The organism is Azospirillum sp. CT11-132, from assembly GCF_047302835.1.
In the GTDB taxonomy this organism is placed as follows: Bacteria; Pseudomonadota; Alphaproteobacteria; order Azospirillales; family Azospirillaceae; genus Azospirillum.
Genome location: NZ_JBGLZA010000005.1, coordinates 132,501 through 190,171, shown reverse-complemented (window position 1 = coordinate 190,171; position 57,671 = coordinate 132,501). Strand labels below are relative to the sequence as shown.

35 protein-coding genes, 1 tRNA gene, 2 rRNA genes and 1 pseudogene (2 of these 39 cut by a window edge) are annotated in these 57,671 nt (G+C 66.7%); 25 read left to right on the top strand and 14 right to left on the bottom strand.

What is annotated here, in order from left to right; translation table 11 throughout:
* From ACCD06_RS20575 to ACCD06_RS20560, 4 genes are all read right to left on the bottom strand, one after another.
* Positions 1-131 carry the 5' portion of a branched-chain amino acid ABC transporter permease gene (locus ACCD06_RS20575; protein WP_413343105.1) on the bottom strand. Its footprint begins 826 nt before the window's first position, so only the first 131 of its 957 coding nucleotides appear in the window; it begins with the start codon at positions 129-131; the stop codon falls past the left edge of the window.
* Positions 124-999 (bottom strand): branched-chain amino acid ABC transporter permease, encoded by an 876-nt coding sequence (locus ACCD06_RS20570; protein ID WP_413343103.1) that lies wholly within the window; start codon positions 997-999, stop codon positions 124-126. The genes ACCD06_RS20575 and ACCD06_RS20570 overlap by 8 nt, the downstream gene beginning before the upstream one ends.
* A 74-nt stretch (positions 1,000-1,073) precedes the next feature.
* On the bottom strand, positions 1,074-2,258 hold the full coding sequence (locus ACCD06_RS20565; RefSeq protein ID WP_413343101.1) for a CaiB/BaiF CoA transferase family protein: 1,185 nt from the start codon (positions 2,256-2,258) through the stop codon (positions 1,074-1,076).
* 291 nt (positions 2,259-2,549) lie between these two features.
* Positions 2,550-3,491, bottom strand: coding sequence for a LysR family transcriptional regulator (locus ACCD06_RS20560; protein WP_413343099.1), 942 nt, complete (start codon positions 3,489-3,491; stop codon positions 2,550-2,552).
* 13 nt (positions 3,492-3,504) lie between these two features.
* On the opposite strand from ACCD06_RS20560, the gene ACCD06_RS20555 reads away from it, so the two are divergent.
* The gene (locus tag ACCD06_RS20555; protein ID WP_413343097.1) at positions 3,505-4,551 is read left to right on the top strand and encodes an IclR family transcriptional regulator; all 1,047 of its coding nucleotides are present in this window, start codon (positions 3,505-3,507) and stop codon (positions 4,549-4,551) included.
* Between the two features lie 42 nt (positions 4,552-4,593).
* Here the strand turns inward: ACCD06_RS20555 and ACCD06_RS20550 are convergent, their stop codons facing one another.
* The 3 genes from ACCD06_RS20550 to ACCD06_RS20540 all read right to left on the bottom strand — a co-directional run bounded on the left by ACCD06_RS20550 (position 4,594) and on the right by ACCD06_RS20540 (position 9,153).
* Positions 4,594-5,772 (bottom strand): ABC transporter substrate-binding protein, encoded by a 1,179-nt coding sequence (locus tag ACCD06_RS20550; protein WP_413343095.1) that lies wholly within the window; start codon positions 5,770-5,772, stop codon positions 4,594-4,596.
* Positions 5,773-5,860: 88 nt separating this feature from the next.
* On the bottom strand, positions 5,861-7,927 hold the full coding sequence (locus ACCD06_RS20545) for an FAD-dependent oxidoreductase (RefSeq protein ID WP_413343093.1): 2,067 nt from the start codon (positions 7,925-7,927) through the stop codon (positions 5,861-5,863).
* 329 nt (positions 7,928-8,256) lie between these two features.
* A complete protein-coding gene (locus ACCD06_RS20540; protein ID WP_413344058.1) occupies positions 8,257-9,153 on the bottom strand; it encodes a LysR family transcriptional regulator in 897 nt (298 codons plus the stop codon).
* 267 nt (positions 9,154-9,420) lie between these two features.
* Between ACCD06_RS20540 and ACCD06_RS20535 the strand changes: the two genes are divergently transcribed.
* The 23 genes and pseudogenes from ACCD06_RS20535 to ACCD06_RS20425 all read left to right on the top strand — a co-directional run bounded on the left by ACCD06_RS20535 (position 9,421) and on the right by ACCD06_RS20425 (position 42,669).
* Positions 9,421-9,903 carry a (2Fe-2S)-binding protein gene (locus ACCD06_RS20535; RefSeq protein ID WP_413343091.1) on the top strand — a complete coding sequence of 161 codons (483 nt, stop codon included), beginning with the start codon at positions 9,421-9,423 and terminating at the stop codon, positions 9,901-9,903.
* Positions 9,900-12,065: a molybdopterin cofactor-binding domain-containing protein gene (locus ACCD06_RS20530; RefSeq protein WP_413343089.1), complete on the top strand. Its 2,166-nt coding sequence runs from the start codon at positions 9,900-9,902 to the stop codon at positions 12,063-12,065. The genes ACCD06_RS20535 and ACCD06_RS20530 overlap by 4 nt, the downstream gene beginning before the upstream one ends.
* 826 nt (positions 12,066-12,891) lie before the next feature.
* The gene (locus tag ACCD06_RS20525) at positions 12,892-18,852 is read left to right on the top strand and encodes a hypothetical protein (RefSeq protein WP_413343087.1); all 5,961 of its coding nucleotides are present in this window, start codon (positions 12,892-12,894) and stop codon (positions 18,850-18,852) included.
* A 197-nt stretch (positions 18,853-19,049) separates the two neighbouring features.
* Positions 19,050-20,411, top strand: coding sequence for a TolC family protein (locus ACCD06_RS20520; protein WP_413343085.1), 1,362 nt, complete (start codon positions 19,050-19,052; stop codon positions 20,409-20,411).
* The gene (locus tag ACCD06_RS20515; protein ID WP_413343083.1) at positions 20,408-22,090 is read left to right on the top strand and encodes an ATP-binding cassette domain-containing protein; all 1,683 of its coding nucleotides are present in this window, start codon (positions 20,408-20,410) and stop codon (positions 22,088-22,090) included. The genes ACCD06_RS20520 and ACCD06_RS20515 overlap by 4 nt, the downstream gene beginning before the upstream one ends.
* Positions 22,087-23,457, top strand: a complete 1,371-nt coding sequence (locus tag ACCD06_RS20510; RefSeq protein ID WP_413343081.1) for an HlyD family type I secretion periplasmic adaptor subunit — start codon at positions 22,087-22,089, stop codon at positions 23,455-23,457. The genes ACCD06_RS20515 and ACCD06_RS20510 overlap by 4 nt, the downstream gene beginning before the upstream one ends.
* Positions 23,458-23,503: 46 nt before the next feature.
* The gene (locus tag ACCD06_RS20505; protein ID WP_413343079.1) at positions 23,504-26,587 is read left to right on the top strand and encodes an ABC transporter substrate-binding protein; all 3,084 of its coding nucleotides are present in this window, start codon (positions 23,504-23,506) and stop codon (positions 26,585-26,587) included.
* Positions 26,588-26,601: 14 nt separating this feature from the next.
* A complete protein-coding gene (locus ACCD06_RS20500; RefSeq protein ID WP_136702934.1) occupies positions 26,602-27,024 on the top strand; it encodes a hypothetical protein in 423 nt (140 codons plus the stop codon).
* A gap of 2 nt (positions 27,025-27,026) precedes the next feature.
* Positions 27,027-27,509, top strand: a complete 483-nt coding sequence (locus ACCD06_RS20495) for a hypothetical protein (RefSeq protein WP_413343077.1) — start codon at positions 27,027-27,029, stop codon at positions 27,507-27,509.
* Entirely contained in the window at positions 27,506-28,273 is a 768-nt protein-coding gene (locus ACCD06_RS20490; RefSeq protein ID WP_413343075.1) for a hypothetical protein, read from the top strand. The genes ACCD06_RS20495 and ACCD06_RS20490 overlap by 4 nt, the downstream gene beginning before the upstream one ends.
* Positions 28,261-31,518, top strand: coding sequence for a type VI secretion protein IcmF/TssM N-terminal domain-containing protein (locus tag ACCD06_RS20485; protein WP_413343073.1), 3,258 nt, complete (start codon positions 28,261-28,263; stop codon positions 31,516-31,518). The genes ACCD06_RS20490 and ACCD06_RS20485 overlap by 13 nt, the downstream gene beginning before the upstream one ends.
* Before the next feature lie 390 nt (positions 31,519-31,908).
* Complete coding sequence (locus ACCD06_RS20480; RefSeq protein ID WP_109157533.1) at positions 31,909-32,409, top strand: YcjF family protein; 501 nt, start codon at positions 31,909-31,911, stop codon at positions 32,407-32,409.
* Between the two features lie 42 nt (positions 32,410-32,451).
* On the top strand, positions 32,452-32,622 hold the full coding sequence (locus ACCD06_RS20475; protein ID WP_169054901.1) for a hypothetical protein: 171 nt from the start codon (positions 32,452-32,454) through the stop codon (positions 32,620-32,622).
* Positions 32,619-33,398: a substrate-binding periplasmic protein gene (locus tag ACCD06_RS20470; RefSeq protein ID WP_247874555.1), complete on the top strand. Its 780-nt coding sequence runs from the start codon at positions 32,619-32,621 to the stop codon at positions 33,396-33,398. Before ACCD06_RS20475 ends, ACCD06_RS20470 begins: the two co-directional genes overlap by 4 nt.
* Before the next feature lie 7 nt (positions 33,399-33,405).
* Entirely contained in the window at positions 33,406-35,157 is a 1,752-nt protein-coding gene (locus tag ACCD06_RS20465; RefSeq protein WP_413343070.1) for an ATP-binding cassette domain-containing protein, read from the top strand.
* Position 35,158: 1 nt separating this feature from the next.
* Positions 35,159-36,472 (top strand): prohibitin family protein, encoded by a 1,314-nt coding sequence (locus ACCD06_RS20460; RefSeq protein ID WP_413343068.1) that lies wholly within the window; start codon positions 35,159-35,161, stop codon positions 36,470-36,472.
* 7 nt (positions 36,473-36,479) lie between these two features.
* On the top strand, positions 36,480-38,153 hold the full coding sequence (locus ACCD06_RS20455; RefSeq protein ID WP_413343066.1) for an ATP-binding cassette domain-containing protein: 1,674 nt from the start codon (positions 36,480-36,482) through the stop codon (positions 38,151-38,153).
* Between the two features lie 69 nt (positions 38,154-38,222).
* Entirely contained in the window at positions 38,223-39,380 is a 1,158-nt protein-coding gene (locus ACCD06_RS20450) for an SDR family oxidoreductase (protein WP_136702937.1), read from the top strand.
* A 35-nt stretch (positions 39,381-39,415) separates the two neighbouring features.
* Positions 39,416-39,829, top strand: a complete 414-nt coding sequence (locus ACCD06_RS20445; protein WP_413343063.1) for an SET domain-containing protein — start codon at positions 39,416-39,418, stop codon at positions 39,827-39,829.
* Entirely contained in the window at positions 39,826-40,575 is a 750-nt protein-coding gene (locus ACCD06_RS20440; protein WP_413343061.1) for a hypothetical protein, read from the top strand. The genes ACCD06_RS20445 and ACCD06_RS20440 overlap by 4 nt, the downstream gene beginning before the upstream one ends.
* A gap of 62 nt (positions 40,576-40,637) precedes the next feature.
* Positions 40,638-41,822: a porin gene (locus ACCD06_RS20435; RefSeq protein WP_247871672.1), complete on the top strand. Its 1,185-nt coding sequence runs from the start codon at positions 40,638-40,640 to the stop codon at positions 41,820-41,822.
* 90 nt (positions 41,823-41,912) lie between these two features.
* Positions 41,913-42,209, top strand: a pseudogene (locus ACCD06_RS20430) (helix-turn-helix domain-containing protein); the annotation flags it as partial.
* Positions 42,210-42,375: 166 nt separating this feature from the next.
* Positions 42,376-42,669 (top strand): hypothetical protein, encoded by a 294-nt coding sequence (locus ACCD06_RS20425; protein ID WP_413343059.1) that lies wholly within the window; start codon positions 42,376-42,378, stop codon positions 42,667-42,669.
* A gap of 205 nt (positions 42,670-42,874) precedes the next feature.
* On the opposite strand, the gene ACCD06_RS20420 is transcribed toward ACCD06_RS20425, so the two are convergent.
* The 4 genes from ACCD06_RS20420 to ACCD06_RS20405 form a co-directional block, all read right to left on the bottom strand.
* On the bottom strand, positions 42,875-43,924 hold the full coding sequence (locus ACCD06_RS20420) for a helix-turn-helix domain-containing protein (protein WP_413343057.1): 1,050 nt from the start codon (positions 43,922-43,924) through the stop codon (positions 42,875-42,877).
* Positions 43,925-44,037: 113 nt separating this feature from the next.
* A complete protein-coding gene (locus ACCD06_RS20415; protein ID WP_413344056.1) occupies positions 44,038-44,598 on the bottom strand; it encodes an invasion associated locus B family protein in 561 nt (186 codons plus the stop codon).
* A 48-nt stretch (positions 44,599-44,646) separates the two neighbouring features.
* Positions 44,647-46,443, bottom strand: coding sequence for a ShlB/FhaC/HecB family hemolysin secretion/activation protein (locus tag ACCD06_RS20410; protein ID WP_413343055.1), 1,797 nt, complete (start codon positions 46,441-46,443; stop codon positions 44,647-44,649).
* On the bottom strand, positions 46,443-54,017 hold the full coding sequence (locus ACCD06_RS20405) for an MBG domain-containing protein (protein WP_413343053.1): 7,575 nt from the start codon (positions 54,015-54,017) through the stop codon (positions 46,443-46,445). Before ACCD06_RS20405 ends, ACCD06_RS20410 begins: the two co-directional genes overlap by 1 nt.
* 138 nt (positions 54,018-54,155) lie before the next feature.
* Between ACCD06_RS20405 and ACCD06_RS20400 the strand changes: the two genes are divergently transcribed.
* Positions 54,156-55,421: a helix-turn-helix domain-containing protein gene (locus tag ACCD06_RS20400; protein WP_413343051.1), complete on the top strand. Its 1,266-nt coding sequence runs from the start codon at positions 54,156-54,158 to the stop codon at positions 55,419-55,421.
* A gap of 363 nt (positions 55,422-55,784) precedes the next feature.
* Here ACCD06_RS20400 and ACCD06_RS20395 read toward each other — a convergent pair.
* The 3 genes from ACCD06_RS20395 to ACCD06_RS20385 all read right to left on the bottom strand — a co-directional run.
* Positions 55,785-55,861, bottom strand: a tRNA-Met gene (locus ACCD06_RS20395).
* A gap of 77 nt (positions 55,862-55,938) precedes the next feature.
* Positions 55,939-56,054: ribosomal RNA gene (gene rrf / locus ACCD06_RS20390) — 5S ribosomal RNA — on the bottom strand.
* 144 nt (positions 56,055-56,198) lie between these two features.
* Positions 56,199-57,671, bottom strand: a 23S ribosomal RNA gene (locus ACCD06_RS20385); it runs 1,272 nt beyond the window's last position.

Below are 57,671 nucleotides of genomic sequence, written 5' to 3'. Positions count from 1 at the left end.
CTGGCGGCGATCAGCGCGGCGATGGCGATCCAGTTCAGCAGGTTCGACGCATAGGACGCCGGAAGGACCGCCGCGAGTGCGATGGCGAGGACGGCTGGAGCGCCGGCTTTCAGAATTGCGTGATTATCCATGTCCCATCAACCCCTGGGGCCTGACCAGCAGGACCACCATGACCAGCGCGAAGATGGCGATGCTTGCCCGCGACGGATCGAAGAAGTAGCCGCCGACGCTCTCGACAAGCGCGATGAACAGGCTGCCGATGATGGCGCCCGGAATGCTACCCAGCCCGCCGACGATCACGGCGATGAACCCCTTGATCAGGTAGTCGGAACCCAGCGTCGTGGTGACCACCGAGACCGGCGCGATCAGGGCGCCGGCGACCGCCGCCAGCAGCGTCGCGATCATGAAGCCGTGCCGCGCGATGCGCTGGTAGGGGATGCCCTGAAGCATCGCCGCTTCGTGGTCGATCGACGCCGCGCGCAGGGCCTTGCCCACCGGCGTCATCGCCAGCGCCGCGTAGAGCAGGCCGGTCAGGACCACGGCGACGAAGCAGAGCAGAAGGCGCTGGGAGGTCAGCGACGCGCCTAAGACCGACACCGTACCGTCGATGATCGGCGGGACCGACCGCACTGCACCGCCGAAGACGTCGAGGTACAGCCCTTCGAGCAGCAGGATCAGGCCGAGCGACAGGATGAAGGACCCGACGAAGTCGCGCTGGAGGCGCTTGAACCCCCACTCATAGGTGACGAGGCCCAGCAGCAGCGAGGCGGCGACCCCGGCCGCGGCGGAGCCGGCGAAGGCCGCTGGCAGCGGCAGGCCGGCGGTCGCCAGGTACGGCATCACCACCGCCACGACCAGGGCCGAGAGGGTGAAGAACTGGCCATGCGCGAAATTGACGATGCGCATGATTCCGAAGGTCAGGGTGAGGCCAAGGGAGAACAGCACATAGATGGCGCCGATCTGAAGCCCCGTGGCAATGATTTGCAATGCAGTCTGCATGCCGCATACTCCTTGGCTGCGGACGGGAATACACCGGCCGGCAACAGTTGCAGGGGGATCTGCAGGCAGTCGCGTCAGACGACGCCGGTAGTCCGAAAATCGGCGATCTCACGATCGCCGTACCCCAAGCTCTTCAGGATGTCGTCGGTATCGGCCCCCAGCGCCGGCGCCGGCTGCCGCCCCCGCCGCGCCCCCGCCGTCAGCCTGGCCGTCGGCGCCACGAGCGGAATCGCGGCGGGAAGCCCTGGCGGCTGCACCCAGTCGAAATGTCCGCCTTCGGCATGCTGGGGTTCGACCAGCGCCTCGGCAGGCGACAGGAGCCGGCAGCCCGGGACACGGGCTTCCGCCAATTCGGCCAGACACTCCGCGCTGGTCCGCGGCGCGCACCACTCCGCGACGATCGTGCTCAGGACCTCACCATGTTCGCCGCGTCCGATGTCGTCGGCGAAACGCGGATCGTCGATCAACCCCGGCGCCCCGACGAGCCGTGCCAGGCGCTCGAACATATCCTGACCGATCACCTGGACGAACACCCACCCGTCGCGCGTCACGAAGAGATCGGAAGGTCCCGAAATCGGACTGCGGTTGCCGGTCGCGCTCCGGGAACGGGCGCCGGAAGCCTCCTCGATCAGCACCGGATTCATGATGGCGAGCGCCGTCCCGAGCAGGGAGGCCTCGACCAGTTGCCCCCTCCCCGTCCTGTACCGGGCGAGGATGGCCGCCAAGGCCCCATAGGCCGCGGAAATCCCGGTGCTGTAATCGACATAGGAGGTGGCCGACCGGAAAGGCTGGCCGGGCAGGCCGGTCAAGGCCATCGCACCGCTCATCGCCTGACCGGTCACGTCGAAGCCGATGCTGTCCTTGCGCGACCCGCGCGAGCCGAAGGCGGTGATCGAGACCAGGATGATGTCCGGCTTCACCGCACGGAGCGCCTCATAGTCCAATCCCAGGCGATGCGCGGCCTTGGGCGGAAGGTTGACCACCGCCACGTCGCAGCCCGCGACGAGGCGGGTCAGGATATCCCGCGCCTTCGGCTGCGTCAGGTCGAGGGTCAGCGACCGCTTTCCGCTGTTCATCTGGTGATAGACGGCGCCCTCGCCGTCCGGGGTGAGCGGCATCACGTAGCGGTCGTCGTTGCCGCCGGGCCGCTCGATCCGGATGACCTCGGCGCCCAGGCCGGCCAGCATCGCCGCGCAGTAGGGGGCGGCGATGTAGCGACCGAAATCAAGGACCCGGATGCCCTCCAGAACCCCGTTCATTCCCATATCCATGCCCATTCGCTCCGGCTTGGGATTGGTCTTCCGAATAGAAGAACCTGCAAGACGCTCCCGAAATCGCCAATTTTCTTTGACTGGGCTTTTCTATATCAAAGTCACACAGAGGAAAGATCATCCATTTTTCCTTGATAATGGATAGATAAAATCTATACGCCGCTCCAATGTTTATTTATATCTGATCTTCTGTCTCTTAGTTCTGTATCTTGCTCAGGAATGGGATCGACAACCAATACAGTCAAGCACCGGTTCCTAACAGGGGAGCGGGCATGCAGGTCAGCGTGTGGCGGCAAGTTGGGCCCGCAGTTTGAAGCGGTTTATCGCCTCCTCCAGGATCGTCCCGATCACCGATTCCACCTGGAGGCTGGCACTGCTCGCGGGCCGGTCGCCGCGGCGCGCCAGATAGGCGGTCCGCTTCAGCGCCGGCTTCTCGATGGGAACCAGGATGACGCGGCCATCGTGGACCGCATCGAAGCAGGCCGCATGCGAAAGGATCGTATAGGCGCTTGCCCGGTCCACCAGCTTCAGGATCTGCGCAAGCGAGTCGACCTCCATCACCACATTGGTCGCGGTGCCGGCCGAGCGGGCGTGGCGTTCGATGATCTCCCGCAGCCCATGGGGCCGGCTAGGCAGCACGAGCGGCAGTTTGCAGACGTCGGAGAAGCTGCATCCTTCGACAGCGACGCCGTCGACGACCTCTGCCGACGGCCAGTGATCGGGTGCGGTGACGAGGTACAGTTCTTCGTTGAGCAGCGGCTTGACGACGAGCTGGTCGGAATCGGGCGGGTCATAGAGACAGGCGATGTCGACATGCCCCGAGGTCAGCCAGTCGAGGACATAGCCCGACATGGATTCGATGATGCGCAGGCGGACGGCGGGAAAATCGTTGCGGACCGTCTCGGCGAGCGGCACGCTCAACAGCAAGGCCATCGAGGGCGGCAGGCCGATGGAAACGGCGCCCCCGGCATTGGTTCCTCCCAGGTTCCTGACCTCCTGCACGGCGATATCGACGTTATGCAGGATGTCCCGGCTGTGACGGGCCAGCGCCGCACCGGCCTCCGTCAGGCGCGTGCCGCGGGGGGTCCGCACCATCAACTGCACGTCCAGTTCCCTTTCCAGCTTTCCAAGGACATCCGACAGGGATGGCTGGGCGATGCCAAGACGCGCCGCTGCAGCGGACACCGACCTATGATCGACGATGGACAGAAAATAGCTCATCTGCCGAAATTCCATGCCCTTCCTCCCTTTTCTGAAACTTTTGCTATCGCCGAATATTTCAAGAAGATGCCAAAACATCTTCATATATCCGGTCATTATTAGGTGCATCGGTCAAGTTGAGCTTGACTTCTTCTTTCGTGCCGATGATCCTGCCGACGAGTTCCGAGGGCATATCACGGCCCGTTCGGTTTGCATTGATCAACCGACGATCAGGGAGGCTATCATTCAGAATACGGAAGATCAATCGGTATATGGAAATGATGCGGCACCTGCCTCGAAGGATGTCGGGGCGGTCGTGAACGCCGTCCATATTCTTCGCTTCCTCTCCAGCGCGACGGCGCCGGTGGGGGTGGCTGCCGTGGCCCGCGGGACGGGGATCAGCCCGAGCACCTGTTTCAACATCCTGCGCACGCTGGCGCGAGCCCGCTTCGTCGCCTTCCATAGCGCCGACAAGAGCTACACGCTGGGCTTGGCCGTTGCGGAAATGGCGGCGGGAATGATCGGGATCGGTCATGCGGAGCTGATCCGTCCGGAACTGGAACGGCTGGCCCTCAACTACGACATGTTGATCGTGCTGTGGCGGGTCACCGAGAACGGGCATCTCGTGCTGATCGACCGGGCTCACAGCCACACGGCAGTCAGGGTCGAGATGCGGATCGGGCTTCGCGTGCCGCAGTTGATCGGTGCGATCGGCCGCTGCGTCGCGGCGTCGCTTGACCTGCCGTCTTCCGAGCTACGGCGACGTTTCTCGACTTTGCGCTGGCAATCGCCCCCTGGTTTCGAGAGCTATGCGGCGGACGTTGCCGTCGCGCGCGAACGCGGGTGGGCAATCGACAATGGCCAGCTCTATCGGGGAATCATCACGGTCGCCGCGCTGGTGACCGACGCAAACCGCCAGCCGCGGTTCGGGCTCAGCGGCATCACGATTGCCGGCCAACACTCCCTGGAACGCTTGGCGGAGTTGGGAAACGACCTCCGCGAAGTGGCGGAGGTCGTCGGTCAATCACTCTTCCCCAGAACGGCTGGCATTATACAAAATGGCATTCAGAATGGAGAATGACCTGAATTTCCGAGGCCTGCTTCTGCAGGCCCCGAACCATACTCACTTCAACGGGCATTTCGCCGCATAGACGTCACCGTGCTCCTTCATCACCGCGCCACCCAGCTCGATGACCGGATCTCCGTCAGCACCCTTCACGACCGTTCCGGCGAACAGATCCTGGATCGGGAAATGATTGGTGTTGAACTTGAAGTTTCCGCGGACCGAATGGAAATCGGCGGCCTTGATCGCCGCGAGAAAGGCCTTCTTGTCTTCGATCTTCCCGTTGACCTTCCCGATCGCGCTGTCCAGCAGCCGGCCGGCGTCATAAGCCTGCGCTGCGGTTGCTGAAGGCGCGTATTTATACTTGCGCATGAAATCCGCGACGAATTTCCTGTTCTCTTCGTTGCCTCCGATATGACTCCAGATATCGGTCACGGTGATACCAAGCGCGGCGTCGCCGATGGCCGGGAGGTTCATGTTGTCGACCGAGTAGGACATGTAGAGCGGGAACTGCTCCTTCATGCCGCTCTGCACGAACTGCTTCACGAACTGGATCGCCAGCCCGGACGGATAGAACGCGAAAACGGCGTCCGGCTTCGCCGCCCGCAGCTGAGCCAGTTCAGCCGCAAAATCCAGTTGGTTCAGAGGCGTGTAGACTTCCCCCGCGATGGTGCCCTTGTAGAACCGCTTGATGCCATTGATCACGTCCCGGCCGGACAGGAAGTTCGGCGCCATGACATAGAGCTTCTTGACTCCCTTGTTCTGCAGCACCGATCCCATCGCCTCGGCCAGATTGTCGCCCTGCCATGAGGTCGAGAAATAATACTCGGAGCACTTGTCCCCGGCCAGGGGAGACGGTCCGGCGTTCGGACCGATCATGACCGTTTTGTTGCTTGTCACCCGTTCCGATGCTGCCAGCAGGGCGCTGGAAATCACCGGCCCGACGACGACGTCGACCTTGTCGAATTCGACGAACTTGTCCGCGATCTGACGCGCGACATCGGGCTTCTGCTGGTCGTCCTCGACGAGGACTTCCACCGGCAACCCGCCGAGCTTGCCACCGGAATGCTCGATCGCGAGGTTGAATGCGTCCCGCGCATGGATCCCGATGACAGAGTTCGTCCCCGACAGGGTCGCAACGAAGCCGATCTTGACCTTGTCGGCCGCTTCGGCACCGGCGAACCAGCAGGATGCAAGGGCAGCAATGCAGGGAACAATGACGGATTTCGTCCGGATCATGGCCGTGTCCTCCTGTTGGCCGGTCTTGGCGACCAGCCTGTTGTCATTTCAGCGGATGCGTCGTGGAGCGGCTGGCCGTATCGCGCCGTCAGGCGCACGCGGCGCCGATCAGCAGGCTTGCAAGGGCCCCCCGCGTGAGCATCGGGGCTGGCGCCGGCGCGCTTTCCGGCGATCCGGGCCGACTGTCGGATGAATGGCCGGATGGATGGCCGAGCGACTGGAGCAGCAGGTCCAGAAACGCTTCGCCTTGCGCGGACGACACGGGGGCATCGACCTGCAACTCCAGCCAGCGCGTGCGCAGTTCCGGCCTGAGATGGTCGGCGGGCACATCGATGACCGGATGGCGCATGTTGGGGAACAGCAACACACCGGCCCGGCTGGCCAGATCATAGAGTGACTCGACGTAGCGGAAGGAGCGGTGGCCCGGATTGATGCCCTCGAAATGGAAGCCGGTCACGCTGATCGGGATATCGAAGCAAAGCACCGCGGCTTCGACGAGGTCCCCCCAGGTCGCCGCCATGTCGGGCAGGAACCTGTAGCGCTCGTCGTCCGGCACGAACCCCTTGAGCGCCAGCTTCTGGATCGCCACGAAGTCGGGATGTCCGGTTTCGACGTCGGAGAAATAGGTCAGCTTGCATTTGCGCTGGAGCATCTCCTCCTGGATGTCGGAAACCGGCACCTCCGACACCTTGCATCCGGAGCCGATGGACAATCCCGCCGCGATGCCCGCCGCCGTTCCGGTTTCTGTCCAGAGGGCTTCGACGCGCAGGGCGCAGAAGGCGACATGGCTGGCGGAGATGGTCGTGGTGACCAGCAGATTGTCGACGCCCTGCGGTGTCAGGCATCCGTACGGCACCTGATAGGGAGCACGGAGCGCCCGCATGAACATCGACCCTTCATAGGTCTTCGTCGCTGAACTGGGTTCGTCGTTGCAGCGCCTGCTCTCGATCGCCCAGTCGCCGATCGCAATCGAATCCGGCTGTCTCGGTGGGCGCGGCCCCGGTCCGGCCAGATAGGGATTGACGTTCGCTTCCGTCATCTTCACCTGCCCGCGGAAACGCCGCCCTTCCCGGACATACAGAATGTATGGAAGATGGTTGTTCTCGACATACTCGTCTTCGGCGAGGACGAGTTGCGGCATTCCTCCTTCGGTCTGGATGAAATGGAGGAAACCCAGGACGTGATCGAAGAAATTCTGGCGGATCGCCGTCCGCTCGCGGGGATGGGAAAGAATGAACTCCCGCGTCCCCTGGAGCAGATCGTTCCCCTCGTACCGCCGATTGAGGATCATCTTGCCGTTCACCGTCGGAATGACGTCGGGTCCGAAGGTGGGAACGCCGTCGGCGGACAGCGCAGCGGAGTTCCATGCGTATTTGCCGGGGTCATAGGACGACGGCCTGGCCTGCATGCGGCCCGGAGAGCCATCCTTCAGATAGCGCAGGCTCAACCGGTAGGTGAAGGCCATGATGTTGTCGTCCATCGCGCCCGTGCTGCCCGGCAGGATCGTCGACGGCAGGAACCCCTGGTCGTCGACCCGGCGTTCGTGCGTCGCGGTGTAGATCACGCCGGCATGCGGCTCCTCCGCGGAGCGGGCTTCGCGGCCGATGTCGAACGGCGCTCCCGCCCAGGCCGCCACGTCGCCTTCGTAACTCGCATCGATGAAAACCTTGCCGCGCACCCGGTTCGGCTGCGTCGGCTCGCCGGGCGGGTTGCCGAAGGAATCGCTGGCCGGTTCCCAGTGAACCTCCCTGAGGCGTTTCCGGTCGACCACGACATCGACGGGGACGGCACCGGTGATGACCGTGATGTTCGGATGGTTCGCCAGAAGCTCGCGCCAGATGCGTTCGGCGACATGGAACTCCCAGAAGACATCCGACCGGCTTGCGAGCATCGGATCGACCAGGCCGACCTGCTTGTAATGCCTCAGTACGAGGTCCACGAACTCTTCCGCGATTCCGCTCAGGGCTTGCAACGAGCCGGTATCGAAGCAATGCACACCGTTCGTCGTCACCCCACCCAGGGTCGGCGTCGGCTCCAGGACGATGACCGTCATGCCGCCGCGGGCTGCCGCTATGGCCGCGGAACAGCCGGCCGCCGTTCCGCCGACGACGACGACGTCCGCTTCAAAATCCGAGTAATTCTGCTTGTCCGACATGACGTTCCTTCCCATCCCGAATGCACCGGAAATAGCGGGGATTGCTCGCAGCGCTCAGCCGGCTTTATGTATAATCCGCCTTTTACAGGCAGTATTCGCACGACCCTGCCAATTCGCCCGCTTCGCGACGGGCCGGCGTAGCTGTGTGGCAATAAAGCCCTAGCTCCACATGCAAATGAAGTCAAACGCCACCGCGCGGCCTCCTTTGGCCGTCATAGGTTTTACCTCTGTCCGCAAACGCATCTGGAAAGAAACGGTGGTGAAGAAGAACTGTCGGCCGACCGATGCCGAGCGCACCTCTTCGGGAATCAGAAATGTGGCCTGCCAATTCATACGACCGAGGGAGGGGCTAGTCTGGCGCCTGCTATGCTCTGCACCCAATCGACGAAGACCCGCAAGGCAGGCGAAAGATGCCGTGACGACGGATAGAGGACGGACACGGGGACCGGTTTGGGGCTGTACGAACCGAGCACCTCGCGCAGGTCACCGCGTTTCACAGCGTCGGCGACGATGAAATCGGACAGGCGGGCAAGCCCGAATCCGGCCGTGGCGAGGTCGCGGAGCGCGAAGGTCTCGTCGACCACCAAGCCGGTCCGCATGGTCATGGTGGTCGATGCACCGCCCTCGCTGAAGGTCCACCCATCGGGCCGGCCGTTGCGGGAGGACGAGTAGCCGATGGCGAGATGATCCTGGAGGTCAGCCAGTTCCTGTGGTTCACCGCGCGCGGCAAGATAGGACGGCGCGGCGCAGACAACCCAGCGGAAGCAGCCGATGCGCCGCGCAATGAGGCTGGAATCCGGCAGGGTTCCAGTGCGGATGACGCAATCGATCCCTTCCTGGATGAGATCGACCAGCCGGTCGCTCATGCCGATCACGAGGTCCACCTCGGGATACCGTTCACGGAATCCTGGAAGCGCGGGAAGAATGATCGATCGCCCGATGGAGGCCGGCATGTTCACCCTCAGCCGGCCGCTGGCTCGCCCGCGCCCGTCCCGCAGTCCATTCTCGACGGTGTCGACCATCGACAGGATCTGGCGGCTCTGTTCGTAATAGGCTTCCCCGTCCGGGGTCAGCTTGATCTGGCGCGTCGTGCGGTTGATCAGCTGGACCCCGAGATGCTGCTCCAGCCTCTGGATCGTCATAGTGACAGACGAGCGAGGCAGGGATAGGGCATGGGCGGCCCTCTGGAAGCCGTTCCTATCCACGACATGGACGAAAACTTCCATGGCCCGCAATCTGTCCACATGCTCCTCCCGCGAAACTCGGCGATTTCGGAACCCGATCCGAGGCAACCGGCACGCCGGCCGGCGCCTACGTTCACATAATGTGAACTTTCAAGTCAAACGCCTCGGGATTGTACGGGTAAACCTGCCGCAATACCTCCTGATCCAGAAAATGCAGGGCCTGCCGACCGCCCTTCGCCAAACACCGGAACGCACTGATTGCGGAGTTGGCGATGACCGTGGCCCCCTTTGGATCAGGAGATCGACGACATGCCCTACAGACTGACCATCAACGGCGAGACGCGCGAGATCGACGCCGATGGCGACACGCCCCTGCTGTGGGCGCTCCGCGACATCCTCGGGATGACTGGAACGAAATTCGGTTGTGGTGCCGGCCTTTGCGGCTGCTGCACGGTGCACATCGACGGCGTGGCGATCCGCGCCTGCCAGACTCCGATCGACAGCGTCGGCACCGCCGGGATCGTGACCATCGAGGGCGTGGACCGCACCGACGCCGGCCGGTTTGTCCAGCAGGCCTGGATCGACTTGGAGGTGGTGCAGTGCGGCTATTGCCAGCCCGGCCAGATCATGTCAGCCGCCGCCCTGCTCGCCGGAAACCCCGACCCGTCCGATGGCGAGATCGACGAGGCGATGTCGGGAAATCTCTGCCGCTGCGGAACCTACAGCCGCATCCGCGACGCGATCCGACACGCCGCCCATCTCGCCAAGCCGGCCATGGAGACGGCGCAATGACGACTCCCGCCACCCGCCCGGGCCACGGTCCATCGCGCCGCACCGTCCTGTCCGCAGGCATCGCCGTCGGGGGCGGGCTGCTGGTCGGCGTTCCGCTGGCGGCGCCGGTTCTCTCGAAGAGCGGCCCGGTCGATTTTGCTCCGAACGCGTTCATCAGGATCGCTCGGAACGGCACCGTCACGCTGACCATGCCCTATGTCGAGATGGGACAAGGCACCTATACTTCGGTGCCGATGCTGATCGCGGAGGAGCTGGAGGTGCCGCTTGCCGCGGTGACGCTCGAACACGCGCCGGCCGACGACATGCTTTACCGCAACCCGATCATGGGAGCGCAGGAGACCGACGGTTCGCTGTCGATGCGTGCGGCGTGGGAGCCGATGCGCCGCGCCGGGGCCACGGCGCGGACGATGCTGATCGCCGCGGCCGCGGCGGAGTGGCGGGTGGACGCCGCCGAATGCCGGGCGGCGGAGGGATTCGTCGTCCATGATCGGACGCGCCGCCGCATCGCCTATGGCGACCTCGCCGAACGGGCGGCGACCTTGCCCATACCGCCGCAGGTGACGCTGAAAGACGCGGCGGCCTTCACCCTGATTGGACGGCCGCAGAAGCGGCTGGACTCGGCGGACAAGATCAATGGCACCGCGATCTTCGGCATGGATGTGCGATTGCAGGGAATGAAGATCGCCGCGGTGATGGCCTCGCCGGTGCTCGGGGGGCGGATCGCCAGTCTGGACGACCGCGAAGCACGCCGGGTGACGGGAGTCCGCAGCGTTGTTCGCCTCGATGATGCCGTGGCGGTCGTCGCCGACCACTGGGCGGCCGCGAAGAAAGCTCTCGATACCATGGTCGTCACCTGGGACGATGGGCCGAACGCCGGCTTCTCGACCGCCCGCCTCAAGGGCGAACTGGAGGCGGCCTCGCAGCGGGACGGCGTGGTCGGCGACGAGGCGGGCGACGAGGCGGGCGACGAGGCGGGCGCCTTCGCCAGCGCGGCGCGGCGGGTGGAGGCCGTTTACCGGCTGCCGCTCCTGGCCCACGCGGCGATGGAACCGCTCAACTGCACCGTCCATCTGCACGGCGGGCGCTGTGACGTCTGGGTCGGCACCCAGGCGGCAAGCCGCGCCCAGGCTGCCGCGGCTGCCGCCGCGGGCCTGCAGCAGGATCGTGTGACGATTCACAACCAATATCTCGGCGGCTCGTTCGGCAGGCGTGCCGAGACCGACAACATCGTCCAGGCCGTGTCCATCGCGCGGCGGCTGGACCATCCGGTCAAGGTCGTCTGGAGCCGCGAGGAGGACACGCAGCACGATTTCTACCGGCCGGCCTATCACAACACGCTGCGAGCCGGACTCGATCGGGACGGCCGGGTCACGAGCTGGTTCCACCGGATCGTCGGCCCGTCGCCCCTCGCCCGCTGGCTGCCGCCGGCCGTTCAGAACGGGCTCGACCCCGATGCGGTGACCAGTGCGACCGGTCCTTACCAATTCCCGAACCGGCATGTCGATTATGTCCGGCATGAGGAGCACGCTTTTCGGTCCGGCTTCTGGAGAGGCGTCGGAACCACCCACAACGTGTTCGTCGTCGAGAGCTTCATCGACGAACTGGCCGCGGCGAGCGGGGTCGATCCGCTGGAATTTCGCCGGCGGCACCTTCGGGATGACCCGCGCCTCCGGGCCGTGCTGGATCTGGCAGCGGAAAAATCCGCCTGGAGCGAGCCATTGCCTCCGGGAAGCGGTCGCGGGATCAGCCTTCTTCAGGATTTCGGCGGAACGATCCTCGCCCAGATCGCCGAGGTCTCCGTCCATGTCGGCGGATCGCTTCGGGTGGGCAGGGTCACCTCCGTCGTCGACTGCGGCAAGCTGGTCAATCCCGACACGGTGATCGCCCAGATCCAGGGCGGCGTCATCTTCGGCCTCTCCGCCGCACTCTACGGCCAGATCACCTTCTCCGAGGGGCGTGTCGAACAGGGGAATTTCGACAGCTACGCCGCGGTGCGGATGGACGAAGCTCCACGCGTGGCCGTTCATCTCATCGAAAGTGGGGAGGCGCCGTTCGGTGTCGGTGAATCCGGTACGTCCGGCATCGCCCCTGCCGTTGCAAACGCCGTGTATGCAGCGACGGGCAACCGTGTTCGGAATCTGCCGATCACATCCGACAGGTGAGTCGGCATCGGGACGATGGCGTCGTGCGTTTCCTATGAAATGCACGACGCTATAGGAGGTTATCCGGTAGAATGTTGAAGACATCTGGATGAGGCGTTGAACTGGCACAGTTGGTTGCGCTGGGTATTGATCAGGTATAGCTCCTGCTGCGCCGGAGACCGGCTATGACCTCCGACCCAAATCATTGGAAGCCCGTCACAAAACGGGGCAACTGCTGCTCGGCTGAGGGTATAGCTGGCGCGATGTCCAATTCGCCTCCGCCCCGGACGTTGTACTTGAGGGTGCATCTGCGCGACGTATAGCGAGATCTGCGGCATCCCCATCGTCAGATCGAAACGCTCGACCGGCTGCGTTCGCTGATCGAGCAGGTAACGGTGCGCTTCAGCACCGCTGATGACCAGCGTCGTCGAGATCGAGTTGGAGAGTGATCTGGTGACGCCTCTCGGCCTTCGGCTGAGCCCAAAAACAGAAGGCCGGCGCTGAGAAAGCGGCCGGCCTTTGGTATGTTCGGTAAAGGTTGGTTGCGGGGGCGCGCAACCACCGAGAATTGAGTTCGCCAATTATCAGAATCTGAGCTTCGGGAAATATGAGGCAGAGGAATGTAGCGACATACTGGCTTGTCTTGCTTCGGCACTACTCCAAGCTTAGCCCTCAGGCAGTGAATATCGAATTTCTCTGAACTAAAGAACCTATTCAGGGTATGGATTTGTCGCGGAAGGGCTGACAATCCCACCCGCATATTTAACAGCGTTCAGATTTTCTTCAGAAAATCGCGGTCTCATTGCCAGTTGCTACTAGCAACTTCTGCCCCGGCGAAAGGGCCGTGATGACAGACCCTCAGAAGGCCGATGCACCGTCCGCTCCGCTCATGACCATCCCTGAGGCGCTCGCTTCGGAAGCGGCAGAGGTGCTTCTGATCGGAAATCGGCAAGCGCTGCTTGCGGTGCAGGAGAAGATGGCGGAAGCCTTGAGCAGCCAAGGCTTCCCTGGAAACGCCGCAGGCACGCTCGCGGAAGGCTGGATGCATGACTTCGCCGATGGACTCGGCGCCCACGCCACGCCGGATGCCGCCATCCTCCAGGCGAACCGGATCGCTGCGGGTGCCGCCGCGCGCATGACTCAGGCGATGCAGGATGCGGCATCCCTGACCGGCGAGCAGCGGATGGCAACGGCATTGGCCCAAGGACAGGGAGTGGACGCGCAATCACTGTCCGTCCCGGGCTCGGCAGCCGACCTGTCCGCCGCCCTGTTCAACGGCGTAATGGACCCGCTCGCCCGGCCGGCGGGGGCGGCGGACCCGGTTGCCGCGCTGGCACAGTCCCTGAGCGCGCCGACGGCCCATACGCCTCCTTCAGCGCCTCCGGTTTCTCCGGTGGACCAACTGACCGCCGCGCTGGCCTCGGGCGCGGGCGTGCAGGAGGCCGTCAAGGCATTGGGAAGCAATCAGAACAGCCACTTCGCCGATACGCTCGAACGGGCACTGTCCAGGGGTGCCGAGTCCGACGCAGCGGTCACCGCAGCCCAGGAACTGAGCGCCAGCAGCGAGGTTTTGGCCCACTCCGCCTCGGTTGCCCAGTCCTACGGAAGCCATTTGCTCGCCACGCTCGCGTCCGGAGGCGCGGAGGCGCGCAATGCCCTGGGCGGCCCGGCCTTTGCCAGCGTCCTGAATGATGCGCTGGCCCAGGGTGGGGCGCCCGATGCGGCGCTTGGTGCATCGGTCAGGGCACAATCGGACATGACGGCCAGCCAACATGCCGCCGTCGTACCGGCGAAGCCGACCGACGCGCTGGTAGCGTCGCTTGCGTCCGGCCGCGACGTGGCGGAAACCATAAAAACCTTCGCCATGGCCGCCGGTATCGACGCGAAGGCATCCGGCGGGTTCGGTCAGGCTTTGGAAGGCGCACTATCCGCGGGCCATGAACCGGCCGGGGCACTGGGCGCGGCACGGCAGGACGTCGTCGCCCTGTCCGCCCTGTCCGCCGAGACGATGAAGGGCGTCAAGGCCGACCCGCTCGTCGCGGCGCTCGCCAGCGGGCACAATGTCCAGCAAGCCGTCCAGGCTCTTGGCGGAAGCGGAGCCACATTCAGCGCGGCACTGGGACAGGCCCTGGCGGAAGGGCGGACCGCCGGGCAGGCGCTGGCGGCGGCCCGTCAGGCTGCCGAAACCGTCCAGCAGAACGCCCACGCCAGCGAAGTCCCGGTGTCGCCGCAGGACAAGGCGATGGCCGACCTCGCCAACCCGGACAAGGCCGCCGCTGGCGAAAAGCCCGGCGACGGCAAGAAGACGGCGGAGAACAGCGCGCAGCACAGCGATAGCGCTGACGGCAAGGCTGCCGGGCAGGTGGCGGACGCCGAGGCCAAGGACGGCAAGCAGGACGCTAAAGCGGAAAAGGACGGCACGGCCGACAAGGATGACGGCAAGGGCGATGCCAAGGAGAACGCAGGCGACAAACAAGCGGCCGATGCCTCCGCGGATGGAATGCCCGCCGCGCCGGACTCCTCCTCTGCCCCGGCGGCAAAGCAGGCGACGATGAGCGAGGCCGCGCTCAAGACAATTAGCTTCGATCAGGCCGGCGTAACGGACAAGGCAACCGCGAGCGACACGTCCACCCACGCCACCACATCCGCGGATGTACGGCCGGCGGTCTCATCTCCGTCGGTGACCAAGGCGCTGACCACCACCGACGCCTTCGCCGTCGCCGCGCAAAGCCAGCAGCGGGCGGTCCAGGCGGCGGTCCAGGCCCTCGAGAACGCGTCATCCGGCACAACCGGCACCAGTTCGCCCAGCAACACCCCGACGCTTCCCTCCACCCCCAGCCTTCCGGCCGAACATCATAATGCCGCGCCTACCCTGTCATCGTCCTTCGACGCGGCGGCTCTGGCCAAGGCGCTGGCGGTGACCGAGGGAACGACCGCTCCCGCCGGATTCACCGTCTTCCATCTGATCGAATCGATGTTCCGTCCTGGGGAGACCGGCGGCAGCGTGGTCGGCGTCGCCATCGTCGGCAACAGCGGTTCGGCGCTCGGCATCTGGCAGTACAGCGTCGACGGCAGCAACTGGCTGGTTGTGGGCTCGGTTGCCGAAACGGCGGCCCTCGTGCTGCCGGGCAATGCACTTCTCCGCTTCCTGCCCACGGCAGGTGCCTCAGGACAAGCTCCCGCCCTAGATCTTCGGGCGGTGGGAGATGAATGGACCAGCGGCTTCAGCGGCGCCGAACATCGCTTGTTTATGATTGCCGGTACGGGAGGCACGACGCCCCTGTCGTCGGAGGTCGCGCAGCTTTCCCTTGAGATCACCCCCGTCAACGGCGCCCCGGTGGCGACAGGCGTACAGGCGGTCTTGGATGCCATGGCGGAGGACGGCACCAACCCGGCCGGCGCCAGCGTTCTTTCGCTGTTCGGCAAGCTGTTTTCCGATCCGAGCGATGCTGTCTTTGGAGCGGCCGGCGACGGCTTCGCCGGTGTCGCCGTGGTCGCCAATCCCGGCAACGCCGCCCAGGGCGAGTGGCAGTATTGGGACGGTGGCAAATGGGTCGCGGTCGGCACGGCGTCGGACGGCAATGCGCTGCTGCTGTCCACCGACACGATGCTGCGCTTCCTCCCCGTCGCCGACTGGAACGGCCAGCCACCCAGCCTGATGGTGCGTCTGGTCGATGATTCCCAGGGTGCCATCGTCAGCGGTGGCCGCGTCGACCTGAAAAGCCTCGGCGTCGGCGGAACGACGCCCTACAGCGTGTCCGCCATCCTGCTCGACAGCCATGTGACCGCCGTCAATGACGCCCCGGTCGCCACCGGCACGACAGCGACGTTGGCCCATATTGCGGAAGATACAGCCAATCCCGCCGGCACGACCGTCTCCGCCCTGTTCGGCAGCCTGTTCTCCGACCGGACGGACGCGGTGGCCGGCGGATCGACTGCGAACGGCTTCGCCGGCGTGCTGGTGATCGGCAACGCCGCGACAGCGTCCGAAGGATCCTGGCAATACTGGACCGGCGACGCCTGGACCAACATCGGAGTGGCGAGCGACGGCAATGGGCTGTTGCTGGCGGCCGGCACCGCTCTGCGCTTCCTGCCCGCCGCCGACTGGAACGGTACGATGCCGGCTCTGACCGTAAGGATGGTGGACGATTCGCTGGGCAGCTTCGCCAGCGGCGGGCGTGTCACCGAGACCACCGGCGGTGGGACCAGCCGCTTCAGTGCCGGCACCATCACGCTGGCCGGCACCGTCGATGCCGTCAACGATGCTCCCGTCGCGACCGGCACCGCAGCAACCCTGCCGGACATCGCCGAGGACACCGCCGATCCGGCCGGAGCAACCGTCACCAGCCTGTTCGGCGGCCTCTTCTCCGACGCTGCCGACGCCGTGGCCGGAGGATCGTCGGCCAACCGCTTTTCTGGGATCGCCATCGTCGGCAACGCGGCAACCGCCGCGCAAGGCATCTGGCAATATTGGACCGGCACCGCCTGGACGGCCGTAGGGGCGGTATCGGAAGGATCGGCATTGGTGATTGCCGCCGGCGATCGCCTGCGTTTCGTGCCGGCTGCCGACTGGAACGGCACCACCCCGGCGCTGACGGTTCGGCTGATCGAGGAGGGCGGCGGCACGCCTGCGACCGGAAGCCATGCCGACCTGACGCAGGGCGTTGGCGGCAGCACGGTCTACAGTGCCGAAACCATCGCGCTGACCGGCAGCGTCACGCCGGTCAACGACGCGCCGGAGGTCACCGCCGGTACGACCTCGCTGTCGACGGTGAAGGGCATTGCCGTCGCGGTTACCGGGCTGTCGGTGTCGGACATCGACGCCGGTTCGACACCGATGCTGGTCACCCTGTCCGCCGGACACGGGACGCTGACCCTAGCGAACGATGGGCTAGATGCCGTCATCACCGGAAACGGGACGGACACCGTCACCGTCCGGGCGACGCTCGCCACCATCAACAGCCTGCTGGGCGCCACCAACGGGCTCCTCTATACCGCAACCTCCTACATCGGCGCCGACAGCATTCATATGCTGGTGGACGACCAGGGCGGCGGCGGAGCGGGCGGGCCGCTGACCGCCGGCGCATCCGTTGCCGTCACGGTGGTGCCGCCCAACTCCTCTCCGGTTCTGATCGACACCGACCTCTCCCTCTCCGTCGCGGCGGAGGCGCTTGCGCCGCCCACCGCAGGCACCGCGGGGTTTACCGTCTCGAAGCTGGTCGGCCTGAACGGCGCCGGCCCGGTCAACGTCACCGACAGCGATGCGGGGTCCGTGACCGGCATCGCCCTGGTCGGCACCAATGAGAGCTATGGGCACTGGTGGTTCTCGACCGACGGCGGCACGACCTGGATCCTGGTCGGCACGGTCAACGACAGCGACTCCGCCCTGCTGCTGCGCCCGACCGACCAGTTGTATTTCCAGCCCAACGCGTCGGTACCCGCCACCGTCAGCGGTGCTTTGACCATTCATGCCTGGGACCAGACCAGCGGAACCGCAGGCACCAAGGTCGTGATGGACACCAGCGCCGGCAGCGCCTTCTCCACCGCCACCGACAGCGTGACTCTGCACCCCGGCGTGCTGATCCCGAACGGCTCCTTCGACAATGGGTTGAGCGGCTGGACCTACACCGGCGGCACCAGCGTGGGCTCGACCGGGGACGGTCATGAGGGCACCATCACCTCCGCGAGCGGCCAGACGCCGACCCAGTTGGAGGACTTTCTCGGCCTGACGTACGGCTCGATCGCCGCCGCGACCGGAACCGTGCCGTCCTATGGCCACGCCATGAAACTCGGCACGGCCGTGACGGTGACGCAGGACACGAAGCTGACCTTCGACTGGTCCTTCACCTTCTCGGATCCCGGCTATCACGATTTCGCCTTCGTCAGCGTCAACGGCGTGGTGACGCTGCTGGCGAAGGAGGCGAGCGCCAGCGGCAGTTTCAGCGTGGTGGTTTCGGCCAACAGTACCCTGTCGCTTGGCTTCGGCACCTCGGATACGAGCGACAACAGCGTCAACCCGATCCTGCGCGTCGACAACATAAAGCTCACCACCGTCGCCAGCGATCCCATCGTGCTGGACATGACCGGACAGGGGCTGTCCCTGCGTCCGCTGTCCGACGGCACGCATTTCGATGTGACCGGCGACGGCGTCGCCGACAGCACCGGCTGGGTCGGGGCCGGCAACGCCCTGCTTGTACAGGACAGCGACGGCAACGGCCGCATCGACGACGCGCACGAACTGGTATCGGAGCAGTTCGGCAGCGGCTTCAACAGCAGCCTTGAGGCGCTGGCGTCCCTCGACCGCAACCATGACGGTCGCATTGACGCCACCGACGAGGCCTTCGCCACGCTGAAGGTCTGGCAGGACGGCAACGGCGACGGAATAAGTCAGGTCAGTGAACTGCGGAGCCTCTCCGAAGTGGGCATCCGCTCCATCGCCACCACCTCGACGCCAAGCGACGCGATCGTCGCCGGCAATCGGATCCTGGGCACCGCCAGCATGACGATGGCCGACGGCAGCACGCACATGGTGGCCGGTGTCGCGTTTGACGTGAAGGCCGCCTCCGCGGCACAGGTCCAGATCCAGCCGGCGGCGATCACCCCGGCCGCTGCCGCCGTCAATGTGGTGCCGGGGACCAACTTCACCGGTCTTCTGGCATCCGGCCTCGGCCTGCCCACCGACGCGGAAGTTGTGCCTCAACCCGATATTTCTCACGCGCTTGCATCGAGTCCGGAGTCGCACGCCCCTGATCAACATCATTCGCAAACCAGCGATGCGTCAAACGTGCACCACATAAACGGATCCTAATAGATCTGTCAGATTTAGAGGATTTATTAAGCAATTGAACACTGTTTTGTCTTAATTTCCAAGGAGCGCGGTCGGCTATATTCGCCAGCGCAATAAACCCAAAGCTTCAGCCGACAGCGTTTCTCAGGACCCTCATGCGCAAATTCTTCTTTTACGCCACGGCCTGGCTTACGCTTCTTGGTGGAGCATCACAGCCTTTGATTGCATCGCCGCGCGAAGATGTGATCTCGCTGATTTCCAAGGCGACGGAAACGCATGACCGACTGAGAGGGGCAGAGGCGGCGGCAGACTCCGCCCGCAATGGACTGCGGATCAGCCATGGCGGCTGGTATCCGACTCTCAGCCTGTCGGCCAACGGCGGACGCGAAACCACCGAAAAGCCGGCGGGCCTTCCCAACACCGACCTGGACGCCGGTCAGCTTTCGATACGCGCGACCCAGCTGATCTGGGACTTCGACGCGACCAATGCCGACATCCGGCGGGCGCAGGTCTCGGTCGTTCGCGCCGACATCGCGGTGGAGCGCACCCGCCAGGAACTGCTGGTGGAAGGCCTGTCCGCCTACGCCAACCTCGTCCGCGCCCACCGACTGCTCACCTTCGCCCGGCAGTCGGAAGACAACATCCGCCGCCAGACCGGCCTTGAGGAAGTCCGCCTTCAGGAGGGCTACGGCTTCTCCACCGACGTCCTGCAGGCCAAGAGCCAGCTCGCCGGCGCCCAGGCCCGCCGCGTCGCGGCCGAAGAAGCGATGCAGACCGCGCTGAGCCGCTTCCAGGCCTATTTCGGCCATGTGTCCTTCCGGCTGGACGGCGCCGAGGTTCTGGCGATGACCAAGGCCTCCCTGCCCCCGTCGATGGACGCGGCGGTGGAGGAGGCGCGCCGCCACAATCCGCGTCTGCAGGAGCTGGCCCTGACCACCGTCGCGGCCGAGGAGGCCGTGACCTCGGTGCGCGGCCGCAGCCTCTATCCCCGGGTGGAAGGCTATGTCGAGCGCAACATCAAGCGCGACGTCGCCGGCCAGCCCGGACGGCAGAACGAACTGCTGTTCAAGCTGCAGGTCACCTTTTCGCTGAACACCGGCCTGACCGCGATCAACAGCGTCCGCCTCGCCGAGGCCGACCTGCGCGCCGCCGACGCCACCTGGGCCGATCAGGAGCGCACGGTGCTGGAAACCGTCCGCAACAGCTGGAGCCGGCTGGCAAGCGCCCGGTCACAGGTGAAGCTGCTGAACGATCAGGCGAGCCTCGCCGCCGGTTTCCTCGACGTGGCGCGGGCGGAGCGTGAACTGGGGTCCCGTTCGCTCATCGACATCCTGTCGGGCGAGACGACGCTGATCAACGCCCGCAGCGACGCCGCCGCCGCCGAGACGGAACTGGTTCTCGCCGGCTACCGCCTGCTTGCCGCCATGGGTCGGCTCAGCGCCGCCGACATCCAGACCAAGCCGATGCCGAAATCGGCGGCGATGGGACGCGGACTGTTCGACGACCCCGGCAGGCAGGAACCGGCGCCTCCCGCCAACCGGGATTCGAAGCGCAAGCGTGGGAAGGGAGACCAGCAATGACCGGCGGCGCCATCGGCTTGCTGCTTTTGCGGCTTCGCGTAAATCTGCGGCTGACGACCCGCGTCTTCGCGGCCTCGTTCGCGGCGAACCTGCTCGGCCTCGCCTCCTCCTTCTACACCATGCTGGTGCTGAACCGGTATGTGACGCACGGCGTCGATTCCACGCTCGTGGCGCTGACCGTCGGCGTCGTGCTGTCCATCGCTTTCGAACATCTGTTCCGCCATGTCCGGCTGGGCATCGCCGGCCGCATCGGCCGTGTCGAGCACGAGCGGCTGGCAACCGGCGCCTTCGGCATCCTGCTGACCGCAAGGAGCGGAGCCGGTTCGGCGGAAGGCGACGCCGCCCGGCGCGAGGCAATGCGGGCGCCCGAACAGATCGACGCGGCACTGGGTTCCGCCAATCTGGCGACCCTGTTCGACCTGCCCTTCGCAGTGGGCTTCATCGTCGTGGTGGCGCTGGTCTCCTGGCCGCTGGCGGCGATCTGCGTTCTCTTCACCCTGCTGTCGATCGCCGCCGGCCTTCTGGCCCAGGCCGACATGCGGGCGGTCGGCCGCGATATGGCGCAGGCCGGCGCCGACGCGCAGGGCCTCGTCACCTCCGCCATTGTCGGCCGCGACGCGGTGGCGCTGTTCGGCGGTGCGAAGCCGCTGCTGGGCGAGTGGCAGCGCGCGGCGAAGGCGCTGCGGACGATGCGCGAGCGGATGTCGATGCGCCAGGGTCGCGCCCAATCCATGGCGCAGAGCCTCCAGGCGCTCCAGGGTGTGGCGGTCATCGCCACGGGTGCCGTGCTGGTGGTGCGTGGCGAACTGGATGTCGGCTCGCTGATCGGCGTCAACCTGCTGGTCGGCCGGGCGCTGGCTCCCTTCACCCGGCTGGCGCAGATCGGCGAATCGCTGGCGATGGCCCGCCAAGCGCAGAGCCGTCTGGAGCAGTTCGCCCGCACGGCGGTGGAGCCACCGACCGGCACCAGCCTGCCCCGCTATGACGGGACGCTGGAACTGCGCGACCTGACATACACCCCGGCCGGCGCCGTCACCCCGCTGCTGCGCCGTCTGTCCCTGTCGGTGCCCGCCGGCAACATCCTGGTGCTGAAGGGCCGGAACGGGTCGGGCAAGTCGACGCTGATCCGCATGATCGCCGGGCTGGCCGATCCTCAGGAGGGTGCGGTGTTGGCCGATGGTGTCGACATCCGCAAATTCGCCCCCCTCTGGTGGCGCCAGCAGATCGGCTACCTGCCGCAGGAGCCCGTCTTCCTCAACCGGACCATCCGGGAGAACCTGTTGCTCGCCAACCCGCGTTTGTCGGAGACGGAGTTGCAGGCCGTTCTTCACCGTGCCGGCGCCGACCGCGCTGTGGCCGACTGCGCCCAGGGGTTGGACACGCCGCTGCGCAACTTCGGCCAGGAACTGCCGGTCGGGCATCGGCGCCGGCTGGCGCTCGCCCGCGCGCTCGCGGTCGGTGGACGGCTGGTGCTGCTGGACGAGCCGACCGACGGGCTGGATGCCGAAGGTACCGCCGTCGTCTACCGCACGCTGATCGAGCTGGCGCGCGCCGGCCACACCGTGGTCATCGCCTCGCACGATCCGCGCATCCTCCAGGGCGCCTCGCTGGTGCTCGACCTCGACCGGCCGCAGGACACGGCGATGACCTCCGACACGGCCGCAATGGTGGCATCATGAAGCCGCTTCCCCTGCTGACCCGCAAGACGGCCGCCGGCCCTACCCTTCCTCTGGGGGGCACAACGGCACCGGCGCTGCCCTTCACCACCGCCACGGCGCCTGAGACCGAGGGCCGCTTCGGTGACGGGTTGTTCGCCGTCGGCATCGCCGCCTTCCTGGCCGCGGTGGGCTGGGCGTCGGTCGCCGAGCTGAATGTCTCCAGCAGCGCCCCCGGCGACGTGGTGCCGCTGGCCTACAACCAATCGGTCCAGCATTTCGAAGGCGGTATCGTCCGCGACATCCTGGTGCAGGAAGGCGATTCGGTGAAGGCCGGGCAGGTTCTGGTCGAATTGGACCAGACCAAGACACGCGCAGACCTTGAGGAGCTGCGCCTGCGCCTCGGCTCGCTTTCCGCCGACATCGCCCGGCTGGAGGCCGAGGTCGCACGCCGCGACAGCATCGACTTCCCCGACAAGTTGAGTCGCGAGCGGTCGGATCTGGTGGCGCAGACCCGCGACCTGTTCCGCGCCCGGCGCGACCGGCTGGCTTCCGACCTCGACATCCAGCGCCAGGACATCGTCCAGCGCGAACAGCAGATGGCCGCCGTCCGCGCCCGCATCTCCGGCTCCCAGGTGGCGCAGGGACTGATCCGCGAACAGCTGTCGATCAGCGAAAGCCTGCTGAAACGCGAGATCACCAATCGCATGAAGCATCTGGAGCTGCTGCGCGACGACGCCCGCATTACCGGTTCCATCGCCGAGGACCGCGCGACGCTGGCCCAGGCTGAGGCCGCCCTGGCCGAGGCGCGCAGCAAGCTGGTGTGGATCGGCCGCAAATACGAGGAGGAGGGCCGCAACGCGCTCGACGAGGCGCGGCGCAACCACAGCGAACTGTCGCAACGGCTGACCCGTTACCAGGACAGCCTCGACCGGTCCAGCATGCGGGCGCCGATGGACGGCATCGTCAAGACGCTGGCGGTCTCCACCAAGGGCGCCGTCGTCAAGGCCGGTGAAACCGTGGTGGAGCTGGTGCCGCGCGACGGCAATCTGGTGGTGGACGCCCGCCTGCCGGTGCAGGACATCGGCTATGTCCGCGCCGACCAGCCGGTGGTGGTGACGCTGGCCGGCAGCGACGCCTCACGCTTCGGCCATATCGAGGGCCGGGTCCGCACGATCAGCCCCGACACCCTGCTCGATGCCAACAAGCAGTCCTACTACAAGGTCCGCGTCGAGCTGCCGGTGACCCGCTTCGACTATGGCGGCAAGACCTACGAGCTTTTCCCCGGCGTGCGGGTGACCTGCAGCATCCTGACCGGGCGCCGCACCATCCTCGACTATGTCTTCTCGCCGGTCCTTAACGGCCTTCAGCACGCGATGCAGGAGCGGTGAGGATGGTCCGCGCGGCTCGATTTTTCCCTCTCCCGAGGTTCACCCGATGCTGAGTTCGCTCCAGCCCCGTTCCCGGCCGCCGCTGCGCTGGTCGCACATGACCAAGAAGGCGCGCTTCGCCCTGATCCTGGCGGCGGCAATGCTGGTCACCGTACTGGTGTCCCTGGTCGTGCGCGCCGGCTTCCTCGGCGAGCGCGGCGGCGAGCCGCTGACGCTTGCCGTCGTCGGGCCGCTGAGCGGACCGGACGCCGCACTGGGGCTGGCGCTGCGCAAGGGTGCGGCCCTGCGGGCCGATACCATCAATGCAGCGGGCGGCATCGGCGGAAGGCCGTTGGAGATCAGGCCCTTCGACGACGAGGGCGATAAAGGAAAATCGCTGGAGATCGCCCGGCGCATCGCCAACGATCCCGGCATCGTCGCGGTGATCGGCCACACGCCGGAGGCTACCGACAGCGCCACCGCCATCTATGCCCAGAAGAAGATCCCGCTGATCGCCCCGCGCCCGCTGGTCCGCCCGGCGGATGCAGCACCCAGCCCATGGCTGTTCAGCATCGCCTTCGACCGCACGCATGAGACCCGCTTCCTCGCCAACTATGTCCGCAACGTGGTGGGCGAACCGATGGTCGCCATCATCCGCGAAGACAGCGAGCAGGCGGCCTCCCTGGCCGGTCAGTTCGACACCATCCTCCAGCGCTTCGGCACCAAGCTGGTCAACCAGTGGACCTACGCCCCCGGACGCGGCGGAGCCGGCGCCCTGCCGGCGCTCGCCCAGGCGGTGAAGGAGAAGATGCCGACCGGCGCCATCGTCGTTATCGGGTCGGCGGTGGACAGCGCCCGCGTGGTGGTCGCGCTGCGCGACACCGGCGTGCGCAACCTAATCGCCGGCGGCTCCGAAATGGCGACGGCCGCCTTCCGCACCGAAATCGTCACCCAGACACAGGCCAATCCCAAGGCGCTGACGCCGGAGGCCTACGCCCATGGCCTGGTGGTCGCGTCGCCCGTGCTGTTCGACACGGCGAACGAGCGGGCGCAGCGCTTCTACGGCCAGTATGTCAAACGCTTCAACGCGGTGCCCGACTGGGCGGCGGCGCTGGGGGCCGACGGCGTCGACCTGATCGCCGGCGCCATCGCAGCTTTCCCCGCCGGCACCGGCAAACCGGACGGCGACGCGTTGCGCCTCGCCATCGCCGGCCACGACCGGACCGAGAACGCCTTCCAGGCCAATGCCGGCGCCTGGACCTTCGATACGCGCGGGCAGGCGACGCTGCCGGTGATGATAGCGACCTACAACGGCCTGAACCCGGTGGCGGCGCTGACCCAATTGCAGCCGATCCGCGAGGCCGGCGTCTCCAACTTCCTGGAGGAGGTGCAGCGGGGGCGGGCGCTCTACGTCAACGACCGCTTCATGTACAAGACGGACGTCATCTACACCGGCGTTCAACTGCACGAGATCCGCGACCTCAACCCCGATACCAACGAAGCGACGCTGAACATGACCATCTGGTTCCGCTACCGCGGCGCCTTCAATCCGGCCGACGTCGTCTTCACCAACGCGGTCAAGCCGGTGGAACTCGGCAAGCCCTACCGCGAGGAGCGCGGCGAGGTCACCACCTATGTCGCCTACCGGATCGAGGGGCGCTTTGCACTCGACTTCGCCGACCAGCGCCCGCCCTACGGCAGCCATTCGGTCGGCGTCAGCTTCCGCCACCGGACGCAGAACCGCAACACCGTGATGTTCGTCACCGACGTGCTCGGCATGTCGCTGGTGAACACCAACGATTTCGTGGAGAAGCTGAAGGCGATGGCGGCGGCGGAAACCGCCTCGGCCGCCGATCTCAGCCTCGCCGACCGCTTCCGCCGGGCGCTGGAGGGCGAAAGCGAAAGCTCCACTCTGCTCGACCAGCTGCGCGCCCGCCGCGTGCTGGCCCCCTCGCCCGGCTGGCGTCTGGCGCGCGCCTGGATTTCCCAGGACGTCACCAGCGTGAGCAGCGAGGGCGACCCCAACTATGTCGGCTTCGGCCGGCCCCAGCCCGACTTCTCCCGCGTCGATTTCGGCGTGGTGGCGACGCCGGACGCCCCGGCGGCGCGCGACTTCATCCATCGCGACTTCTTCGTCTACATCGCCATCTTCAGCGCCGTTTTGGCGGTCTTCGCCGCCTTCATGGACCGGCGCGACCGCGGCCAGTTCTGGAAGATCCAGACGCTGTTCATGCGCATCCTGTCCTGGCCGCTTCTGCTGATGTCGGCCGGCAACATCGCGCTGGACCAGGCGGTGGCGACGCTTCCGGCCAGCGGCATCGCCATGGTGGTGAACGGCATCAACGTGCTGTGGTGGATCGTGCCGGCGATCCTGGTCGACCGGACGCTGGAACGCTTCGTCTGGACCCCGCTGGAGATCCGCACCCAGCGCCGGATCCCGGCGATCGTCCGCCGCTTCTCCACCCTCATCGTCTTCGGCTTCGCCGGCTGCGGCATCATCGCCTTCGTGCTGAAGCAGCCGATCACCAGCCTACTGGCCGCATCGGGCCTCGTCGGCATGGTGGTCGGCCTCGCCATCCAGGCGAACATCGCCAACGTCTTTTCCGGCATCGTCCTCAACATCGAACGGCCGTTCCAGATCGGCGACAGCATCCAGATCACCGACATCGTCCGCGGCGTCGTGGTGGACATGACTTGGCGGACGGTGCGGGTGCGCAACGTCGCCGGCTTCATCGTCGCCATGCCCAACGCCAAGGTGTCGGAGGCCACCGTCGTCAATTTCAGTGCGGTCGAACGCGTATCGATGAAGCTGGAATATTTCGCCGATGCGCGCCACGACCCCGGACGGATGGGCGGCCTGCTGACCGGCGCGCTCCGCGCCGCCGACCGGGTGATGCCCAGCGCGACCGGCGGCCTGCCCTTCGTGCGCTATGACGGCTTCCGCGCCGTCAACGGCCAGTGGCTGTGCAAGTACAACCTGTTCTTCTGGGTCAAGGACCATGACGCCAGCTTCGCCGTGCCGGAACTGGTCTGGCGGTCCGTCTACCGCACGCTGGCCGACGCCGGCATCGACCCGACCCCGCCCGACCTGATGGAGACGGGTGCTGCAATCGGCACCGTTACCGGCACCGTCACGGCCATACCGGCATGAGCAGGACCATTCCGATGACACGCCCCTTCTCCTGCCGCCCGCTCGTCACGGCGATGCTGCTGCCGGTCCTGCTCGCCGGGGCGGGCTGCGCTCCGATCGGCGGCGAAAAATCCGCCGCGCTCCTGGAGCGGGTGGCCGATGGCGACTATGACGTCGGCATCCGCTATCCGTCCAAGCGCACCCGCTACGTGATGATCGTCGAGGACGACGAGGAGTCCTTCGCCATAACCAACCGGCCGGCGACAGGCAGGGATATGGCCGGCAGGGATACAGCCGACTCCGTGGCGATTCCGGCAGGAGAACCGGCCGTACCCCAGCGGAACGACCGGGTGCTTGCCCCCTGCGCCGGATCGGCCGGCAACTGGTATCGTCACACGCCGGCCGGCTATGTCTGCGCCGGCCAACCGGGAGCCGCGTCCGCGGCGCCGGGCGGCTGACCATGAAGCGTCTGGCTCTGACGATCGCCCTGCTGCTTGCCGCTTGCGCCGCGGACAGATCCGCCCGTCCGGACGCGAATAGCGGCGCGAGCGGCACTTCCGCCCCCATTCTTCGCATTGTGGCCGATGCCGACGCCAACGACCGCCATCCGGTGGCCGTCGACGTGGTCCGGGTGGCCGACGGCGCTCTGGCGCGCCGGCTCGGTTCGCTCGACGCCGCCACATGGTTTCGTGACCGCGCGGTCCTGAACGGAGAGGCCGCCGGACAGATCGCCATTGCATCGTGGGAGATGGTGCCCGGCCAGAGCGTGATCCTGTACAGCCTGCCGCCCTTCGCCGCCACCCCGATCGCAACCATCGTCTTCGCCCGCTACGGCACGCCGGGCACCCACCGCCAGTCGCTGGATGGCGCGGGCGCCCTGGACATCCGGCTGGGTCGCAACGGCTTCACCGTGGCTACGCTGCCGAAGGACACAACACCGTGACCGTCCGGCCTGCCCCCTCGCCTGCCCGTTTGCCCGGCGAAGCTCCGGCCGCGCCGGTTCTCCCCCTGGAAGCGACGCGCGGAACCGGTCCGGGTGTTCTGACCCTGTTCCGCGCCTTCCACACCGATCTGCTGGCCGGGTGCGCTCAGGAGCAGGCCCCCGCCGGATCGGTGGCCGAACGGCTGGTCGCGACGCTCCATGGCATGAGCAGCGCGGCGACCGCCCAGGGACCTGTGGCCCATGGCATGGTGGTGAAGGCGGCCTTCGCGATGGCGATGCTGGCCGACCGGGCGCTGTCCCAGGTGAAGCCTGCCGATGCCGTCGTCGCCGGCCGGCTGTTCGGCGCGAACGCCACGGTGCAGACCCTGTTCGTCCAGGCCGACGACCTGATCCGCCAGGGCGCCAAGGCCGACCGCGGGCTTGCCACCGTCTATCTCGCAACTCTGGCCCTGGGATTTCCCGACGATGCGCAGGCGGCGGCGCGGCGCTCCCCGCTGCACCGTATCGTCACCGGCAGGGAGGGTGGAACCGAGCCGATCCGGGCCGGCCTTGCCAGCCCGCGCGCCTATGATCCGCCGGCGGGTGCCGTGCTCGGCAGCTTCCTTCCCTCGGCACGGCGCTGGTGGATGGCGGCCGGCGGCGTGGCGGCGCTGTTCCTGCTGGTTTCGCATCTGCTGTGGTCCACCGCGGTGAACGATCTACAGCGTGACCTGCGCGGCGCCCGGTCCGCGGTCGAGGATATGGGGCTGTCATGGTCCTACTGATCCTGACGCTGGAGTTCCTGCTCTCCACCATCGGCTCGGCCATCGGCTGGGTCCTGTCCTTCGTCTTCGCCTTTCTGCCCTACGCGCTGGCGGCGCTGCCGCTCTACATCCTCTACCGGGCGGCCCGGACGGTCTGGCCCACGCTGCGCGCCCGGCTGCGCCGCGGCCGCAAGCCCGCCGCCAAGGCCCCGGTCCGCAACAAGACGATGGCGCGCAAGGCCATGGCATCCTCGCCCCTGCATGTGAGGGCGGAGGCGCCGCCTCCGTCGAAAGGCGCCGCCGACAAGCCTCCGCTGGCCCGCATCTACGGCGAAGGGCTGGACATCCTGACCCGGCAGATGCGCGTCCCCCTGCGGCGCGGCGACATTCCCTGGTTCCTCGCCTTCGGCGTCGGCGGTCCGGCGTTGCTCGCCACCGACCCCACCCATGTCAGCTGGCCGGAGGATGGCGGTGGCGGGGACGGCTGCTGGTGGTTCTGCGAAGGGGCGGCGATCCTGCATGCCGGTGCCGACTCCGCCGACGGCTCAAAACTCGACGCCTCCTGGCCGCCGCTGGTCGCGGCGATGGGCAAGCGGCCGATGCGCCGCCCGCTGGACGGCATCCTGCTGATGGTCGGCGCCGACGAGCTGTGCGCCGCCGCCGAACGCGAGGCGCCGCGCAAGGCCCTGGCCAAGCGGGCGGAGGCCCTGCGCGCCCGTTTGCGGGCGATCCGCGACAACCTCGGCATGGTCTGCCCGGTGCATGTGGTCGTAGTGCGGGCAGAGGCCCTCGAGGGCTTCGCCGACCTCTGCGCCGCGGTTCCCGCCGCCATGCTGGACGGCACGCTGGGGTGGACCGGCCAGCAGGACTGGCTGCAGCCTTTCGACCCCGCCCGGGTGGGCGAGGCGTTCGACGCCATCCGGTCGGACCTGGCACTGCTGGAGGCGGACGCCCTTGACGCCGGAACCGCCGGGGTCCGCCTGCCACTGCTGGGTTCGTCGCTGGAAACGCTGCGGCACCCGCTGGCGCTGTTCCTCAATGGTGCGTTGGGAGGGGATGAGGCCGCCGAACCCTTCCCGCTGCGCGGGATCGCCCTGACCGGCGTCTGCGCCACCGCGACCGGCGGGCGCCGCCCGGCCTTCGCCCGCGACCTGCTGCCCGGCCGCGCCTTCGCCGAGCCCGGCTATGGCCGTCCGTCCGAGGCCGCCTTCCTGAAGGGCCGCCGCCGACGCGGGATCGCGCAGGCAACGCTGGTCGCCTCCGCCGCGGTGCTGTCGCTCGCGGCGTGGCACGGCTTCGCCACCGTCTCGGCCGGCAGCCCCGCCGTTGCGGACTCGGTCACCGACCTGCGGCGGGCGCTGCTGTCGCACGACGCGGTCGCCAACGCCCCGATGGTGACCCGCGTGATCGCCGCCACCGCCGCGATGGAGCGCGACCGGCTCGCCACGCCGCTGCTGCCGACCTCCCTGTTCAGCAGCGTCGACGAGGACAAGCAGCGGCTCGCGTCGGTCACCCTGCGCCGCGCGGTGCTGCGGCCGATCCGCGACGCGCTGCTGCCCAGTTCCGCGCTGACCGACCTGCCGCCCGTCGCTAATCCCCGCAGCGTCGAGGAACTGCCGGCCTTCCGCCGGCTGGCCGCACAGTTGGACCGCATCGGCGGCCGGCGCGACGCATTGGAGCGTTACGACCGCTTTCGCCGCAACAGCGGGTTCGACGAGCTGATCGCGCTGGCGGACAGCGTCTATGGCGCCGTTCCCCGCCCGACGGTGACGGCGACCGACGGCTTCATCACGCGCATCGCCGCTGGTGCCGACCTTCCCAACCTGGATGCCAGGACCATCGCGGTCGCCTTGCGGGCGGAGTCGGTACAACTCGCCACCCCGCTCGCCGACGAACTCTATACCCGCAATCCCTTGCGCCTCCGCGCGCAGGCGCTGGCCCGGCGTCTGCGGGATCTTCCCGAGGCGCCGACCGAAGAGGATGTCGCAGACGTCCGCCGATTGGTCGATGCCGTCGCCGAGGCCGCCGCCTGGCCGATCGCCGCCGCGTTGCAGGACCCCGCGCGCGGCCTGCCCGATGCCGTCAAGCTGGCGCTCCAGAAGGCGGCGATCGCCGACCTGCCCGGCCGCGACACCACCGACCGCATCACGGAAGCGCTGTCGACCGCCGCCACGTCGGCCCGTGCCGCCATCCTGGCGCTCGACGCCGTGCCGGTCGGCCGCCTGCTCGTAAGCGGGGAGGGAGGAGCACTGGCCTTGACCCCTGCCGTCGCCGCACTGCCGGCACAAATGGCCGCCGCCTTGGCCAGCAAGGCTCCGGACGAACCGGCGCCGGCCAAGCCCACCGTTCCCGAAAGCAAGTCCGTTGAGGCCGTTTCGGCTGCACCGGCTGTCGAGACGCGATCCGCGCCGAAGGCGCAGGCAGCGGTTTCCCCCATGCCCGAACAACCAGTTGCCACCGATCCAGCGCCTGCGTCGTACACAGCCCCGCCACCTGCCCGGCTGCCGCCATTGCCGATCACGTCCGCCGGGGTTTCTGCCCCGGAGCCGGGCGCGGCAGTGATGACGCTCGATGCAATCTTCGCCCAATCGCTGGCCGGCCGCTTCCCCTTCGTCCGCTCCGACCTCGCCCGCGGCGCGCCCGATGCCGATCCTAAGGAGGTCCGCCGCTTCTTCGAACAGCTTGATGAGAACCGGCCCGCAATCACGAGGTCGGCGACGCCCGAACTCGCCGCTTTCCTGGAGAAGATGGAAGCGGCGCGGCCGCTGCTCGACACGGTCGCGCGCAATGTGCCCGTGAGGGTCCGTTTCACTTACGGCACAAACCGGGCCCAAGAGCTTGGGGCGGAGCATATCATCGATTGGTCCGTCCGTTCCGAAGCCGGTGCGGTCGGCGCCTCCACCGGATCCGAGCCGTTGGTCTGGAAGATCGGTCAGCCGCTGCAGATCAGCTTCCGCTGGGCCTCCGGTTCGCCCTACCGGCCGAAAAGCGCCATGGCGAGCGAGGCCGAGGCCGCTGCGGGCGACACGTTGACCCTGGTGGAACGCGGCCCTTGGGCGCTGCTCCGCCTGCTGAGAAGCCGGTCGGCTCCCTCCTCAGCCACCGGTGACGGCGTCTTGCTGCGCATCGCTTTGCCGACCCAGACCATCGGCGGCGAACCGGCACGCGACACAATCCTGTTCCTGACCGCGTCGATTGCCGCCGGATCGCGCGCGTCTCTGTCGGCCAAAACGCTCGACCTGCCGTTCCGTTTCCCTTCCAGGTAGCACAATGCAGTGACCACAAGAAAAACTAATGATAATTTTCGTCACAAGCCGCAACAAGGCGATCCAATATCCTATAAAAACCTCATCGACCCTAATTGAGACTTAATACGATTTTAATCAATAAAAACGTATCAGTAAGTTAGCTCAAGCCACTATGGCAGGCTTAAAGATCCTGCCAGAAAAGATCTAATCACGATTTGCTAATTTCTTCGCTGCCCCTGAGCAGCATACGCCATTTGTTTGTCAATCGCTGCGTCTGCAATTGACGATAGGCTGCTGCTTTCCCTCAGGAAGCTCGGCTCGGCGATGCGAGATGCATGGAAACGTGTGTTTCGCATCGGAATATCCACCACCGATCAACACTTCCCGACCCGAGAAAGGCTTCGGATCATGGTAGACCGTAAGAAGCGTGCCCAGGACCTGATCAAGTATCACAGCTACGCCTCGGGCGCCTTCGGGCTGATCCCCGTTCCGGGCGCCGACGTCGCCGCCGTCAGCGCGGCGCAGCTGAACCTCGTCCACAAGCTCGCCAAGCTCTACGAAGTCGAGTTCGCGCAGGAGCGGACCCGCGCCATCGTCGGCGCCCTGCTGGGCGGCGTCATGCCGGGGGCTCTCAGCTCCAGCGTCCTGGGCTCCGCCGTCAAGGCGGTCCCCTTCATCGGCACCGCGCTCGGCGTGGCGGTGATGCCGGCGCTGTCGCTGGCGGCGACCCGGGCTCTGGGCCAGGTGTTTGCCCAGCATTTCGAAACCGGCGGCACGCTGCTCGACTTCGATATTGATGCGATGCGCGAGTATTTCCGCAAGGAGTTCGAGGCCGCCAAGGGTCAGGCCGCCGACGCCCCGGCCGCCGCACCGCAGATGGACGAGCAGCCGATCCAGAAGGCCGGTTAAGGCCTGAACGACCGAACGCCGGGTAAAGAGGGAAGCATCGCCGTGTTCGAGCTGATCTATATCGGTCTCTGCCTGCTGGTCGGGTTCCTGGGGATCGGCCGCCGCGGCGGCTTCCTGCTTTATGCCTTTCTGGCGGTGGTTCTAACGCCGCCCGGCGCCCTCCTCGTCATGATCCTGCTGACCTCCCGTCGCAAGAAGCAGGCGAAGGCGTGACCGCAGTCATGACCCTCACCCATCCCACAGCACGGCCACGCCGGCCGCTGTTTCCGGCATTGCTGCTGAGCCTGCTGGCCCTACTTGCCATGTCCTTCCCGGCGAACGCGGAATATTGGACCGTGGCGTCGGAAGACCATTTCCCGCCCTATAATTACTCCTTCAATGGCAATCGCACCGGCATTGACACCGAGATCGTCAACGCGTTGCTGAAGGAGTTGGGCGTCACCCCGGTCCACCGCCCGCTGTCCTGGTCAGAGGTGGTGCAGTCGATGGACGAGAACACCGCCGACATCGGGTTCCAGTTCATCGCGTCACCCGCCCGCTTCGCGCAATACAACATGATTGGGCCGTTCCGCACCGGCACCACGGTGTTCATGGTGCGCAAGGAATCGACGATCACCTTTGACCGACTGGAGGATCTCACCCCCTACCGGATCGGCGTGGTCGACGGCTTCTCCTACGCGCCCGATTTCGACGCCGCGACTTATCTGGACAAGCTTGCCTCCAGCAGCAACGTGGTCAACTTCCGCCGCCTCATCCTGGGCCGGGTCGATGTCATCATCGGCGACCTGCATGTGCTGAACTACATGGCCAAGCAGGACGGCCGGCTGAAGGACGTGCGCGTGCTGCCGAAGCCCGCCGGCCTGATCCCCCGCTACATCGCGCTTCCGAAGGCGCGCAAGGAAAAGGCGGATCGACTGCAGGCCGCCTTCGTCAAGTTGCGCGACAACGGCACCATCGCCCGCATCCTCGACAACTGGCTGGCGGAGTGACCGGTCTATGGGCAAGCGCACTCCTCCCCCCAGCCGGCCGCCGTCCTATCTGCTGCCGCTGATCGGCCTTGCCGACCGCAGCATTCTGACCCGGCTGGTCCTGACCGGCTGCATCGCCGCCACCGCGAACCTCATCAGCCTGATCAGTCTCAGCGCGGAGCTAGACGGCTGGATGCATGGCGAGGTGCTGGACACCCCCTTCCTGGTCTTCTGCCTGTCGCTGCTGGTCGCCTATGCCTTCGGCAAGCGCTTCGTCTCCCTGACGCTGACCACCGCCTTCAGCGCGCTGGCCGACGTGCGGCGGCGGTTCCTGCGCCATGTCACGCTGGGCGGCCACGCCGACATCTTGGATTTGCAGGCCAAGCGGTCCTTCGACCTGGGCAATCACCATCTGGAGCGCATCGCGGCCCTGCTGCCCAACCTGTCGATCGCCGCCAACATGATGCTGGTGGCCGCGGTCGCCTATCTCTACCTTTGGACGCTGTCCACCGTGGGCGCCACGCTATTGCTGGTTGCGGCCGTGCTGGTCGGCGGCTGGTACGTGCGCGAGGCGCAGCGGACCCGCGGCCTGCTGGGCGACGCCAAGGAGTCCGAGCTTCGGATGCTCCAGGGCTTCTCCGAACTGGTCGGCGGCAATGCCGAGGTCAAGCTGGGCAAGGCGCGCCGCGACGAGCTGTCCCAGGCGGTGGAGGTCGACGTCGCCCGCTGGGAAGAACTGAAGCGCCGCCACGGCCGCAACCTGGGCGAACTGTTTTCCTGGATCGCGACGATCATCATCGGCTTCTCGGCGGTCTTCGTCTTCGTCTTCCCGCGCATGGGCGCGATGTCGGCGTCCGAGTTGCCGCTGGTCACCTCGGTCATCCTGTTCCTGGCCCGCCCGCTGTCGAAGTTCCTCAACGCCGTGCCCGACTATGTGGCGGCCGAGGATGCGGCGGCACAGCTGACGGCACTGCTCGCCACCATGCCGGCGATGGAATACGAGCCGTCGCGCACCGCCCGCGCCCCACGCCGTTTTTCCAGCATCGAACTGCGCGGCGTCAGCTTCGCCTACCGCGCCGGGCTGCGGCCGGAACCCTTCGTGATCGGTCCGGTCGACCTGACGATCCCGGCCGGCAGCGTGGTCGGCATCGTCGGCTCCAACGGATCCGGCAAGTCCACCCTGCTTCGCATCATCCCCCTGCTGTTCCGTCCTGACGAAGGGCAGGTGCTGCTCGACGGGCAGCCGGTGGAGACCGACCGGCTGGAAAGTTACCGCGACCTGTTCTGCGCCGTGTTCCAGGACCACCACCTGTTCACCCGGCTGCCGCAGGGCCCCGGCTTCGACGCCGAGCTGTTCCGCGAGATGCTGGCCTATCTGAAGATCGACCATCTGGTTCCGGATACCGGCGACGGCATGCTGAACCGCGACCTGTCGAAGGGGCAGCGCCGGCGCGTCGCCCTGGCGGTCGCGGTGGCGGAAGGACGGCCGGTCGTCATCCTCGACGAATGGACCTCCGACCAGGACGCCGAGTTCCGCATCCGCTTCACCAACGAGATCATCGGTAAGCTGCGGTCGCTCGGCCGCACCGTAATCTTCGTGTCGCACGACGGCGACGTGTCGTCGGTCTGCGACGTCACCATTCGAATGACCAACGGCCGCATGACCTGCGGCGAAATAAACAACGGGCGAATGGACATGCCGGCCGCAACGGCCGTGTCCCGCCCCGCCATGGGCCCCGCCGTCGGCCCGGCCATGGCTTGCTTGCAGGAGACCGCGTGATATGGCTGACCAAGCCTTCACCATCGACGACGCCGATGCGCTGCCGAAGCCGAAGTCGCACCTGCGGGCGCTGCTGGCCCACTGGTACGACGAACACCGCCGGTCCCTGCTGTGCACACTGCTGGTCGGGATCCTGATCTTCCTCTATTTCGCCCCGTCCATCGTCGTCTTCATTCCGGCCGGCCATGGCGGCGTGCTGTGGAAGCGCTTCCACCAGGGCACCCAGATGGCGCCGGCGCTCCCCGAAGGCGTTCACGTCATCTTCCCGTGGGACAAGATCGAGATCTACGACCTTCGCCTGCAGGAGGACACGCGCTCCTACTCGGCCATCGCCAACGACGGCCTGAACGTCAGCATCGAGATCACGGTGCGCTACCGCCCCTATGCGGAGATGCTGGCCGCCCTGCACAAGAATGTCGGCCCGCGTTACCTGGAAGTGCTGCTGGTGCCTGAAGTCGGATCGGTCTCGCGCGAGATCGTGTCGCGCTTCAAGGCGGACGAGCTGTATGCCCATCGCCGCCTGCGGGTGCAGACCGAAACCTACGAGCAGGTCGCCGACCGCGTGATGTATGCCCAGCTGATCGGTGCGGAGAATGTGCCGAAGCCGGACGGGCGGACCAAGACCGGCTATCTGCTGATCCAGGACATCCTGATCCGCAACGTCTCCCTGCCCGAAGCGATCATGGCGTCGATCGAACGCAAGATTCAGCAGGACCAGGCGGCGCAGGAATACCAATTCCGCCTGCAGCGCGAGCTGTTCGAAAGCCAGCGCAAGCAGTTGGAAGGCCAGGGCATCCGCGCCTTCCAGGAGACCGTACAGGCCAACCTGACGGAAAACTACCTGCGCTGGCGCGGCATCGAGGCGACGCTGGAGTTGGCCCACTCGCCCAACGCCAAGATCGTCGTGATCGGCAATGCCGCCAGCGGCGGGCTTCCGCTGATCCTTGACGCCGCCTCCGGCCAGAACGGCACGCCGGCACCCGGCACTCCCGCCGCCATGCCGGGCGCACCGCCCGCGTCGCCGAACGCCAAGCTGACCTCGGTGCCCACCAGCACCGCCGTGCCGCCGGTTTCGCAGCTGCCGTCGCTGAGCGGTGAGGGGGCGCCGGGCCAGACCCCGGTCGCCCAGATGCCCAGCCTGAACACCGGCGGCGAGTCCGCTCCGACAGCCGCGCATCCGGCGGCGCCCACCCCCGCCACCAAGCCCGAACCGGCGAAGGAGGGGTCCAAGGACGGCTCGAAGACCGCGGCATCGGCGCCAATCCTGTCGAAGGTGTCGCCGTCCAAGCTGCTCGACATGATCCAGTCGAAGTGAGGCGGCGATGGATCTCTGGCGCATTCTGAGACGCGAGGCGTTGCGCAACATGCAGCCACTGCTGCTCCTGGCGGTGCTGGCGGCGGCGCTCAACCTCGCCCTGTTGACCTCGCTGAACGACGCGCTGCTGGCGCTTGACGATCCGGAAGGCTTGCAGCGGCTGCTGATCGTCTTCCTGCTGTCGGCCTTCCTGTGGCGGATTGCCCAGGGCTGGATGATGAACGCGGCGTCCAAGCGCATGCAGGCTGCCCTTGCCCTCTTGCGCGTCGATCTGCTGCGCCGCGCGGTGGCCGCCGATCTGCCGGACGCGATGGCCGTCGGCCCCTCCCGCCTCGCCCAGGTGGCGGGAGCGGAACTGCAAATGTTGGCCCAGGCGGTTCCGACCCTAGTCATCAGCTTCCAGTCGGTTGCCGCCATCCTGCTGTGCTTGCTGTACCTCGCCACCCTGTCGGGTGCGGCGGTGCTGATCGTGCTCTGCTTCTTGGTTGTCGGCGGCATCCTGATCGGGCGCTCCGTCATCCGGCTGGAACTGATGTCGGAGACGATCCACGAGGCCGAAAGCGCCCTGTCGGAACGGTCGGAGCACATCCTGCAGTCCCTGCGGGAATGCAAGCTGAACCGCCGCCGTGCCGCCAACGCGCTGGCCGACGCAACATCCTGCGCCGAAACCCTGCGCAAGGAACGCCATCGCTTCGGTGCGGAGTACAGCCATTACTTCACCATCAGCGAACTGACCTATTACGCGGCATTGGCCGGGATCATCTTCCTGCTGCCGGCAGTGACCAACACCGACATCGCTACCGTCATCCTGGCCGGTCATGCCGCCGCCTTCATCGCCTATCCGGTCATCACCATCGTCGCCTCCTACCCGTCCTATATCGCCGCCGAGACCGCCGCCCGCTCCTACCTCGCGGTTGAGGCGGAGCTGAAGGCGGCGCCCCAGGCGGTGGCTCCAGGCCGCGGCAGCGGATCGGAGGACGGCTTCTCCACCATCGCGCTGGAGGGCGCCACCTTCCGCCATGCCGGCCGCGACGGCGCGGGGTCCTTCACCGTCGGCCCGGTGGATATGACGGTCGAGCGCGGCAGCGTCGTCTTCATCACCGGCCATAACGGCGCCGGCAAGAGCACGCTGATCCACATGCTGCTGGGGCTCTATCCGATCCAGCGCGGCAGCCTATCGGTCGACGGCGTGACGGTCGGGCCGGACGGACTTGCCGCCCACCGCGACCGCTTCGCGGTGGTCTTCTCCGACAGCCATGTGACCCGCCAGCTCTACGGGGCGGCGACGCTCGACGACGGCTACGCCGAGGAGCTTCTCGACCTGCTGGAGATGTCGGACAAGGTCGCCATCGACGGCCGCGCCTTCACCACCGTCGATCTGTCGCAGGGCCAGAAGAAGCGCCTCGCCCTGATTGCCGCCCTGCTGGAGCGCAAGCCGGTGCTGGTGCTGGACGAATGGGCGGCCGACCAGTCGCCTTATTTCCGGCGCAAGTTCTACCGCGAGATCATTCCTTGGCTGAAGGCGCGCGGCATCACCGTGATCGCGGTTACCCACGACGACGCCTATTTCGACGCGGCCGACGTCCAGCTTCAAGTCGACCGCGGCGGCATCCGCCAGCTCATCACCACGGTTCCCCCAGGCGGCATTCCTGCCCCCGATCTCCTCCCCACCTCTTCCTGAGACGGGTTCCCTTCCTCCCTTCGTTCTCCCCCTGCCCCCATCCCTTCAGACGCGAGACAGAGGCACACCATGATCCTTCTCACCGGCGGTACCGGCTTCCTCGGCGGCTCCTTCTACCTCGACGCCGTGCGGAACGGGACCGCGGCGGACTGCCTTCTGCTGATCCGCGGCGCCGACGAAGCCGCCTGCCGCGCCCGCCTCGCCGCCAACCTTGCGCGCTGCGTCGACAGCGCCACGGCCGAGGCCTATGCCGGCCTGTGCCAGATCCTGCCGGGCGACCTGCAATCGCTGGCGACCAGCGCCGACCCGCGGCTGGACGCGGTGACCCACATCGTCCACGTCGCCGCCGACACCTCCTTCGACAGCCGCCATTCGGTCTGGCAGATCAATGTCGACGGCACGCTGGCGCTGGCCGCCCGTGCCCGCCGGATGAAGCATCTCCAGCGCTTCCTGCACATTGGCACCGCCTTCTGCTGCGGCGAGACGCCGTGGCTGGAAATGGTGAGCGAGGCTCCGGCCCCCGGCCATGACACGCCACACATCGTTGAATACACCCGCAGCAAGGCGGCGGCCGAGCGCGCTCTCGCCGCCGGCTTCCCCGACCTGCCGATCGTCGTCTGCCGCCCGTCGATCGTCGTCGGCCACACCCAACTGGGCGTGCGCCCCAGCGCCAGCATCTTCTGGTTCTTCCGTCTGGTCGACCGGACCGGAATCCTGCCCTGCTCGCCCGACGGCTTCATCGACATCGTGCCGGTGGACTGGGCCTCGGCCCGGCTGCACGACCTGCTGCGCAAGCCTGACCTGAAGCACAACCTCTACCATATCTCCGCTGGCATCGGCAGCCGGACCACCTGGGTCGATTTCGAAGAGGCCTTCACCAGCCACGGCCATGAGGGCACCCGCCCCTACAGCTTCTTCGACCCGAAGGGTCCGGAAGGCTGGAAGCCCTTCGACCGCGCCTATCGCCTCGCCTTCCCGCAGCGCGACATCCTGCACCGGACGATGGCCGCCGGCGGACGCAAGTACCACCGCTTCACCGCACAGGACATCGCCTTCGACAACAGCCGCCTGCTGGCTGAAGGCTTCGCGCCGCCGCCGCGCTTCGCCGACTACATCGGCGTCTGCCTGCAGCAGCCGCGCACGACCATCGAGGAGCAGTTCGTCGACGACGCCGCCAGCTTCGAGTTCGACGAATCGCTGGCTCCCGCCGCCACCGCTGCCGCCTGACTCATCACTGGGTCGCCGGGAACAAAAGAAACGCCATGCCGCTCCTCATCCCCACCCGCCTCGCAGCCAGCCCGATCCACGGGCTGGGTCTCTTCGCCGAGGAGTCGGTCGCGGCCGGCACCCCGGTGTGGCGGTTCGATGCCCGCATCGACCGCCTCTTCGCCCCCGACGACGCCCTGCTGGACGAGTTCCCGCAGGTCGCCCGGCTGGCCGATTTCCATGGCTGCGTGATCGACGGGGTCGGCGTCCTCCTGCCAGGGGACGACGCCCGCTTCCTCAACCACGACGACGAACCGTCCATCGGCCGGGCCGACCCCGGCGACTGGCGGATGTTCGTCGCCCGCTGCGCCATCGCCGCGGGTGAGGAGATCACTTGCAACTACGAGGACATCTGCGCCGATGTCCGCGACGCCGGTGCCGCCAGCTACCTGTCCGGAGGGGCGGCATGACGCCGCGCGCGTCCCAACACCCCCTGCGGACCAGCATCGTCGAACCCGCCGCCCTGACGCCTGAGCGGCGGGCGGTGATGTTCGCTCTGCTCAGCGTCTGGTTCGAGGGCTACGGCGAGGACTATTTCAACGAGGAACTGGGTGACCTCGACCACTGTATCCTTCAGGAAGATCCGGAGACCGGCGAACTGGTCGGCTTCGCCACGGTCTACCGCCAGGAGGTCGACATCGCCGGCACCGCCGTCGGCGCCTTCCACACCGCCCACTGCATCCTGGAACGCCGCTTCTGGGGATCGAACGGGCTGGTGCGCGCAATGGTTTCCGAAATGATCGACCGGGCACGCGCCGACCGGTCGGGACGGCTTTGGTACTGGAGTTACAGCGCGGTCGGCTACCGCTCCTACCGTTACATGCCGATGCTGTTCATCCGCCACACACCCAATGCCGACCAGACACTCGATGGACTGGACCGGGCCCTTCGCGACCACATCGGCCGCGAATGCTTCGCCCATTACTACGATGCCGAGACAGGCACCATCGACTGGAAATGGCAGGGCTACGGCCTGACGGAGGAGGCCCGCGCCATCAGCGAGGCCAAGCTTGACAGCCCGGCGGTCGCCCAATTCCGCCGCCTCAACCCGCGCTGGGCCGAAAGCGTGGAGATCCTCTGCCTCGCCCGCCTGACCGACGACAACCTTACCTCCTTCGGCCGACGCTGGTTTCCGGCAGCCCAGCCCGCCGCCTGACGCCCGCTGTCCCATTCAACGCCACCCATCCAACGCCGCCCATTCCTGGAATGACCATCCCCATGCGCCCGATGCCCTCCTTCTCCATCCTTCGCACCGCAGCCCTGGCCGGTACCGCCGTCGTTGCGCTCCAGGCAGCACCGGCCCTTGCCGAGGCCGAATTCAGTCTGACCATCGGCGGCGATGCCTATTTCCAGGGCGCCTATGTCAGCCAGAAGCAGGACGACGGGCTGCGATCGACCGAGTTCGCCAACCGTCTGCGCCTGACCGTCACCCCGTCCGCCACCGCCGACAACGGGTTGACATACGGCGCCCGGCTGCGCCTAGTCTCGGGCAACGGCGATCCGTCGGTGTCGAGCCGGACGGTGGAGAATGACCGCGCCTATCTGTACGCCAACGGCGCCTTCGGCACGGTGCAGGCCGGCGTGATCAACGGGCTGTCGGACGAATACGGCATCATCGGCCCCAACACCGAAGGCATCGCCGGCAGCCCAGACAGCAACGGCCTGCTGTTCCTCTACGGCTCATCCACCTATGCCGCCCTGCCGCTGGCCGCGACCAGCCTGCGCACGCTGGTGTCCTACGATACCGGGACCAAGTTCATCTACATCAGCCCCAGCTTCGGCGGTTTGCAGGCCGCAGTGTCCTACACCCCACGGACCGGCGATTCCAACACTTCGGTCAACCGCCGCAAGGTCGATGCCCTGGGCGATGCGCTCGCCTTCCGTGACGTGGTGGAAGCCGGGGCCGCCTTCCAGAGCGCGTTCGGTGACGTGACGGTGGAGGCCAGCGCTTTCTACCAGACCGGCAAGGCGGTACGGCAGAGCGACGGCATCGTCAGCCAGTCCTTCGAGGATCTGAATTCCATCCATGTCGGCGCCAATGTTGGCTACGGGCCGGCGAAGGTCGGCGTCAGCTACGCCTACAGCGGCGACAGCGGCTATGCCAAGGGCATCGCGCAGTCGCGCGACCAGCAGAACCTGATCGTCGGCGCCCAGTATATCAGCGGCCCGCTGCTGTTCGCCGCCAACTACATGCGCGCGCTGGGCAACGACGTGGCGACCATGACGACGCCCGCCAAGGCTGACATCTGGCAGGGCGGCGTCACCTGGACCGTGGCCCCCGGACTGACCACCGGGGTGGAGTATGACTATGTCCGCTCGACACTGTCGGGCGGTGCGGCAAACGGCGGCGATCTGACGGACCGGGCCCACATCCTGATGCTGGACACCCGACTGGCATTCTAGAGGCGGATTGACCGGCATCTGAATCGAGGGATTCCCACGAGCGGTCATTTGTGATTCAAGCTTCGGACTGGTTGAAGGAGGCCGGTCTGAATGTCGAAAGCTCTGTCTGTCGATCTTCGCCGGCGTGTGGTGGAGGCGGTTGCGGCTGGAGCGTCTTGCCGGGCAGCCGCGGCGCGCTTCGAGGTTGGGGTTTCCTCGGCGATCCGCTGGCTTGCCCGTGCACGAACACGCGGCGACCTGAGCCCGGACAAGCGCGGTGGCAATGTCCGCTCGCATCGGTTCGACGAGCATCGGAACCTCATCCTTGGCTCGATCGGGGAGAAGCCCGATCTGACCTTGGCAGAGGTGGCCGAGCGCCTGGACGAGACGGTGGGGTATCGGCCACTGCCCAGCATCGTGTGCCGGTTCTTCCAACGTCACGGCGTGACGCGGAAAAAAGACAGCGCACGCTGCCGAACAAGATCGAGCGGATGCGCGCACCGCCGAGAAGCCCGACGCCGACCTGCCGGCGGTCCTGCTGCACCCCCAGCTGTCGGACCTCTACCGCCGCAAGGTGGAAGCGCTGGAAGCTGCTCTTACTGGCGGCGAGTACAACGCCGACGCGATGGAGATGGTGCGGATCATGATCGACCGCGTCGTCCTGACGCTCTCCCCCGCCGGCGCGGGGTTGGATGCCGACCTGCACGGCGAGCTGGCCGGCGTGCTGGTGGTCTGCGAGGGCGCCGCCCGGATGGGCAAGACCCAAACGCACAAACACCCCGGCTCTTTCGATCCGGGGCGTTCAGTGATTTTGGTTGCGGGGGCACGCAACCACCGAGAGTTGACTTTGCCGCCGGTGCCGATCTGATCGACTCAGGCACTGTCCCTTGCCCGTTGCAAACGACGCTTCCGACATTCCCCAAGGACCGCTTCGGATCATGTTGCGACGCATGGCGCAGGATCTTCTCTGGAGAAACGCCTCGACATGGCCGCCCGGACCTGGTGCAAACGCGCCGATTCCGCACATCGGGACTGTCATTGCGAGTCTTCAGCAGAGTTGGCAACCAAATTGATCAAAGAACGGCGAGTTCGTGGAACCAGCGCTTGAACACATCGGTGGAGCCGGAAACCGGCTGGCGCAGGCGTTGCCCGGTGTCTCTGGCATCGCTAGGCGTCATTCCAAACGCCGACCTGAATGCACGGCTGAAGGCGGCTTCGGAGCGAAAGCCCCAGCGATGGGCAATCTCAGCGATGCGCTGGGACCGGTGCGCCGCCGTCAGGTCGGCTAGGCTGCGATCCAGCCGCCGCCGCAGGATATGGGCGGCCACCCCGCCCAGCGGTTCGAACAAGCGGTACAGGGTAGGGCGAGAGAGGCCGAACGCTTCAGCGATCTGGGTCGCTCCAAACCCCGGGTCGCCAAGATGCCCGTCAATGTAGCGTTTGATCTCCGCCATGCGGGACGCCTGCATCTCAGGCCGGACGTGGTCGAGCGCATTGACGGTCGGCCCCAGGCAGCCAGCGATGAAGCTGGCCGCACCCTTGGTCACGGCCATAGCCTCGCGCGAAGACAGCTGGCCTGCCACCCGATAGAGCGCCTGGATGTGAGCGGACAGCAGGGAGCCGATCGGACTGCCACTGCGCAGCACCAGCCCATGAAGCTCATCAGGCGCGGTCACCAGCGGAGCCAGCATCTCCCGCGGCAAGCAGAGAGTCAGGGTGTCAACGTTGTAATCCACCGTGTGGACCGTCTGCGCCAGGTCCAGGATGCAGACGTCGCCGGATCGCACGTCGACCTCGCGCCGCCCCATCTTCCCGCAGGACCCACCCTTAACCTGCAGTTGGATCAGATAATGGTCGATGCCGCTGCGGGTGATCACCTGGGGGGTGCGGTGGAAGGTCTGCGTCACCGTTGTACAGCGGCCGAGCAGCACGCCGCCGAGATGGTAAGTCTGTAGGCTGCCGCGAAAGCCGTCGAAATCATCCTTCGACAGGCTTATGTCGAAGATCGGCGACATCTGATCCCGCCACTGCTCGAATCCCTCCCCCGCCGGCATGGCCAAGCTGTCGAAGCGAAGAACCGGAGCCGTCACAACGGGTTCCGTCACATGGGCCGCATTGGACATCTATCGTACTCGAACAATTCCCCTCCGAAAGGGGAAGCATTCGCATATGCCCTCTGTCAAGCATCAACGGGACGAGCATCCACGGGCGACGCATATCTCCCTACTCACCACTGTTATTTTCCGGGGGCACTGCCAGCCGCGTAGGCGTTGCGCAATCCTCTGGCCGACAGCGGCAGTGTCACCGCCTTTCCCGATCCGTCCGAGAAGCCGAGGCTGATCGGCTGCGTGGCGTTCGCCAGCGCGTCGAGGCTCTGCTTGGGCAGCTCCGCTTCGGCGAGGCAGGATTGCAGGCAGCGCCGGAAGGTGAGCGACGCTATCTGCTTGTCGCCGACGCGGATGGCAACGCCGGGCGGGAGCAACACGCCGGCTGGCAGCTCGGCCAGGATCTTGTCCCCGGCAGCCCCGGTCGGTCGGCCGATCACGACCTGCGCAATGATCCGGCCGTCCGGCCCGGCGATCGTCTGCACGGTTTCGCACAGCTTCGTTTCCTTGGTGCCGTCGCGCTCGGTCTCGCAACGCACCAGCCAGTCGTCGTAATTGGCTGTCGTCCGGTTCGGTGCCGGAACGGGAGCCGGCTGCTGCGCCGCCGCGCCGCCTGCGGACAGCAGAATCACCAGCGGCAAGACGGTGCCCGGGAACATAGCGCTCCGGAAAACTGTGTTTCGGCGGGTCATGGTCACGATGCTCGATCGTCCTTTCAAGACGGGATGGGTGGTGGAGGATCAATAGGTGGCGAAGACGCGGACCTTCAGGTCGAAATGGCCGGCCTGCCGCTTGCCTTCGTCGGCCAGCGCGACCGCGGCTGTCAGGTTCGTCGTCACATGGTCCGCAACGCGGTAGTCGACGCCGAGACCGGTTCCAGCCAGGAACAGGTCTCGGCGCGCGCCGATGTCCTTTCCGACCGCGCCGTCGAGGAAGGCGAAGGGCTGGAGGATGTCGTCCCGGACCAGCGGAACGCCGGGCAGGCGCAGCTCGTTGCGCAGGATGATGCCGCGGTCGGCCGCTCCGTTCCCCAGGTCGTAGCCACGCACGGCATAGAGCCCGCCCAGTGCGATCTGTTCGGTGTCGGGCAGCGCCTGCCCGGCGAACTGCACCGTCAATTCGTTGGCCAGGCTGATCCCGGCGCCAAGGTCGGTGCTACGGTTCGCGACACCGGTCACATAGGCATAGCGCGCCTTCCGGACCCGGCCGTTCGAAAAGGCGGTCCAGCCCGCATCGTCATTATTGGCCATCACGCCGCCCGGATTGATCTTTCCGATCAGGCTCAGCGCCGTCGCCCCCAGCCGGTCGCTCCAGCTCCGGTCCCAGCCGAGGCCGACCTGGACGACGTCCACGCGCGCCCGGCCGAGACCGACGCCGTCGAAGAAGGTCCGGCGGTCGAGCGTCTTGGCCTCGACCCCGGCCTGGACGTCGCCGAGATGGACGCCGGGCAACAGGCTTGACAGCGCGGCGCGGTAATAGACCGGCAGTTCGAAGAAATTGTTGTCGGAGGTGAAGGAGCCGTTCCTCTGCCGCGTCGCCACGAAGTTCGGGCTGATCTCAATCGCCTGACGGGCGGCGGTGGGCAGGGCGAAGCGCGCCGAATGGCTGAGATAGTGGGCACGCTCGCCGTCGCCGGGGAACAGGCGTCCGGCACCCGCGAACAGGTCGCGCGATCCGGTGGTCTGCCACGACCCGTAGGCGTCGCCAAGCTGGGGAAGGCCGAAGCCGGCACCGAGGAAGAAGCGGTTGCGGTCGGTTTCCTGCGTGCCGGTGTTCGCATAGCCGGCGAAGACCTGCCACGGCTTCTGCGGGACCAGCTCCAGCGTCAGGTCGGAGCGGCCTAGGCCGTCGCCGGGAGAGAAGATGCCCTGAACGCGGCGGTAGGGGTAGCGGTTCAGCCAACGCAGATCCTCGTCGATCCGTGCCACCTCGATCCGCTCCCCCTCCACGCCGCGGATGCCGGCGGCGATGGCGGCGGAGCGCCCGTCACCCTGGCCGTCCGCCTCCCCCTGAATGGAGATTTTCCCAAGGGCGAATTCGATCACCCGCAGGGTCAGCGTGCCGGCGGTGACCTCCTGCGGCGGAATGCTGACCGACACGAAGGGATGGCCAGCCTCGCGGTAAACCCCGGCGATGGCGGCCTGCGCATCGGCGATCAGCGCCATGGACAGCGGCTGCCCGATGAAGCCGGAAAGGGCAGTGCGCAGGTCGTCCCGCAGCGCCCGGTCCGTTTCGGCACCGCCAATGCCGATCCGGACGGTAAGGATCCCACCGGTGCCGACGTCCTCCCCGCCCGCCGATGGGACGGCGGCATCGCGGCCGATCAATCTGATGGCGTGCAACTCGACGCCCAGTGGGGTCCGGTCCGCCGCAGCCCCGTTGCCGGGGTCGATCGAGAGCGTATTGGACGGTTCGGCCGGCCGGGGCGGCGGGTTGCGTTCGACCGGCAGGGATTGTGCCAGCACTCCCCCACCCGTCAGGGCAAGGGCGCCCAGCGCCAGGGCACCAAAGGACAAACGGAAGACGGTCGCGGGCATCAGGGGGATTTCACACTCAGGAAGGTTCCGAGGAAGCGGTTGGCGGGGTGCGGAAGCGAGGCGCAGCCTTCGCCGCCCGCGGCCCCGCAGACGTCCTGCTCCCCGTCCTTGCGGTTGCCGGTGGTTTCCGGACCACTGACCTCCGATAGGGCCGCCGGCGACCCGGAACCCGACGTTTCTCCCGCTTCGGCCGGACGGCCGAGGCTTGCGAAGGTCGGTCCTGACAAAGTGACCGGTTCGATCAGGCGAGCCGGCAGGATGGCGGCCAGCCCGGACGGCTGGGGCGATACCGTCAGCAGCCCCGGCGTGAAGCGCAGGTCGTAATTGTCCCCGGCGGTCAGGCCGCCCCGGGTGATGGCATAGGCTCCGGCCGGCGACGCCGCCGTCGCCAGGGTTTCCGGCAGGCCGTCGATCCGGTCGCCGTCCAGCGGCCCGGGGCCGACAATCCGGTAAGTCAGGGCCGGGTTGGCGGTGCCGGCCAGCCGGGCGGCATCGTCCGCCGCGACCGTCAGCAGCCTCCGGCCGATCGTCAGCCTGCCATCGGCATGGCGGATCACATAGTTGCCGCTGGCTGCCCCCGACAGTGTCCCGCCGGCCGCCGTGATGCGGTAGCCGGCCCCGGCCGCCGACCGCGAGCCGGCATCGGTCGACAGGGTGACGCCCGACAGCAAGGTATCGGTCTGGCCGTTCTTCCAACCCATCACCGAATAGTCCAGTACCGGCACGGCGTCGCCATAGACCATCGAGCCGTCGGAGGCCGTGACCGTCAGCAGGGCCGGCGTGACCGAGAAGGCGCCGCCGGCATGGCTGAGCCTGTAGTTGCCGGTCGCCGCCCCCGACAAGGTGCCACCCGCCGCCGTGGTGCGGTAGCCGGTGCCGACGCTCGAGAGGGAGGTCGCGTCGGTGGAAACCGCGACGCCCGAGAGCAGCCCGTCGCTCTGGCCGTTCTTCCAGCCGGACACGCTGTAGCCCAGCGACGGCACGGCATCGCCATAGACCATGCTGCCGTCCGCCGCGGTCACTGTCAGGGTGGCCGGCGTCACCGAGAAGGCGCCGTCCACACGGTTGAAGCTGTAGTTGCCGGCGGCCGCCCCCGACAGCGTGCCGCCCGCCGTCATGCTGCGGTAACCGGTGCCGACATTCGAAAGCGCCGTCGCATCGCTGGAGACGGCGACGCCGGAGAGCAGCCCGTCGCCCTGTCCGTTCCTCCAGCCGGACACGCTGTAGCCCAGCACCGGCACGGCGTCGCCATAGATCATGGTCCCGTCGGCCGCGGTCACCGTCAGCGTGGCCGGCGTCACCGAGAGGTTGCCGTCCACATGGCGAAGCGTATAGTTGCCGACGGCGGCGCCCGACAGCGTGCCGCCCGTCGCGGCGATGCGGTAGCCCCCGACATTCGACAGTGCGGTGGCGTCGGTCGAGACGCCGATTCCCAACAATAGATTGTCGGTCTGGCCGTTCTTCCAGCCCGCCACGCTGTAGTCCAGCACCGGCACGACGTCGCCATACACCATCGCGCGGCTGCCGGCCGTCACCGTCAGGGTGGCGGGCGTCACTGAGAAGCTGCCGCCGACATGGCTGAGCGTGTAGTTGCCGGCGGCGGCCCCCGACAGCGTGCCGCCCGCCGTCGTCGTGTGGTAGGAGGTCCCGACATTCGACAGGGAGGTGGCGTCGGTGGTGGCGGTCACGTCGGACAGCAGCGCGTCGCCCTGGCCGTTCTTCCAGCCCGATGCCGTATAGCCCAGCACCGGCACGGCGTCGCCATACACCATCGTGCTGTTGGCCGCCGTCACCACCAGGGTGGCAGGCGTTACCGAGAAGCCACCGTCCACACGGTTGAAGCTGTAATTGCCGGCGGCGGCACCCGACAGCGTGCCACCCGCCGTCATGGTGCGATAGGCGGTGCCGACGTTGGACTGCGACGTTGCGTCGGTCGAGATCGTGATGCCCGACAGCAGGGCGTCGGTCTGGCCGTTCTTCCAGCCCGTCACGCTGTAGCCAGTCAGCGTCGGCACGGCGTCGCCGTAGACCATCGTGCTGTCCGATGCCGTCACCGTTAGGGTGGCCGGCGTCACCGAGAAGGCACCGTCCGCACGGGCAAAGGTGTAGTTGCCGGTGGCAGCACCGGAGAGCGTCCCGCCCGCCGTCATGGTCCGGTAGGAGGTGCCGACATTCGAGGCGGAGGTGGCATCGGTGGAGACGGTCACGCCCGACAGCAGCGCGCCGGTCTGGCCGTTCTTCCAGCCCGTCACCGTATAGCCCGTCAGCGTCGGCACGGTGTCGCCATAGACCATCGTGCCGCCATCGGCCGTCACCGTCAGCGTGGCCGGCGTCACCGAGAAGGCACCGTCCGCACGGGCAATCGTATAGTTGCCGGTGGCCGCCCCCGAAAGCGTGCCGCCCGCCGTCATCGTCCGGTAGGAGGTGCCGACATTCGAGGTGGAGGTGGCGTCGGTCGAGACGGTCACGCCTGACAGCAGCGCGTCGGTCTGGCCGTTCTTCCAGCCCGTCACCGTATAACCGGTCAGCGACGGCACGGTGTCGCCATAGACCATCGTGCCGCCGTCGGCCGTCAGCGTCAGGGTGGCCGGCGTCACCACGGCGCCGACATTCACCACGCGGGCCGCCCCGCCGAGGCCGAAGCTGCCGGTCACCCCCGACGCGTCCACGAGGTTCAGATAGGTCCCGACATTGGCACCGGCCGCCAGGGTGCTGGTCGCCCCGCCGCTGATCCGGTTCCACACCGACCCGCCGAGCACGGCGATGGGCACACTCGCCGGATTGTCGCCATAGACGGTGTTGTGGACGATGCCGACCGCGCCGGACACGCCGAACAGCAGCGGCGCGCCGGTGCCGTCGGCCGGCGCCCAGGCCAGGGCGTCGAGGCCGGTGAAGCTGCTCGCGTCGCGCATCTGCGTGCCGGTCAGCCCGGTCATGCCGGTGGGGGTTCCGGTCCCCGCACCGGCCGCTTGGTCGCTGGACTCGGTGTTCCAATAGGACAGCGTGACGGTGCCATCGTTGCGTCCGGCCAGCCCGCCGAGCGCGGTGCCCTGCCCGGCCACGGCGCCGGTGGCGTAGGACTGGGCGATGCTGGCGCCCGTCCCGTTGGTCCCGGTCAGCCCGCCGACCCGGTCGCCCTGTCCGGTGACCGCGCCGGTGGCGTAGGTCTGCAGGATGCTGCCGTCGTTGACGCCGGCCAGCCCGCCGACGCCGTCGCCCTGCCCGGCCACCGTGCCGGCGGCATAGGATTGGCGGATGGTGCCGCTGTTGCTGCCCGCCAGCCCGCCGGTGCCGGCCCCCTGTCCGGTCACGCCGGCGCGGGAGAAGGACTGGAGGATGGTGCCGCCGTTGGTCCCGGCGATGGCGCCGACCCGGTTCCGGCCGGTGACGGCGCCGGTCGCGTCGAGGCCGACATTGCTCACCGTGCCGCCCGTGCCGATCTTGCCGAACAGGCCGACATCGTCGCTCGCCGGCCGGTTGATCGTCAGCCCGCGGATCAGATGGCCGCGCCCATCAAAGCTGCCGGTGAAGCCGGCGCCCGCCAGCGGGGTGAAGCCGCCCGTTCCCCAGATGCCGGCGGCATTGGCGCCCGACGTGGCCTGGGCGTCGATGTCGGCGCCGAGCCGGTAGGAGCCCGCCGGGTTCGCATCGATCAGCTGAAGCTGGTGGAGGTTGGTGATGGCGGCGATACCGTCGCTTCCCGCCTTCGCCGCCTCCCACCGGCCGATGGGCCGCATGTCCCCGGACTGGTACCAGTCCTTGGTGAAATCCCAGCCGACATAGGAGGATGCCTGTCGCGCCTCGGCGGTGGTCAACCCGGTCAGGCCGGTCACGGTCGCATTGCTGATGCCGTTCTGCTGACCGCTGGTGTCCTTATCCCAATAAGAGCTTGTTACGGTAAGTCCATCGGCAGTACCGACCAACCCTCCGGTCCCGACAGGACCCGTCACGCGGCCGGAGGCATAGGATTGCTCGATGCTTGATTCGATTCCATCCCCCACAAGTCCGCCGATGCTTCCGGTTGTTGCGGTCGGTGATCCGGTAACGGACGCAATAGCGTAAGATCGCCTGATGCTTGCCTCACTGAGCGTCCCGACGAGACCGCCGACCGATTCTCCGCCGGAGACGGACCCTGTAAAATAGCTGTTTTCAATAATCCCTGAACCCAGCATCCCAGCCATACCACCAACCAGGTACGACGAAGAGCCAGCAATTACAGTTCCATCCACTATGCCGAAGTTCTTTACCATAACATTCGAATGTCTTCGCGTAACCACCGCAAGGGATTTAAAGAATCCTTTATAATTACCTTCACGGTTGATATAGACGCCTTTCACGACATGACCATTGCCGTCGAATGTCCCAGCAAAGCTATCCTGATACCCTATCGGAACGAATCCGCGAGGTCCCCAGATGTCGGAAGGATTCGTACCCCTCGTGGCCGACGCGTCTATGTCCGTGTCCAACCAATAATCACGCAGATAGTTGAGACGACTATCGAATGGGCTTTTGTTGTTGATGAGAACAAGCTGGTGCAGGTTGGTGACGACCGCGTAGCCCTCCACTCCGACCCTGGCCTCCTCCCAGGCTCCAATAGGCCGCAGGTCAGGAAGAGTCGAAGCCTCATTGTTCATGTACCAGGATTGGCCGGTAACGCCGATACTCCAGCCCTGATAGGCTGAAGCTCCTCCTCCCGGCCTGGATGTCCGGGCATTGTCGGTGGTCAGACCGGTCATTCCGGTGTCAACACCACTGCCGGTGGCATTGGAGCGGCCGGTGGTCTGCGTGTCCCAATATGACAGCGTAACAGTACCGCCATTCGCGCCGACCAGCCCCCCTGCCTCGGCCTGCCCAGTCACGGCGCCGGTGGCGTAGGTCTGGGTGACCGTACCGCCGTTGTTGTCGCCGATCAGACCGCCGACTCGCAAAGTACCGGTCACCCCCCCCAAGGCATAGACCTGGGTGACACTTCCCCCAGTCATGCGCCCGATCAGACCGCCCACTTGGTCCCCTTGGGCGGTGACGGCTCCGCTGGCGTAGGCTTGATTGACCGTACCGCCGGCATTGTCCCCGATCAGACCGCCAACCGCACCGCCCTGTGCCGTCACCGCACCGGTGGCGAAGGACTGGCCCACGGTCCCGCTGTTGGTTCCGATCAGACCACCGACGGCATCGCCCCGTCCGGATACCGTGCCGGTGGCCGACGCCCAAGTGACCGTCCCGGCGTTGCTGCCGACCAATGCCCCGACCCGGTTGCGCCCCAGCACGCCGCCGCCCACCATGCGGACGTCCCGCACCGCGCCGCCGGCGCCGACCACGCCGAACAGGCCGACATCGTCGCTGCCGGTCCGGTTGATGGTCAGCCCGTTGATCGCATGGTCCCGCCCGTCGAACAGGCCGGTGAAGGGGGTGGCGGCGCTGCCCAGCGGGGCGAAGCCGGCGCCGCTGTTCCAACCGGCGGTGGCCTGTGCGTCGATGTCGCGGCCCAGCGCGTAGGTGCCGGCCAGATTGGTGCCGATGGCCTGCAGGTTCTCCGCCGTGTTCACCAGCATGTAGCCGGTCACCGCCGTGCCTGTCCCGGCGATGCCGGAATAGTCGGTCGGCGCGGTGTAGGCGGTGGGGTTGTAGAAGATGGACAGCCCGCCGGTGGCCGTGACGGTGGCTCCCGTGCCGAAGCGCACGCTTCCTATCCCGCTGCCGTCGTAACCCGACCACAGCACCACTTTCCTTCCGCCAATGGCGGCATTCACCGTGACGTCCCGCTTCGCCAGCAATGTAAAGTCGGAAGTGACCCCACCGGTAATGGCAGCGTTCACGACGATATCGCGCTCGGCCTTCAACCTTACTGATCCGGAGCTGCTCCCCGTGACGGCGGCATTCACGATCATGTCGCGATGTGCCGACAAGGTCAGCGTAGAAGTCAGCCCCGTGAGCGGCGTCGCCACCGTAATATCACCGGCCTGGGTGCCGCCGTCCCCCGTCGTCACCAGGACGTTGGCATAGTTCAGCGCCGACTTCAGCGTGTCCACATTCAGAACGCTGTCGTTGGCGCTGGCGCTGAAGCCGGACATCCCGCTGTCGGCGGCGTCGGAGATGGTCAGGTTGTGGGGGTCGAGCAGCAGCGTGCCGAAGCCCACCGTCCCGCGCAGGTCCGCCGTGCCGGTGAAGGCCAGACGCGCCTTGCCCGACACCTCCGCGTCGCCGCCCTTGCCGGTACCCCGCGCCGAAACCGCTCCGGCGAAGGCGGTGTCGCCGTCGGACCACACGACCACCCGGCCGCCGTCCCCCCGCGTCCCGTCGGCGCGGAGTTGCGCCCCCGCCTCCACCGCAACCGTCCGCGCCGTTGCCACCGGCTCGGCGAGGTAGCGCGTCGCCGCGGTCCGCCCGCCCTGGTAGTCGCCGCCGACCAGCAGCGTGCCGCCCGACGCGCCCGACACGTCCAGCGCCGCCTTGCCGGTCAGCACCACCGCCTTGCCGGTCGCCACCAGCGTCCCGCCGGCCCCGGTCGTTCCCGAGGCGTCGAGCTTGCCGGAAACCGTCACCGACCCGCCCGAGACGCGGATGTCGCCACCCGCCCGGTCCGGCCGTCGCGACGAGCGCGGATCCCGCTTGGCGGTCTTCCCTGTGCTCTCCGCCTTCGTGGCGTCCGGCTTCGCCGCGTCGGGACGCCGGCTCTCCTCCCCGGTTCGGCGCTGCGCCACCACCGGGCTCTCGACGGTGACGCTGCCGCCGTCGCCGGCTGTCAGGAAGACGCGCCCGTCCCGCTTGGCGACGCCTGTCGCCTTGACCACGCCGCCGGTGTTGCCGGCCAGGGCGTAGACGCTGCCGCCATTGGCCCGCATCTCGGCGTTGGCCGCCGCCAGCGTGCCGGCATTGACCGCCTCGGTGTCGGACCCGCCGACCTTGACCGCGAAGCGCCCCTCGGCGTCGGCGGTCTCCTTCGCCAGCACCTCGTAGCCGGCCAACAGCGCCGCCGTTCCCTTCGGCGCCGAGATCCTGCCCTCGTTGCGCACGGAGCGGGCGATCAGCGCCACGTCGCCGCCGCGCGAGGCGATGGTCCCCATATTGACCACGGCGGCCTTGGAATCCCCGGCGAAGGTCAGGTCGCGCTGGGCGGCGAAAGCGGCATCGGAAACGTCGTGGGTCGAGGCATAGAAGCCGCCGCCGGTATCGACCCGCCCCTCTTTGCCGACGACGATGCCGGCGCGGTTGACCAAATAAACCGATCCGGTGGCGGTCAGCGAACCGTCGATGCGGGACGGCAGGTTGCCGGTGACACGGTTGAGGGTGGCGCCGGCGCCGTTCTCCACATGCACGGATTTGCCGCTGCCGATGGAGAAGCCCTGCCATTCGACGGTGCCGGTGCGCGACCCCTGCTCGATGCGCAGGCCGCCGGGCTGCTCGACGATGCGCCCCGACCCGGCGGTGAAGCGCCCGCCGGTCGGCAGAGCCTCGTCGGCCACCGCGGAATGCAGGGGCGTGAGCGCCGTACAGCTCATCAGGGCGAACAGCAGGCCGCCTTGGCCGATGAACTGTCCGGCGGAGCGCGGCCGCCTGGTCGTCGAATGCTGCATTCCTCTGACGCCAACCTCTGTCGGGTGGGCGGCGAAGGGGGCGCGTCCGGTGCGCGCGGCATCGAGGCAGCCACGTCCCGGCGACCCATCGGCCCACGGTAATTTTTTTAGTCGAGGGCGCAATTTACCGGATCGTCCATGGTTACACTCGTCGATCCGTCCCAAAGATTTGACATTGCGTCTCAATACGAGAGTTCGGGCCGGCGGCGGGGGACCAGGCTGCACCGCGATCTTGCAAGCGATGACGGACGCCTGCTATCGACACCGGTGTCGGTCGCGCGGCGAGGCTTCGGAACAATGAGGCAAGGCATCACGATGGGACCCCGTGAGGCGGCGGAACGCCGGCCGATCCCGACGCTGTCGTTCCATCCGCAGGAGAGCACGGGCCGGGCCGGCTTCACCCGGTGGCGTGACCTCCTGTCGATCCTCTTCGAAGCGGAACCCGCTGGCGCGGCGGACGAGACCGGCCTCGCCGGATCAGCGACGGCCTTCCATCTCGGCAGCCTTCTTATGCTGCGGATCGGCGGGCCGACGATGGCACTGCGCCGCACCAACGCCACCATCGCCCGAAGCGCCTTGGACCATTGTATGGTTACGCTCTATCTCGAGGGTGGCTGCACCGTCTCGAATGGTGGCAGTACGGTCGCCATGCGCATCGGCGACATCGGGTTCCTGAATCTGGGCTGCCCTGTCGCCGTCGAGACCTCCGCGTTCCAGCTCCTGGCCCTGGTGATCCCCCGGGACGGACTGGCCCCCCTGGTCAAGGTGCCGGAAGCCCTGCATGGGCTGGTGCTGCCGGCGGACTCGGCGGTCGGGATGCTCCTGAACGACCATTTGCGCGCGCTGGACGCGCAGCTTTCCGCTCTGGACGCCCCCGCTGCGATGGCGGTCGCCGACGGAATCGCCGGACTGATCGCCGCATGCGTCGGATCGGCGATCGACGCCCGCAGTCCGCTCGATGAACCGCGGGGGGCGTTGCTCGACCGCATCAAGGAGTTCATCGAGATGAAGCTCGAAGCTCCCGAACTTGGGACCGCCCTCATCTGCGACAGCTTCGGCCTGTCGCGCTCGGCTCTCTATCGGCTGTTCGAACCGCTGGGCGGGGTGGCGAAACATGTGCGCGACCGGCGGCTGGCGCGGGCACTGGATGATCTGGTGAGCCCCCGGCGGGAGCGCCCGCGGATCGTCGACATCGCCTATCACTGGGGTTTCGGCTCCGAAGCCTCATTCATCCGGGCCTTCCGGACCAACTACGGCATGTCGCCCGGAGAAGCACGGGAAACGGCCCGGCATGTGCGACGGACCGCCCGGAAGGATGCCGCGGCGATAGAGCGCGTCCTTCATCGCTGGATGCGTTCGCTGACCCCGCAGGCATCACAAGGCGGAGCGATCCGGCGGAGTTGACAGCCTTGTCAGCTTGGTTGACCCACACCAACAACCCCGCCACTGCGACGACGGTACCTACGCCGTCCAGCAGGGCGGGAAGGTTTTCGATACCTACACGGACACTGCCGGCCAACCTACCGGAGCTGTACCGGCGGAAGATCGCTGAACTCGAGTCCGTGCTCGGCAACGGCGACGAGGGGATGGCCGCGATGGAGATGATCCGGTCCATGGTCGACCGCGTCGTGCTGTCCCCCTGCCCCTCGGGCGCCGGGCTGGAGGCGCAGCTTCATGGCGATCTGCTGGCGATCCTGGAGGCGTGCGCCGAAGCGGATCCGAAACGCCGACAGCCCGCCTCGTTGGAGGCGGGCTGTCAACTGTCGTTGGTTGCGGGGGCAGGATTTGAACCTGCGGCCTTCAGGTTATGAGCCTGACGAGCTACCGGGCTGCTCCACCCCGCGGATGTTCTTGATATGGGGTGACGGACGGTGAAGATGCAAGCTTGTGCTTCGTGATTGGCGTCTCTTGAGCCTGAGTGACCTGGCGGCGACCTACTCTCCCACGTCTTAAGACGCAGTACCATTGGCGCGGAGGCTTTTCACGGCCGAGTTCGGGATGGGATCGGGTGTTTGACACCTCGCCATGACCACCAGGTCACCAAGGCTCAAGACCGACGCTGTCTCCGAAGCGCTAAGCTTGTTCAGTGCAAGTGAGGTGAGGATGTATCGAACGGCGGTACGCTGGTCAAGCACTGCTCTCAAGCAGGCTTGCTGCTGCGCATGGCGCGGTTAGTGGGGTGAGATCAAGCCGATCGAGCGATTAGTAAGGCTTAGCTTCGAGCATTGCTGCCCGTCCACATGCCTCCTATCGACGTGATGGTCTGTCACGGCTCTCAAGGGAGCTCTGGTTTAGAGGTGGGTTTCCCGCTTAGATGCTTTCAGCGGTTATCCCGTCCATACTTAGCTACCCGGCCATGCCACTGGCGTGACAACCGGTGCACCAGAGGTATGTCCATCCCGGTCCTCTCGTACTAGGGACAGATCCTCGCAAAACTCCGACACCCACGGCAGATAGGGACCGAACTGTCTCACGACGTTCTAAACCCAGCTCACGTACCACTTTAATCGGCGAACAGCCGAACCCTTGGGACCTGCTCCAGCCCCAGGATGTGATGAGCCGACATCGAGGTGCCAAACGACTCCGTCGATATGGACTCTTGGGAGTCATCAGCCTGTTATCCCCGGCGTACCTTTTATCCGTTGAGCGATGGCCCGTCCACGTGGAGCCACCGGATCACTATGGCCGACTTTCGTCTCTGCTCGACTTGTCAGTCTTGCAGTCAGGCGGGCTTATGCCATTGCACTCGACGAGCGATTTCCGACCGCTCTGAGCCCACCATCGCGCGCCTCCGTTACACTTTGGGAGGCGACCGCCCCAGTCAAACTACCCGCCATGCAGGGTCCCGGACCCGGGTAACGGGCCACGGTTAGATGCCAGAGACTTCAAGGGTGGTATTTCAAGGATGGCTCCACACGAGCTGGCGCCCATGCTTCCAAGCCTCCCACCTATCCTACACATGAAGTCCCTAGCACCACTGCAAAGCTGTAGTAAAGGTGCACGGGGTCTTTCCGTCTGACCGCGGGAACTCCGCATCTTCACGGAGAGTTCAATTTCGCTGAGTTGGTGTTGGAGACAGCGGGGAAGTCGTTACGCCATTCGTGCAGGTCGGAACTTACCCGACAAGGAATTTCGCTACCTTAGGACCGTTATAGTTACGGCCGCCGTTTACCGGGGCTTCAATTCAAGGCTTGCACCTCTCCTCTTAACCTTCCGGCACCGGGCAGGCGTCAGACCCTATACGTCGCCTTGTGTGGCTTCGCAGAGCCCTGTGTTTTTAGTAAACAGTCGCTACCCCCTGGTCTGTGCCCCCCGCCAGGACTTGCGTCCCAACGGGGCCCTCTTCTTCCGAAGTTACGAGGGCAATTTGCCGAGTTCCTTCAACACCATTCTCTCAAGCGCCTGGGTATACTCTACCAGTCCACCTGTGTCGGTTTGGGGTACGGTCTATACGGCGGGGCTATTTCCTGGAACCGGTCCACAGCATGTCCAATCCGATAAGGACATACACGCTTTCCAATCCGTCACCTCCGCCAGGCCCACGAGTATTAACGTGGTTCCCATCGACTACGCCTTTCGGCCTCGCCTTAGGGGCCGGCTCACCCTGCGTGGATTAACCTTGCGCAGGAACCCTTGGACTTTCGGCGACAGTGT

What these genes read in the sequence shown, in the direction of transcription:
- ACCD06_RS20530 (WP_413343089.1), top strand. Translation starts at nt 9,900, where the DNA reads ATGACGACTCCCGCCACCCGCCCGGGCCACGGTCCATCGCGCCGCACC.
- ACCD06_RS20485 (WP_413343073.1), top strand. Translation starts at nt 28,261, where the DNA reads ATGGTCCTACTGATCCTGACGCTGGAGTTCCTGCTCTCCACCATCGGC.
- ACCD06_RS20535 (WP_413343091.1), top strand. Translation starts at nt 9,421, where the DNA reads ATGCCCTACAGACTGACCATCAACGGCGAGACGCGCGAGATCGACGCC.
- ACCD06_RS20500 (WP_136702934.1), top strand. Translation starts at nt 26,602, where the DNA reads ATGACACGCCCCTTCTCCTGCCGCCCGCTCGTCACGGCGATGCTGCTG.
- ACCD06_RS20540 (WP_413344058.1), bottom strand. Translation starts at nt 9,153, where the DNA reads ATGGAAGTTTTCGTCCATGTCGTGGATAGGAACGGCTTCCAGAGGGCC.
- ACCD06_RS20480 (WP_109157533.1), top strand. Translation starts at nt 31,909, where the DNA reads ATGGTAGACCGTAAGAAGCGTGCCCAGGACCTGATCAAGTATCACAGC.
- ACCD06_RS20415 (WP_413344056.1), bottom strand. Translation starts at nt 44,598, where the DNA reads ATGACCCGCCGAAACACAGTTTTCCGGAGCGCTATGTTCCCGGGCACC.
- ACCD06_RS20550 (WP_413343095.1), bottom strand. Translation starts at nt 5,772, where the DNA reads ATGATCCGGACGAAATCCGTCATTGTTCCCTGCATTGCTGCCCTTGCA.
- ACCD06_RS20560 (WP_413343099.1), bottom strand. Translation starts at nt 3,491, where the DNA reads ATGAGCTATTTTCTGTCCATCGTCGATCATAGGTCGGTGTCCGCTGCA.
- ACCD06_RS20505 (WP_413343079.1), top strand. Translation starts at nt 23,504, where the DNA reads ATGCTGAGTTCGCTCCAGCCCCGTTCCCGGCCGCCGCTGCGCTGGTCG.
- ACCD06_RS20510 (WP_413343081.1), top strand. Translation starts at nt 22,087, where the DNA reads ATGAAGCCGCTTCCCCTGCTGACCCGCAAGACGGCCGCCGGCCCTACC.
- ACCD06_RS20555 (WP_413343097.1), top strand. Translation starts at nt 3,505, where the DNA reads ATGCCCTTCCTCCCTTTTCTGAAACTTTTGCTATCGCCGAATATTTCA.
- ACCD06_RS20525 (WP_413343087.1), top strand. Translation starts at nt 12,892, where the DNA reads ATGACAGACCCTCAGAAGGCCGATGCACCGTCCGCTCCGCTCATGACC.
- ACCD06_RS20515 (WP_413343083.1), top strand. Translation starts at nt 20,408, where the DNA reads ATGACCGGCGGCGCCATCGGCTTGCTGCTTTTGCGGCTTCGCGTAAAT.
- ACCD06_RS20420 (WP_413343057.1), bottom strand. Translation starts at nt 43,924, where the DNA reads ATGTCCAATGCGGCCCATGTGACGGAACCCGTTGTGACGGCTCCGGTT.
- ACCD06_RS20570 (WP_413343103.1), bottom strand. Translation starts at nt 999, where the DNA reads ATGCAGACTGCATTGCAAATCATTGCCACGGGGCTTCAGATCGGCGCC.
- ACCD06_RS20435 (WP_247871672.1), top strand. Translation starts at nt 40,638, where the DNA reads ATGCGCCCGATGCCCTCCTTCTCCATCCTTCGCACCGCAGCCCTGGCC.
- ACCD06_RS20465 (WP_413343070.1), top strand. Translation starts at nt 33,406, where the DNA reads ATGGGCAAGCGCACTCCTCCCCCCAGCCGGCCGCCGTCCTATCTGCTG.
- ACCD06_RS20495 (WP_413343077.1), top strand. Translation starts at nt 27,027, where the DNA reads ATGAAGCGTCTGGCTCTGACGATCGCCCTGCTGCTTGCCGCTTGCGCC.
- ACCD06_RS20440 (WP_413343061.1), top strand. Translation starts at nt 39,826, where the DNA reads ATGACGCCGCGCGCGTCCCAACACCCCCTGCGGACCAGCATCGTCGAA.
- ACCD06_RS20565 (WP_413343101.1), bottom strand. Translation starts at nt 2,258, where the DNA reads ATGAACGGGGTTCTGGAGGGCATCCGGGTCCTTGATTTCGGTCGCTAC.
- ACCD06_RS20405 (WP_413343053.1), bottom strand. Translation starts at nt 54,017, where the DNA reads ATGCAGCATTCGACGACCAGGCGGCCGCGCTCCGCCGGACAGTTCATC.
- ACCD06_RS20460 (WP_413343068.1), top strand. Translation starts at nt 35,159, where the DNA reads ATGGCTGACCAAGCCTTCACCATCGACGACGCCGATGCGCTGCCGAAG.
- ACCD06_RS20450 (WP_136702937.1), top strand. Translation starts at nt 38,223, where the DNA reads ATGATCCTTCTCACCGGCGGTACCGGCTTCCTCGGCGGCTCCTTCTAC.
- ACCD06_RS20400 (WP_413343051.1), top strand. Translation starts at nt 54,156, where the DNA reads ATGGTTACACTCGTCGATCCGTCCCAAAGATTTGACATTGCGTCTCAA.
- ACCD06_RS20545 (WP_413343093.1), bottom strand. Translation starts at nt 7,927, where the DNA reads ATGTCGGACAAGCAGAATTACTCGGATTTTGAAGCGGACGTCGTCGTC.
- ACCD06_RS20410 (WP_413343055.1), bottom strand. Translation starts at nt 46,443, where the DNA reads ATGCCCGCGACCGTCTTCCGTTTGTCCTTTGGTGCCCTGGCGCTGGGC.
- ACCD06_RS20455 (WP_413343066.1), top strand. Translation starts at nt 36,480, where the DNA reads ATGGATCTCTGGCGCATTCTGAGACGCGAGGCGTTGCGCAACATGCAG.
- ACCD06_RS20445 (WP_413343063.1), top strand. Translation starts at nt 39,416, where the DNA reads ATGCCGCTCCTCATCCCCACCCGCCTCGCAGCCAGCCCGATCCACGGG.